This window comes from Lysobacter sp. CCNWLW3 (genome assembly GCF_036697405.1).
In the GTDB taxonomy this organism is placed as follows: Bacteria; Pseudomonadota; Gammaproteobacteria; order Xanthomonadales; family Xanthomonadaceae; genus Lysobacter.
Genome location: NZ_JBAHWA010000002.1, coordinates 1 through 56944, shown reverse-complemented (window position 1 = coordinate 56944; position 56944 = coordinate 1). Strand labels below are relative to the sequence as shown.

General features: G+C 70.3%; 54 protein-coding genes (1 of these 54 cut by a window edge). 14 read left to right on the top strand and 40 right to left on the bottom strand.

The features are described from left to right. From V1318_RS05400 to V1318_RS05370, 7 genes are all read right to left on the bottom strand, one after another. A protein-coding gene (locus tag V1318_RS05400) for a septal ring lytic transglycosylase RlpA family protein (RefSeq protein ID WP_332938417.1) crosses the window boundary here: on the bottom strand, positions 1–1229 show its 5' portion. Its footprint begins 202 nt before the window's first position; 1229 of the gene's 1431 nt are visible here — the first part of the coding sequence; it begins with the start codon at positions 1227–1229; its stop codon lies beyond the left edge, outside the window. After that, complete coding sequence (gene mltB, locus V1318_RS05395) at positions 1226–2389, bottom strand: lytic murein transglycosylase B (RefSeq protein ID WP_332938416.1); 1164 nt, start codon at positions 2387–2389, stop codon at positions 1226–1228. Before mltB ends, V1318_RS05400 begins: the two co-directional genes overlap by 4 nt. A gap of 424 nt (positions 2390–2813) precedes the next feature. Continuing rightward, positions 2814–3929, bottom strand: a complete 1116-nt coding sequence (gene rodA / locus V1318_RS05390) for a rod shape-determining protein RodA (protein WP_332938415.1) — start codon at positions 3927–3929, stop codon at positions 2814–2816. Continuing rightward, the gene (gene mrdA, locus V1318_RS05385; RefSeq protein WP_332939002.1) at positions 3926–6154 is read right to left on the bottom strand and encodes a penicillin-binding protein 2; all 2229 of its coding nucleotides are present in this window, start codon (positions 6152–6154) and stop codon (positions 3926–3928) included. The genes rodA and mrdA overlap by 4 nt, the downstream gene beginning before the upstream one ends. 39 nt (positions 6155–6193) lie before the next feature. After that, positions 6194–6679: a rod shape-determining protein MreD gene (mreD, locus tag V1318_RS05380; protein ID WP_332938414.1), complete on the bottom strand. Its 486-nt coding sequence runs from the start codon at positions 6677–6679 to the stop codon at positions 6194–6196. Further along, complete coding sequence (gene mreC, locus V1318_RS05375; protein ID WP_332938413.1) at positions 6676–7728, bottom strand: rod shape-determining protein MreC; 1053 nt, start codon at positions 7726–7728, stop codon at positions 6676–6678. The genes mreD and mreC overlap by 4 nt, the downstream gene beginning before the upstream one ends. Positions 7729–7897: 169 nt before the next feature. Further along, on the bottom strand, positions 7898–8944 hold the full coding sequence (locus V1318_RS05370; RefSeq protein WP_055908252.1) for a rod shape-determining protein: 1047 nt from the start codon (positions 8942–8944) through the stop codon (positions 7898–7900). Between the two features lie 338 nt (positions 8945–9282). Here V1318_RS05370 and V1318_RS05365 point away from each other — a divergent pair, with 338 nt between their 5' ends. Next, the gene (locus V1318_RS05365; protein ID WP_332938412.1) at positions 9283–10215 is read left to right on the top strand and encodes a carbohydrate kinase family protein; all 933 of its coding nucleotides are present in this window, start codon (positions 9283–9285) and stop codon (positions 10213–10215) included. 112 nt (positions 10216–10327) lie between these two features. On the opposite strand, the gene V1318_RS05360 is transcribed toward V1318_RS05365, so the two are convergent. Genes V1318_RS05360 through V1318_RS05345 form a run of 4 tightly spaced genes read right to left on the bottom strand, consistent with a single transcriptional unit; the run spans position 10328 to position 14744 of the window. Next, complete coding sequence (locus tag V1318_RS05360) at positions 10328–11059, bottom strand: GH25 family lysozyme (protein ID WP_332938411.1); 732 nt, start codon at positions 11057–11059, stop codon at positions 10328–10330. Further along, on the bottom strand, positions 11056–11781 hold the full coding sequence (locus V1318_RS05355; RefSeq protein WP_332938410.1) for a hypothetical protein: 726 nt from the start codon (positions 11779–11781) through the stop codon (positions 11056–11058). The genes V1318_RS05360 and V1318_RS05355 overlap by 4 nt, the downstream gene beginning before the upstream one ends. Before the next feature lie 39 nt (positions 11782–11820). Then, the gene (locus V1318_RS05350) at positions 11821–12741 is read right to left on the bottom strand and encodes an alpha/beta hydrolase (RefSeq protein ID WP_332938409.1); all 921 of its coding nucleotides are present in this window, start codon (positions 12739–12741) and stop codon (positions 11821–11823) included. 56 nt (positions 12742–12797) lie between these two features. After that, a complete protein-coding gene (locus V1318_RS05345) occupies positions 12798–14744 on the bottom strand; it encodes a M1 family metallopeptidase (RefSeq protein ID WP_332938408.1) in 1947 nt (648 codons plus the stop codon). A 214-nt stretch (positions 14745–14958) separates the two neighbouring features. Here V1318_RS05345 and V1318_RS05340 point away from each other — a divergent pair, with 214 nt between their 5' ends. Beyond that, a complete protein-coding gene (locus V1318_RS05340; protein ID WP_332938407.1) occupies positions 14959–15699 on the top strand; it encodes a 3-oxoacyl-ACP reductase family protein in 741 nt (246 codons plus the stop codon). 7 nt (positions 15700–15706) lie between these two features. Continuing rightward, a complete protein-coding gene (locus V1318_RS05335) occupies positions 15707–16039 on the top strand; it encodes a multidrug efflux SMR transporter (RefSeq protein WP_332938406.1) in 333 nt (110 codons plus the stop codon). Positions 16040–16082: 43 nt separating this feature from the next. Here the strand turns inward: V1318_RS05335 and V1318_RS05330 are convergent, their stop codons facing one another. Both V1318_RS05330 and ubiE read right to left on the bottom strand, forming a co-directional pair. After that, the gene (locus tag V1318_RS05330; RefSeq protein WP_332938405.1) at positions 16083–16295 is read right to left on the bottom strand and encodes a hypothetical protein; all 213 of its coding nucleotides are present in this window, start codon (positions 16293–16295) and stop codon (positions 16083–16085) included. Positions 16296–16317: 22 nt separating this feature from the next. Further along, a complete protein-coding gene (ubiE, locus tag V1318_RS05325) occupies positions 16318–17082 on the bottom strand; it encodes a bifunctional demethylmenaquinone methyltransferase/2-methoxy-6-polyprenyl-1,4-benzoquinol methylase UbiE (RefSeq protein WP_332938404.1) in 765 nt (254 codons plus the stop codon). A gap of 146 nt (positions 17083–17228) precedes the next feature. Between ubiE and V1318_RS05320 the strand changes: the two genes are divergently transcribed. Both V1318_RS05320 and V1318_RS05315 read left to right on the top strand, forming a co-directional pair. Next, a complete protein-coding gene (locus tag V1318_RS05320; RefSeq protein ID WP_332938403.1) occupies positions 17229–17705 on the top strand; it encodes a GNAT family N-acetyltransferase in 477 nt (158 codons plus the stop codon). Positions 17706–17820: 115 nt separating this feature from the next. Continuing rightward, positions 17821–18483, top strand: a complete 663-nt coding sequence (locus tag V1318_RS05315; RefSeq protein ID WP_332938402.1) for a DUF2306 domain-containing protein — start codon at positions 17821–17823, stop codon at positions 18481–18483. On the opposite strand, the gene V1318_RS05310 is transcribed toward V1318_RS05315, so the two are convergent. Then, a complete protein-coding gene (locus V1318_RS05310) occupies positions 18460–19581 on the bottom strand; it encodes a helix-turn-helix transcriptional regulator (RefSeq protein ID WP_332938401.1) in 1122 nt (373 codons plus the stop codon). The genes V1318_RS05315 and V1318_RS05310 overlap by 24 nt on opposite strands. Before the next feature lie 112 nt (positions 19582–19693). Here V1318_RS05310 and V1318_RS05305 point away from each other — a divergent pair, with 112 nt between their 5' ends. Next, a complete protein-coding gene (locus tag V1318_RS05305) occupies positions 19694–20149 on the top strand; it encodes a nucleoside deaminase (protein WP_332938400.1) in 456 nt (151 codons plus the stop codon). Positions 20150–20303: 154 nt separating this feature from the next. Then, entirely contained in the window at positions 20304–21539 is a 1236-nt protein-coding gene (locus V1318_RS05300) for a hypothetical protein (protein ID WP_332938399.1), read from the top strand. Between the two features lie 45 nt (positions 21540–21584). Here V1318_RS05300 and V1318_RS05295 read toward each other — a convergent pair whose 3' ends face one another. The 21 genes from V1318_RS05295 to V1318_RS05195 form a co-directional block, all read right to left on the bottom strand. Further along, the gene (locus V1318_RS05295; RefSeq protein ID WP_332938398.1) at positions 21585–22055 is read right to left on the bottom strand and encodes a DUF2269 domain-containing protein; all 471 of its coding nucleotides are present in this window, start codon (positions 22053–22055) and stop codon (positions 21585–21587) included. Continuing rightward, positions 22052–23329: a DoxX-like family protein gene (locus tag V1318_RS05290; RefSeq protein ID WP_332938397.1), complete on the bottom strand. Its 1278-nt coding sequence runs from the start codon at positions 23327–23329 to the stop codon at positions 22052–22054. The genes V1318_RS05295 and V1318_RS05290 overlap by 4 nt, the downstream gene beginning before the upstream one ends. Before the next feature lie 134 nt (positions 23330–23463). Continuing rightward, complete coding sequence (locus V1318_RS05285) at positions 23464–24054, bottom strand: hypothetical protein (protein WP_332938396.1); 591 nt, start codon at positions 24052–24054, stop codon at positions 23464–23466. Then, a complete protein-coding gene (locus tag V1318_RS05280) occupies positions 24051–24608 on the bottom strand; it encodes a sigma-70 family RNA polymerase sigma factor (protein WP_332938395.1) in 558 nt (185 codons plus the stop codon). Before V1318_RS05280 ends, V1318_RS05285 begins: the two co-directional genes overlap by 4 nt. A 91-nt stretch (positions 24609–24699) precedes the next feature. Then, complete coding sequence (gene hslU / locus V1318_RS05275; protein WP_332938394.1) at positions 24700–26070, bottom strand: ATP-dependent protease ATPase subunit HslU; 1371 nt, start codon at positions 26068–26070, stop codon at positions 24700–24702. 108 nt (positions 26071–26178) lie between these two features. Continuing rightward, a complete protein-coding gene (hslV, locus tag V1318_RS05270; protein ID WP_332938393.1) occupies positions 26179–26730 on the bottom strand; it encodes an ATP-dependent protease subunit HslV in 552 nt (183 codons plus the stop codon). 352 nt (positions 26731–27082) lie between these two features. After that, positions 27083–28354 (bottom strand): insulinase family protein, encoded by a 1272-nt coding sequence (locus tag V1318_RS05265; protein WP_332938392.1) that lies wholly within the window; start codon positions 28352–28354, stop codon positions 27083–27085. Continuing rightward, complete coding sequence (locus tag V1318_RS05260; protein WP_332938391.1) at positions 28351–29682, bottom strand: pitrilysin family protein; 1332 nt, start codon at positions 29680–29682, stop codon at positions 28351–28353. The genes V1318_RS05265 and V1318_RS05260 overlap by 4 nt, the downstream gene beginning before the upstream one ends. Positions 29683–29708: 26 nt before the next feature. After that, positions 29709–31085, bottom strand: coding sequence for an MATE family efflux transporter (locus V1318_RS05255; protein ID WP_332938390.1), 1377 nt, complete (start codon positions 31083–31085; stop codon positions 29709–29711). Positions 31086–31110: 25 nt separating this feature from the next. Then, a complete protein-coding gene (locus V1318_RS05250) occupies positions 31111–32346 on the bottom strand; it encodes a cytochrome P450 (protein WP_332938389.1) in 1236 nt (411 codons plus the stop codon). 989 nt (positions 32347–33335) lie between these two features. Continuing rightward, positions 33336–34337, bottom strand: coding sequence for a cytochrome P450 (locus V1318_RS05245; RefSeq protein WP_332938388.1), 1002 nt, complete (start codon positions 34335–34337; stop codon positions 33336–33338). Positions 34338–34892: 555 nt separating this feature from the next. Continuing rightward, positions 34893–35789 (bottom strand): tyrosine recombinase XerC, encoded by an 897-nt coding sequence (gene xerC, locus V1318_RS05240; protein ID WP_332938387.1) that lies wholly within the window; start codon positions 35787–35789, stop codon positions 34893–34895. Positions 35790–35897: 108 nt separating this feature from the next. Beyond that, positions 35898–36572: a DUF484 family protein gene (locus tag V1318_RS05235; RefSeq protein ID WP_332938386.1), complete on the bottom strand. Its 675-nt coding sequence runs from the start codon at positions 36570–36572 to the stop codon at positions 35898–35900. Beyond that, positions 36569–37423, bottom strand: a complete 855-nt coding sequence (gene dapF / locus V1318_RS05230) for a diaminopimelate epimerase (RefSeq protein WP_332938385.1) — start codon at positions 37421–37423, stop codon at positions 36569–36571. Before dapF ends, V1318_RS05235 begins: the two co-directional genes overlap by 4 nt. After that, positions 37420–37716: a lipoprotein gene (locus tag V1318_RS05225; RefSeq protein ID WP_332938384.1), complete on the bottom strand. Its 297-nt coding sequence runs from the start codon at positions 37714–37716 to the stop codon at positions 37420–37422. The genes dapF and V1318_RS05225 overlap by 4 nt, the downstream gene beginning before the upstream one ends. Positions 37717–37753: 37 nt before the next feature. Further along, positions 37754–38167 carry a YbaN family protein gene (locus V1318_RS05220; protein WP_332938383.1) on the bottom strand — a complete coding sequence of 138 codons (414 nt, stop codon included), beginning with the start codon at positions 38165–38167 and terminating at the stop codon, positions 37754–37756. 49 nt (positions 38168–38216) lie between these two features. After that, positions 38217–40409 carry a S9 family peptidase gene (locus tag V1318_RS05215; protein ID WP_332938381.1) on the bottom strand — a complete coding sequence of 731 codons (2193 nt, stop codon included), beginning with the start codon at positions 40407–40409 and terminating at the stop codon, positions 38217–38219. 109 nt (positions 40410–40518) lie between these two features. Beyond that, positions 40519–42609, bottom strand: a complete 2091-nt coding sequence (locus V1318_RS05210; RefSeq protein ID WP_332939001.1) for a prolyl oligopeptidase family serine peptidase — start codon at positions 42607–42609, stop codon at positions 40519–40521. A 229-nt stretch (positions 42610–42838) separates the two neighbouring features. Further along, a complete protein-coding gene (locus V1318_RS05205) occupies positions 42839–43186 on the bottom strand; it encodes a hypothetical protein (protein WP_332938379.1) in 348 nt (115 codons plus the stop codon). Positions 43187–43344: 158 nt separating this feature from the next. Then, positions 43345–44301, bottom strand: coding sequence for a patatin-like phospholipase family protein (locus V1318_RS05200; protein WP_332938377.1), 957 nt, complete (start codon positions 44299–44301; stop codon positions 43345–43347). Continuing rightward, positions 44301–45269, bottom strand: coding sequence for a YafY family protein (locus V1318_RS05195; protein WP_332938374.1), 969 nt, complete (start codon positions 45267–45269; stop codon positions 44301–44303). Before V1318_RS05195 ends, V1318_RS05200 begins: the two co-directional genes overlap by 1 nt. Before the next feature lie 219 nt (positions 45270–45488). Between V1318_RS05195 and V1318_RS05190 the strand changes: the two genes are divergently transcribed. The 7 genes from V1318_RS05190 to V1318_RS05160 all read left to right on the top strand — a co-directional run bounded on the left by V1318_RS05190 (position 45489) and on the right by V1318_RS05160 (position 52679). Continuing rightward, positions 45489–46064, top strand: a complete 576-nt coding sequence (locus V1318_RS05190) for a hypothetical protein (RefSeq protein ID WP_332938372.1) — start codon at positions 45489–45491, stop codon at positions 46062–46064. A gap of 113 nt (positions 46065–46177) precedes the next feature. Beyond that, complete coding sequence (locus V1318_RS05185; protein WP_332938370.1) at positions 46178–46756, top strand: hypothetical protein; 579 nt, start codon at positions 46178–46180, stop codon at positions 46754–46756. Between the two features lie 122 nt (positions 46757–46878). Next, positions 46879–49746 carry a molybdopterin oxidoreductase family protein gene (locus V1318_RS05180; RefSeq protein WP_332938368.1) on the top strand — a complete coding sequence of 956 codons (2868 nt, stop codon included), beginning with the start codon at positions 46879–46881 and terminating at the stop codon, positions 49744–49746. Next, positions 49743–49961, top strand: coding sequence for a hypothetical protein (locus V1318_RS05175; protein ID WP_332938366.1), 219 nt, complete (start codon positions 49743–49745; stop codon positions 49959–49961). The genes V1318_RS05180 and V1318_RS05175 overlap by 4 nt, the downstream gene beginning before the upstream one ends. Beyond that, positions 49958–50746: a 4Fe-4S dicluster domain-containing protein gene (locus V1318_RS05170; RefSeq protein ID WP_332938364.1), complete on the top strand. Its 789-nt coding sequence runs from the start codon at positions 49958–49960 to the stop codon at positions 50744–50746. The genes V1318_RS05175 and V1318_RS05170 overlap by 4 nt, the downstream gene beginning before the upstream one ends. Before the next feature lie 172 nt (positions 50747–50918). Continuing rightward, positions 50919–51908 (top strand): DmsC/YnfH family molybdoenzyme membrane anchor subunit, encoded by a 990-nt coding sequence (locus tag V1318_RS05165; RefSeq protein WP_332938362.1) that lies wholly within the window; start codon positions 50919–50921, stop codon positions 51906–51908. 99 nt (positions 51909–52007) lie between these two features. Next, positions 52008–52679 carry a DUF481 domain-containing protein gene (locus V1318_RS05160; protein ID WP_332938360.1) on the top strand — a complete coding sequence of 224 codons (672 nt, stop codon included), beginning with the start codon at positions 52008–52010 and terminating at the stop codon, positions 52677–52679. Between the two features lie 273 nt (positions 52680–52952). On the opposite strand, the gene hemC is transcribed toward V1318_RS05160, so the two are convergent. The 5 genes from hemC to V1318_RS05135 form a co-directional block, all read right to left on the bottom strand. After that, positions 52953–53867: a hydroxymethylbilane synthase gene (gene hemC, locus V1318_RS05155; protein ID WP_332938359.1), complete on the bottom strand. Its 915-nt coding sequence runs from the start codon at positions 53865–53867 to the stop codon at positions 52953–52955. Positions 53868–54025: 158 nt separating this feature from the next. Beyond that, a complete protein-coding gene (locus V1318_RS05150; protein WP_332938358.1) occupies positions 54026–54754 on the bottom strand; it encodes a LytTR family DNA-binding domain-containing protein in 729 nt (242 codons plus the stop codon). Between the two features lie 8 nt (positions 54755–54762). Then, on the bottom strand, positions 54763–55824 hold the full coding sequence (locus tag V1318_RS05145) for a histidine kinase (protein ID WP_332938356.1): 1062 nt from the start codon (positions 55822–55824) through the stop codon (positions 54763–54765). Between the two features lie 2 nt (positions 55825–55826). Beyond that, positions 55827–56513: an alpha/beta hydrolase gene (locus V1318_RS05140; RefSeq protein WP_332938355.1), complete on the bottom strand. Its 687-nt coding sequence runs from the start codon at positions 56511–56513 to the stop codon at positions 55827–55829. A 58-nt stretch (positions 56514–56571) separates the two neighbouring features. Continuing rightward, on the bottom strand, positions 56572–56944 hold a 373-nt coding region (locus tag V1318_RS05135), incomplete at its 5' end, for an energy transducer TonB (protein ID WP_332938354.1).

The window sequence follows — 56944 nt, the reverse complement described above, 5'->3', positions numbered from 1 at the left end:
AAGCTGGCGACCTGCAAGGTCACGTCTTCGCCGCGCGGCACCTCGTTGCGCTCGATCGCGGCGGCGACCACGGTCGCGGCCTTGGCCGGGCTCGGCGGCGGCGGCGCCTTGGGCGGCGCCGGCAGCGCGGCGGCGGCGACCGCCTCGGCCTTCTGGCGTTTCTCCAGGGCGCGGCGCTCGGCGCGGCTGAGCTTGCGCGGCGGCGCACTCTCGATACGCACCGCCTTGCCGGTGGCGACGCGGACCTGGCGCGACTTCATCCACAGCTCGAACTCGTCGGCGCTCATGGTCTTGCCGTTCTGCATCATGTCGAAACGGTAGTCGCCGCCCGGCTTGACCGCCGTGGCGGCGGTCGCGACGGCGGCGGTCGGTTGGGCGGCTTGGCCGACGGGCTTGGCCGGCTTGCCGGTGGCGATGCGCGCGCCCGGCGGCAGTTCGCCCGCATTGGCGCTGGCGACCGGCATCGCCGACACCAACCGGTCCATCGCGCTGGGCGCGGCGGGCTTGGCGGCGGCGACCGGCGGCGGATTGTTGGCGGCGTTGGCGTACACCGGCGGCGGCGCCTCGCCCGGATGCAGCGCGCGCACCTCGACCCGGCCGGTGCCGCGCTGGGTGATGCCCAGCTTGACCGCGGCGGCGTAGCTGAGATCGATCACGCGGCCGTCGTGGAAGGGGCCGCGGTCGTTGACGCGCACCGTCACCGATTTGCCGTTGTCCAGGTTGGTCACGCGCGCGAAGCTCGGCAGCGGCAGCGACTTGTGGGCGGCGGTGAAGGCGTACATGTCGTACACCTCCAGGTTGGAGGTGCGGCGGCCGTGGAATTTCTGGCCGTAGTAGGACGCGGTGCCGGTCTCGACGTAGTCGTCGTGGCTGTCGAGCACGCGGTAGGTCTTGCCCAGCACGGTGTAGGGCGAGCGGTTGCCGAAGCGCGAGCGCGGCTCGGCGACGATCTCGGGTTCCGGTATCGCGTCCACGTCGGGCACGTGGTCCGGCGTGCTGTCGCTGACGCCGGGCTTGTACAGGCCGCCGGCGGTGTAGTTGCCGCGCGTGCGCGGATCTTCCTGGGCCGCGGCGTAAGGCGATTTCTTGCGCCCGCCGGAACCCGGCAGGCCGGCGCGGTGGACGCCGTCGCGGTCGGGCAAGGCGACCGACTGGGAAGCGGGTTTCCTGGGGGCGCTAGCGCAGGCCACCAGGGCCAGGGGCAGGATCGCGGCGATCAGCCGCTTCATGCCGGAGGCTGTCCGTTGCTGTTCGCGGCCAAGGGATTCTCCCGTCCGGCGATCGCCTCCGACAACTGGTACACCGCCATCGCGTAGTGGGCGGAGATGTTGTAACGGGTGATCGCATAGAAGTTACGGAAGCCCAGCCAATACTCCGGCCCGGCGACGCCTTCCAGATTCAACAGGGTCGCCGTTTCGGTCGGCGCGACCGCGCCCAGCGGACGGTAGCCGCGCGCGGCCAGGTCGCTGAGCGGAATGATCGGATCCAGGTTGTCGGGCTTGAAGTCCAGGGCGTTGGCGTCGCGATTGGCGCGCACCACGATCGGGCCGCCGCGCACCCAGCCGCCCTTCTTGACGAAGTAGTTGGCGACCGAGGCGAACACGTCGTCGAGATCGGTGAACAGGTCCTTCCTGCCGTCGCCGTTGCCGTCGACCGCGTACTGGCGGTAGCTGGACGGCATGAACTGGCCCCAGCCCATCGCGCCGGCGTAGCTGCCGGTCAGGGTGGCGATGTCGAGCCCGGTTTCCTTGCCCATCGCGAACAGCTGGCCGAGCTCGTCGCGGAAGAAGGCCTCGCGGCGGTTCTCGCGCTCGGCCTTGGCCGGATCGCCGGTGCGCGGATAGGCGAACGCCAGCGTGTACAGCGCGTCGATCACCGGATAGCTGCCGGTGTTGCCGCCGAAGCTGGTCTCGACGCCGAGGATGGCGACGATGACCTCGGCCGGCACGCCGGTCTGCGCCTCGACCCGCGCCAGTCGCTCGCGGTGCTGCGCCAGGAAGGCGCGGCCGCCGTCGATGCGCTTTTGGGTGATGAAGATCGGACGGTAGTCGCGCCAGGGCTTGGCCTCGGCCGGGCGCGACATCGCCGCGACGATGCTGTCGCGGATCTGCGCCCGGGCCAGCACCGACTCGATATAGGCCGGATCGATCGAATACTTGGCCGCGGTATCGCGCACGAACGCGGCGCGGGCCTGCTCGATCGGCATCGGCACCACCGGCGGCGGCAGATGCGCGAGCGGATCGGGCTTGGCCGCCGGCGGGGCCGGGACCGGCGCGGGCGCCTGCGGCTGGGCGGCGGTCGGGGGCGGCGCCTGGGTGGCGCAAGCCGCCAGAGCGAGCGTGAGCGCGCAAATCGCGGCGCGGCGTACGGTATTAGGGCGTCGAATCATCGCCGCGAGGGTAGCACGCGAAAACAGCGGCCAAAACCGTGAATTCGTGAAGATCGCGGCCGATAGTCAGGTTTTGTTGCTTATTGGGGCCATGCTGGCGGCAGCGGTGTTGGGGGCTGCACGCGGTCGTGGAGCGCTCGCGTCTCTCTGGAGCCCCTCGCCCGCTGGCGGGGTGAGGGGCAGCGCTTGCGAGCCATCGGCTCGCGCTGCACCGAACGCCCGATCGCCAGGCGATCGGGCCGGGGTGCGGCTTGCGGTGAGGGCTGCCGCGAGCGCGCAACTCCACCGCATCCGCCGCCCTCATCCGCCGTTCGGGAAGCTCCTGTCGCAAACGGGGAGAAGGGATATCGGGCCCGCGCCGTCGCGATGGTGCGGTTCGCTGCGCTCACCACACCCTACGTCTTGGCCGCTCTCCCGCCGCCCCTCAGCGCCCGCCATGCACCGGCCGGTGCGCGCGCACCGCCATCACCACGCCCAGGCCGGCCAGCAGCGAGACCGCCGAGGTGCCGCCGTAGCTCAGCAGGGGCATGGGCACGCCGACCACCGGCAGCAGGCCGGCGATCATGCCGCCGTTGACGATCACGTAGACGAAGAAGGCCAGGCCCAAGGCGCCGGCGATCAGGCGCGAATAGCCGTCGCGCGCCTCGGCCGCGATCCACAGGCAGCGCCCGACCACGAACAGGTACAGGCTCAGCACCACCGCCACGCCCAGCCAGCCGAATTCCTCGCTGAGCACGGCGAAGATGAAGTCGGTGGTGTGTTCGGGCAGGTAGTTCAGATGCGACTGCGAGCCCTGCAGCCAACCCTTGCCGGTCATGCCGCCGGCGCCGATCGCGATCTTGGACTGGATGATGTTCCAGCCCGTGCCCAGCGGATCGGACTCGGGGTTGAGGAAGGTCAGGATGCGATCCTTCTGGTACGGCCTCAGCAGCCAGAACCAGGCCACCGGCGCGATCGCGGCGACGCCGCCGAAGGCCGCGCCGAACCACCACCAGGGCAGTCCGGCCAGGTACAGCGCGAACGCGCCGCTGATGCCGACCAGCATCGCGGTGCCGAAGTCGGGCTGCAGCAGGATCAGCAGGGTCGGCACCGCGATCACCACGCCGGCGACCAGCACCGAGAAGAACCTGGGCGGCAGCGCCTGGCGGTTGAGGTACCAGGCCACCATCATCGGCAGGCTCAGCTTGAGCAGCTCGGCGGGCTGGAAATAGAAGACCTTGAGGTCGATCCAGTGGCGGCCGTGCTTGCCGGTGCCGATCACCAGCACCAGCAGCAGCGGCAGCAGCGAGGCGCCGTAGATCAGCGGGGTCCAGTTGCGCAGCTGCGAGGTCGGCATGCGCGACAGCGCCCACATCGCGACCAGGCCGGCGCCGAAGCGCGAGCCCTGCGCCAGCACCATGCGCATGGAGTGGTCGCCGGCGCTGTACAGCACCGCCAGGCCGATCGCCATCAGTGCCAGCAAGGCGCCCAGCAGGGGCAGGTCGACCGTGCGCAGCGCGCGCGCGATCAGATCGAACAACCAACGCAGGATCACCCTCACCGGCGCGGCTCCGGCGGCGGCGCTGCGGCGTTCCCGGGCGGCGACGGCGCGGCGGCGTTACCCGGCGGCGGAACCGCGGCGCCGTTCGCCGGTGGCGCCGCCGTCCCGGCACCGCGCGCCTGCGGCCCTGCGCCCGCTTGCGGCGCGGGGCTGGGAGCGAGCGCCGCCCGGCCGCGCTGCGCGCTCACCGTAGGCGCGTTCGCATGGCCCTTGGCCGCCTCGGCGGCCAGCGCCTGCGGGCTCAGCGCGCCGACCGCGAACGCCGGCGATACCAGCGCCGGCGTATTGGCGACCACGCCGTCCTCGGCCGCGGCCAGGGCGGCCTGCGCGGCGGTCGTGGCGACCGGCGCGGCCAGCGGCGGGATCGCGTTGCGCTCGGCCGGATCGGGCTCGGGCATCTTGCCCAGCAGCCAGGCGTCGAAGATCTTGCGCGCGATCGGGCCGGCGGAACTGGCGCCGTAGCCGCCGTGCTCGACCACCACCGCGACCGCGATGGTCGGGTTGTCGGCCGGCGCATAACCCACGAACAGCGCCTGATGGCGCAGGTGGTAGGGCAGCGAGTGCGGGTTCATGCTGACGTTGCCGCGGCGGCTGATCTTCTGCGCGGTGCCGGTCTTGCCCGCGCTCTGGTAGGGCGCGCCGCGCACCAGGCTGGCGCCGGTGCCGCCGGGCAGCATGGTCCCGACCATGCCTTCCTGGACCGCGCGCAGGTGGGCGGGGTTGTCGGTGATGCGGCTGGGCGCCGGTTGTTCGACCGCCGTCCACGGCGACTCGTAGCCCTCGCGACGCTCGCGCACCAGGTGCAGGCGGCGCAGGTCGCCGCCGTTGGCGATCGCGGCGGTGCCGCGCACCAGCTGCAGCGCGGTCGCGACCCAGTAGCCCTGGCCGATGCCGGCGATCACGGTCTCGCCCGGATACCAGCCTTCCTTGCTGCGCTTGGCCTTCCACGTCGCCGAAGGCACCACGCCGCTGTTCTCGCCGGCCAGGTCGATGCCGGTCGGCCCGCCGAAGCCGTATCTGCGCATGTACTGCTCGAAACGGGCGATGCCCATCTCGTAGGCGAGCTTGTAGTAGTAGTAGTTCACTGACTGCGAGATCGACTTGCGCAGGTCGGTCCAGCCCGCGCCGCCGTGGGCGTCGCGGTAGCCGCGCTTCTGACCCGGGATGTGGAACTCGCCGGTCGAGAACACCTTGTCCTCGGCGGTGCGCAGGCCGCTGTCCAGGCCGGCCAGGCCGATCAGCGGCTTCACCGTCGAACCCGGCGGGCCGCCGCCGAGCACGTTGCGGTTGAACATCGGCCGCGAGGGGTTGTCCATCAGCGCGCGGTAGTCGACGCTGGAGATGCCGTTGACGAACAGGTTGGTGTCGTAGCCCGGCAGGCTGACCATGGCCAGGACCTCGCCGGTGCGCGGATCCACCGCCACCGCCGAGCCGTCGAAATCGCCGAACGCGGCCACCATCGCCCGCTGCAGGTCCAGGTCGATGCTCAGGCGCAGGTCCGCGCCCGGCTGCGCCGGCACGTGCCCGACCTGGCCCATCGGGCGGCCGTCGACGTTGGTCTCGATCTTCTCGTAGCCGATCTTGCCGCGCAGCGCTTCCTCGTAATAGCGCTCCAGGCCGGTCTTGCCGACATGGGTGAGGGCCGCGTTGCCCTCGGCCATGGTTTCCAGGTCCTTGGTGTCGATGCGGCCGACGTAACCGATCACGTGCGAGAGCAGTTCGCCGTAGGGATAGCGCCGGTTGAGGTAGGACACCAGCTCCACGCCCGGATAGCGCCAGCGATCGACCGAGAAGCGCGCGGCCTCCTCGTCGCTCACGCGCAGTTTCAGGGTGATCGGCTTGAAGCCGCGCGTGGCCTTGCGCTCGTTCTCGAAACGCTGGATGTCCTCGGGCGACAGCGAGATCAGCTTGGCCAGCGACGGCATCCAGGTCTCGGTCTTGCCGGCTTCGCTGGGGGTCACGTCGATGCGGAACGCCGGCACGTTGTCGGCCAGGATCCGGCCCTTGCGGTCGTAGATCAGCCCTCGCCCCGGCACCACCGGCCGCAGCTTGATGCGGTTGGCGTCGGAGCGAGTGACGTAGTCGGCGTGCTGCAGTACCTGCAGGCGGTAGTACCAGAAGCCCAGCCCGAGCACGCCCAGCAGCACGAACGCGAACGCGACCGCGGCGCGGCGGCGGAACTGGTCGGCCTCGGCGGCGGCATTCTTCAGCACCCGCTTGCGCAGCGGGTGCGGGCCGAACCAGCGGCGACGCGGGCCCACGGCTCAGCGCCTCCGCCAGGTGCCCAGGCGCAGCGCGTCGAGCAGCAGGAAGATCAGCGGCCACAGCAGCAGGCCCGACAGCGGCGCCAGCCAGAACGTCGCCGGCAGGGTCGGTTCGCCCAGGGCGACGTGGATCGCGGCGGTGACGATGCGGTCGTTGAGCATCAGGCCGCCCACCCACAGCGCCTGCTGCCACAAAGGGAAAAAGCGCAAACGCGCGCGGAAGCGCTGCAGGATGAAGGTCATCACCACCAGCCGCAGCGCCTGCTCGCCGAACAGGCCGCCGTAGACCAGATCGCCTAGCAGGCCGATCGCGAACGCGAAACCCAGGCCGGCGCGATCGGGGTCCTCGATCACCCAGTACGCCAGCACCAGCGCCAGCCAGTACGGACGCAGCGGCTGCAAGGCCAGCGGCAGCGGCAGCAGGCCCAGCAGCAGCGCGGCGATCAGGCTCACCGGCAGCACCCAGTGTTGGCGGGTACGGGTCATCGGCGCGGCTCGCGGGGGGCAGGACCGGTGGGCGGGGTCGCGCGCGCGGGCGCGGGCGATGCCGGCGGATTCGTCGCCGGATTCGTCGCCGGATTCGTCGCCGGCGCGGCGTTGGCGGCCGCGCTGCCGGTGGCGGCGCTGCCGGCGGCCGTGGCCGCCGCGGCGGGCGGAGGCGCGGTGGTATCGAATTCTTCCGGATTCACCGGCGGCGGCATCGACAGCAGCACCAGCACTTCGCGGCCGCGGTCCAGCTGCGCCGCCGGCTTGACGTCGCCGATCAGGAAGGCGCGGCTGTCGTCGGGGCGCAGCGCGGCGATGGTGCCGACCGGGAAGCCCGGCGGGAAGCGTCCTCCCAGGCCCGAGGTGACCAGTTGGTCGCCGACCTTGACGTCGCTGGACAGCGGCACGCTGGCCAGGCGCAGGATGTCGCTGCGGCCGTCGCCGTAGACCACCAGGCGCACGCCGTTGCGCGCCACCGCCACCGGCACCGCGTGCGAGGGGTCGGTGATCAACAGCACGTTGGCGTGCATCGGGTTGACGCCGATGATCTGGCCGAGCAGGCCGCCGGCGTCGATCACGCTCTGGCCGGTACGCACGCGATCGCGGCTGCCGGCGTCCAGCACCAGGCGCTGACGGGTGGGGTCCAGGTCGATGTCGAGGATGGGCGCCAGCACCACGTCCAGGTTGCCGCGCTCGGCCGCTTCGAGCAGGCCGCGCAGGCGGCTGTTGTCCGCGACCAGGGTTTGCAGCCGCGCCATGCGCGCCTGGTTCACCAGCAGTTCGTTGCGCAAGCGGCGGTTGTCCCGGGTGAGCTGGCTCAGGGTGCCGGCATCGTCGTGGATGCGCTCGGCCAAGCGTCCGGGCCAGCCGGCCACGGCCCACAGCGGCGCGATCGCCACGCCGGCCTGGCGGCGGGCCTGGTTCAACCAGCCGCCGCGGTGATCGAGCACGATCAACACCACCGCCAGCGCCAGATAGGCGAGCAGGCGCAAGGTCCCTGCGACATCACCAATGCGGGCGGTGGTAGGAGGACCGGCGTAGGCAGGCATTGAGGCCGGGAATCGGGAATGGGGAATGGGGAATCGGAAAACCGCGACGCAGCGATCTGGCGCCGACGGCATCGTCCAAGCTGCTACTCAACCATCAAACCGTCAATCGAGAACCGGGCCGGCGGGAATCGCTTGGCGATTCCCCATTCCCGATTCCCGATTCCCGGCCTCATTCCGGCGCGAAGAACTCGTTGCCGTGCATGTCGACCAGCTCCAGCGCACGGCCGCCGCCACGGGCGACGCAGGTCAGCGGATCGTCGGCCACCTGCACGTGCAGGCCGGTCTCCTCGCTGATCAGACGGTCCAGGTCGCGCAGCAGGGCGCCGCCGCCGGTCAGCACGATGCCGCGCTCGGCGACGTCGGCGCACAGCTCCGGCGGGGTCTGCTCCAGCGCCAGCTTGATCGCCGAGACGATCCCGGCCAGCGGCTCGCGCAGCGCCTCGAGCACTTCGTTGGAATTGATCAGGATCATCTTCGGCACGCCCTCGGCGAGGTTGCGGCCGGAGACTTCGATCGTGGCCGCCTTCTGCTGCGGGTAGGCGCAACCGATCTCGAGCTTGATGCGCTCGGCGGTGGCTTCGCCGATCAGGGTGCCGTAGGTGCGGCGCACGTAGTTGATGATGGACTCGTCGAAACGGTCGCCGCCGATCCGGACCGAGGCCGAATAGACGATGCCGTTGAGCGCGATCACCGCGACCTCGGTGGTGCCGCCGCCGACGTCGACCACCATCGAGCCGCGCGCCTCGGTCACCGGCATGCCGGCGCCGATCGCCGCGGCCATCGGTTCCTCGATCAGGTAGACCTCGCGCGCGCCGGCCTCTTCGGCCGATTCCTTGATCGCGCGGCGCTCGACCTGGGTCGAGCCGCAGGGCACGCAGACCAGCACGCGCGGGCTCGGACGCAGGAAGCGCGACTTGTGCACCTTGCGGATGAAGTGCTTGAGCATCTCTTCCGTGTAGGTGAAGTCGGCGATCACGCCGTCCTTCATCGGGCGGATCGTGGTGATGTGGCCCGGGGTACGGCCCAACATCTGCTTGGCCTCGCCGCCGACCGCCGCAACCGTACGGTTGCCGCCGATCAGCCGGTCCTGGCGCACCGCGACCACCGAAGGCTCGTTCAGGACTATCCCTTGTCCACGCACATAAATGAGGGTGTTGGCCGTGCCCAGGTCGATGGACAGGTCATTGGAGAACATGCCGCGAAACTTCTTGAACATCGGGGGATAGGCCGTCAAAAGGGAGGCAAGAAGAGGTTCGCTAGCCTAACGCCCGCCCCCCCTGCGAGCAAGGAAAAACAACGCTTTCCGACGCTTTCCGCCGTTAGGGGTCATCCGCCGGGCCGGCTCCGAGCCGGGCCCGGTCCCGGGCCGGTCCGAGCCTGAATAGGGCATCGGTCCCTGGAGCGGTTCGAATCCTGATTTGCGTCACAAACTGGCCGGACGGCTCCGCAGCGGCTACCCTACGCCGCCGGGCGGCACAGGGCCGCCGTTTTTATGGCCGCTCCGCGCCCGCACGGCGCCGCAAGGAGCGGCCTCTCAACATTGGGGTTTCAGCGATGTCTGCACTGATCTGCGGTTCTCTGGCTTACGACACCATCATGGTGTTTCCCGACCAGTTCAAGAACCACATCCTGCCGGACAAGGTCCACATCTTGAATGTGTCGTTCCTGGTCCCGCGCATGCGCCGCGAGTTCGGCGGCTGCGCCGGCAACATCGCCTACAACCTCAAGCTGCTCGGCGGCGATCCGATCCCGATGGCCACCGTCGGCCAGGATTTCGGCCCCTACCGCGAGTGGTTCGAAGAGCAGAGCATCCGCCTCGACCAGGTCAAGGTGATCGACGAGCTGTTCACGCCGCAGGCCTTCATCACCACCGATCACGACAACAACCAGATCACCGCCTTCCATCCGGGCGCGATGATGCGTTCGTACGAGAACCACGTGCGCGACGTCGCCGGCGTCAGCTTCGGCATCGTCAGCCCCGACGGCCGCGAGGGCATGCTGCAGAACGCGACCGAGTTCGCCGAGGCGGGCATCCCCTTCATCTTCGATCCAGGCCAGGCCATGCCGCTGTTCAACGGCGAAGAGCTGCGCCACTTCATCGAACAGGCCGACTACGTCACCGTCAACGACTACGAGTCCAACCTGCTGCAGGAACGCACCGGCTGGAGCGAGAAGCAGATCGTCGAACGCGTGAAGGCCTACATCACCACGCGCGGCCCGCACGGCTCGCTGATCCACACGCCCGAAAAGACCTACGACATCCCGCCCGCGCACGAGCGCCGCGTGACCGACCCGACCGGCTGCGGCGACGCCTTCCGCGCCGGCCTGATCTTCGGCATCGAGAAGGGCTACGACTGGCTGACCATCGGCCGCATGGGCAACCTGATGGGCGCGCTCAAGGTCGAACATCCGGGCACCCAGAACCAGCGCTTCGATTACGACGAATTCGCCGAGCAGTTCCGTCAGCAGTTCGGTTACGCGCTGTAAGCCGCCGCGCCAGGCGCGCGTCGCGAGCGAAGAATCCCGGCCATGCGCCGGGATTTTTTTGCCCCGCGTTCGCGGCCCGGCGAGCGCGACAGGCCCGCGACGATGGCGCGGTTTACCGCGGCAGGCGCTGCGCCGCGCGCCAGCGCGCGAACGCCGCGGCGTCGCCGTCGAACACGTTCAAGTCCACCGGCCCGTCGATGCCCTGCACGCGGCCGCGATTGTGGTACTGCCACAGCGCCCAGGGCGCGCTGGCGTCGGGCGCGCGCACGATCGCGCGCCGCCACAGCGCGCGCGGCGGCAGATCGCGCCGATGGGCGGCGAGGAATTCCGGAGTGACGTAAAGCAAGGCGCGCCGGCCGTAGGCGGCTTCGACCGCGGCCAGGTAGGCATCGAGTTCGCGCCGCAATTCGGCGCCGTCGGGGTTGCGCCCGCAGTTGCCGCCGAACTCCAGGTCCACCGCCGGCGGCAGGGCCTGCGCGTCGGGCGCCGCGGCAGCCAGGAAGTTGCGCGCCTGCTCCGCGCCCGGCTTGCACCAGGTGAAGAAGTGGTAGGCGCCGACCGCGAGACCGGCCGCGCGCGCGTCGCGGCGGTTGCGCTGGAAACGGCGGTCGCGGTGGTCGCCGCCTTCGCTGGCCTTGAGGTAGGCGTAGGCGACGTCATCGGCCGCGACCGCGCGCCAATCGATCGCACCCTGGTGGTGGGACACGTCGATGCCGCGCACGGGATAGCGCGCGCGATCGGGCCGCCAATGCAGGAACCACAGCCAGGCCAGCGACAGCGTCAGCAGGGCCGCCGCGCTCAGGCCGACCCAGGCGGCGGCGATGCGCCAGCCGCGTGAGCTCATTTCCAGCCCGGCATCCGGCTGGCGTCCAGGCCGGCGACCTCGAACACCGCGGTGCGGGTGCCGCCGGCCTTGACCGGGAACTCGATCGCGATGGTCTTGGCGCCGCGCACGGTGCGCCACAGCATGCGCTCGTCCTCGATGAACATCGCCGTGGCCTCGTCGGTCTTGGGCCGGCTGGCGGCCACCGGCTTGGGCGCCGCGTCGTCGACCTTGAGCTTGACCTTGCAACCGCCGTAGCAATCGAAATCGCCGGCCTGCAGCACCAGATAACTGCTACGGCCCCATTCGGGATGGTCGCGGAAGATCAGCCGGACCTCGCGCGGACCGCCGCCATCGGTGTCGATGTGTTCCTTGGCGTAGAGCGCGGCCGAGCGCTGCTCGCCGCCGGAGAGCACGGCCTGGGTCTGGTACGACCACAGCGCGGCCAGACGGCGCGTCTCCAGCGCCTTGACCGCCTCGACCTTGGCCACTTCGTACTGCGCCTTGATCCGCGCCGCGGCCTGGCTGTTCGGGTACTGCGCCGTCAGCACGTCGCCGTGCGCGCGCGCGACGTCCCACTTGTTCAGCGCCACCGCCGCTTCGAAGGACTTGGCCATCTCCTCGGCGGCCTTCTCGTCGGCCGCGGCCTTCACCGCGGCGGCGGCCTGGGGATCCTCGGCCGGCTTGCAGGCGGCGAGCGCGAGCGTGGCGGCGAGCAGCAACATCGGAGTCCTGAGGTTCATCGTGGGCGTCTCGTTTCGGTTCGTTGGATACCAAAGGGTTCAGGGCGGGCCGGCGAGTTCGCTCACCGCCCGGGCGACCGCGTCGGGGCGCTCCACCGGCGACATATGGCCGCAGCCGTCCAGCAGCAGCTGCCGCGCCTGCGGGATGCGCGCGGCGTACAGCGCCATCGCGCTGGCGTCGATCACCGCGTCCTGGCGGCACCATAGCAGCAGCGTGGGCTGGCGGATGCGGGCCGCCTCGTCGCCGGGCAGGAAGCGTTCCGGGCCGCGGCCGATGCGGTCCAGCACGCCCTGCTCGAAGGCGGCGTCGCGCTTGCGGCGTGCGATGTAGATCTCGTCGGCCGGCCACGGGATCGGCGGCTTGGCGGCCGCGTCGAAGAACACCGTGTCGAGGTAGCGCTGCAAGCTGCCGCCGTCGTCGACCGCGAAGGGATTGCGCCCGGCCAGCACTTCGATGCCGAAGCGGTTGTCGCGGAAGCGCACGCCGGCGGCGTCGAACAAACCCAGCCGGTCGACCGTGCGCGGATGGCGCGCCGCGGTCAGGGCGGCGATGCCGCCGCCCATGGAATGCCCCAGCAGCACGACCTGGCCGCCGCGCGGGCGCGCGACCTGTTCGATGAAACGCGCCAGGCGCGCGCTCTGGGCGACGAAGCCGTAGTCGCCGCCGTCGCGACGCTGGCTTTCGCCCCAGCCCGGAAGGTCCGGGATCAGCAGCCGGTAGCGGCCGCGCAGGCGTTGCGCCAGCGGATACCAGTTTTCCTTGCTGCCGGTGAAGCCGTGCACCATGACCAGGGTCGGCGCGCCGGCCGGCGCTTCGTCGGCGTAGGCGTAGACCCAGCGATGGTCGTCGATCTTCAGGCTGTCGCGCGACAGCCCGGCGGCGATGCGCTGGCGGTTGTAGTCGGCCAGCACCACCCGATAGGGGTCGCGCCACAGCAGCACCGCGACGGTCGCAAACAACGCGGCCGCCACGAGGGCGGCCGCGAGTCCGACTCGACGCCAGCGCATGGCGTCCTTTACTTGGCCGCCTGCGGCGCGGCCTTGGCCTTGGCGATCACCGCTTCGACCGACTCGGTCGTGATCGGGTGATAACCGGGCCGCGCCTTGGCGAAGGTGTCCTCGGCCAGCTTCAGGCCGGCGGGCGTCTTCACCAGTTCGCTGTAGGTCGGCATGATCAGCTTGCGGCGGCCGATGCGCTGCAGGAAGGCGGCGACCGCGGCGTTGGCCTGGGTATAGCCGCTGCGCACCGTCAGCGGATACCAGCGCTGCGCGATCTCGCCGTTGGGCGTGCCGGTGATCTTGTAGGCGGCGTCCAGGGCCTTGAGCTGGTCGACGCTGAGCGTCTCCGGCATGCCCTCGATGAAGTGCACCCATTCCTGGGTCGACCACTTCGCGGTCGCGGCCTGGTCCGGCAGGGTGCCGGCGTCCAGCCAGGCCTTGCGCGCGGCGTCGATCGCGTCGAAGCGCGCCGACGGCGTCTGCGGAGCGTTGGCCGGGATGCCCGGCTCGTACAACCAGGCGTCGAACTCGGCCTGCGTCACCTTGCCCGGATATTTGTCCAGCAGGTTGGCCTTGGCGTAGTCGACGAACTGCTGGGTCGAAATACTCTGGAAGGCGAAGTGGTCGAAGTAGCCGCGCAGGAAGGCGTCGAAGTTGTCGCGGCCGTAGCGCTGCTCCAGGAACTGCAGGAACCAGGCGCCCTTGGTGTAGACGGTGCCGGTCAGGTTGTTGTCCGGATCGTCCAGAGCACCGGGCTTGATCGCCAGCGCCTGCAGCGGCTTGTTGTCGTCGGTGAACTCGCTGCGCAGCTCGTTGCGGCCGATCAGGCTCTCCATGTCGGCGCGCTCCTTGCCGTAGAGCACTTCGACGATGCGGTTCTCGACGTAGCTGGTGAAGCCCTCGTTGAGCCAGGCGTCGTTGGAGGTGGAGAAGGTCACCAGGTTGCCCGACCAGCTGTGCGCGAGCTCGTGCGCGATCAGCGAAACCAGCGATTTGTCGCCGACGATCGCGGTCGGGGTGGCGAAGGTCAGGCGCGGGTTCTCCATGCCGCCGTAGGGGAACGACGGCGGCAGCACCAGGATGTCGTAACGCTGCCAACGGTAGGGGCCGTACAGCTTCTCGGCCGTCTCCATCATCTTCTCGGTGTCGGAGAACTCGGCCGCGGCCTTGGGCGCCATCGCCGGCTCGGCCCATACGCCGCTGCGCTGCGAGATCGGCTGGAACACCAGGTCGCCGGCCGCGATCGCCAGCAGATAGGACGGGATCTTCTGCGGCATCTTGAATTCGTAGTCGCCGTCGCGCGGCGCCTTGGGATCGTTGTCGGCGCTCATCAGCACCATCGCGTCCTTGGGCGCGGTCACGTGCGCGGTGTAGGTGAAGCGCACGCTCGGCGTGTCCTGCAGCGGCACCCACGAACGCGCATGGATCTGCTGCGACTGGCTGAACATGAAGGGCGTCTTCTTGCCCTCGGTCATCGCCGGGGTCAGCCATTGCAGGCCCGACGCGTCCGGCGAGGTCTTGTAGGTCACGCGCACGCGCGCGTTGCGCTCCGGCGTCTCGATGGTGAGCTTGCTGCCGAACAGCTTGTCGGCCGGCGCCAGCGCGAACTTGAGATCGTTCCACTTGCCGTCGCTGCGCTCGCCGACGATCTTCTCGATGTTCAGGCCTCGCGTGTCCAGCACCAGCTGGGTCGCGGTCTTGTCGACCCAGTTCAGGGTGTAGGTGGCCGAGCCGCTGAGCTGCTTGTGCTCGAAGTCGACCGCCAGCTGCAGGGCGAGGTCGTCGATCCGGACCTTGTCCGGCTGGGCGTAGGAATGCTCGTCGACCACGGAAGGACTGGTCACGGCGGTCTCCGTCTTGGCGGCGGCGGGAGGGGCGGCGCCGTCGGCGGGCGGCGCGGCCTCGCGCGAGCAACCCAGGGCGAGCGCGGCGGCGAGGCAAACGGTGAGGATCGAATAACGCATGGAAGGCCCACGGCAAGGGATCGAGCCTTCGAGTTTAGCGCCTAGTCCGGCCGGGAACACCGCGCAGCATGGCGGTTCGCGCGCCCGCGGTCAGCGCCGGCGCCGCAACGCTGATTTCCGCGCCGGGCCGCTGCAACAGTCAGTCCCGCGCGCCCGGCTGCGCGGCCGCGCGCGGGCGCCTAGGATCGATCGCCTCCCCTTTCGGAACAAGACGATGACCCCTCTGGCAGGCAAAGTGGCGCTGGTGACCGGCGGCAGCCGCGGTATCGGCGCGGCCACCGCGCAGCGCCTGGCGCGCGACGGCGCCGACGTGGTGCTGACCTACGCGGCCTCGCAGGACCGGGCGCTGGCCGTGGTCGCGGCGATCGAAGCCGGCGGCCGCCGCGCGCTGGCGATCCGCGCCGACAGCGCCGACCCGGACGCGGTGGTGGCCGCGGTCGAGCGCACCGTGGCCGAGTTCGGCCGCATCGACATCCTGGTCAACAACGCCGGCATCTTCATGTACGGCCCGTTCGAGGACGAGTCGCGCGAGAGCTTCGAGCGCGCGATCGCCATCAACGTGCAGGCGCCGTTCGCCGCCGCCCAGGCCGCGTCCAGGCACATGCGCGAGGGCGGCCGCATCATCACCATCGGCAGCTGCCTGGGCGAGCGCGTGGGCGCGCCGGGCATGACCCTGTACTCGCTGACTAAGTTCGCCACCGTCGGCCTCAGCAAGGGCCTGGCCCAGGACCTGGGCGCGCGCGGCATCACCGCCAACGTGGTCCAGCCCGGCCCGATCGACACCGAGATGAACCCGGCCGACGGCGAAGGCGCCGAGCACCAGCGCGCCGGCCTGCCGCTGGGCCGTTACGGCGAAGCCGAGGACGTGGCCGACACCGTCGCGCATCTGGCCGGTCCGGGCGGGCGATTCATCACCGGCGCGGCGATCTCGGTCGACGGCGGCTTCTCGGCCTGAGCCGGCGATGACGCGCGCGGCGATGTGGGCCTGGGCGCTGCTGGTCGGCGCCGGGCTGCTGGAAATCGTCTGGGCGATCGCGCTCAAGCACAGCGAGGGCTTCTCGCGGCTGTGGCCGAGCGCGATCGGCGTGAGCGCGGCGATCGCCAGCCTGGCGATGCTGACCCTGTCGCTGCGGTGGCTGCCGGTCGGCACCGCCTACGCGGTCTGGGTCGGCATCGGCACGGTCGGCGTGGCGATCGCCGGCATCCTCGCCTTCGGCGAAGCCGCGACCGCGGCGCGGCTGCTGTGCCTGGCGCTGATCGTGGGCGGGGTGATCGGGTTGAAGTTGGTGGGCTGAGCAAAAGACCTGCAACGGCCTGAGGAGCGAGCCGGCCATCGGGCTACCAGAAGATCACCCACAGCACGAAGCCGATCGCCAGCGAGGCGACGAACACCAGCGCGCCGACCAGGTTGAAACCGCTGGCGCAATCGCCGCAATAGCGGCCGCGCGACGACGACGGAATCCACAGCCACGCCAGCGGCAGGAACAGCCACCACTGCACCGAGGCCTCGGGGCTGGCGGGCTGTTCCTCGCACCACTTGCACAGGGCCATCGTCGCGCCTCCGGCGCCGGGATCAGACCTTGTAGCCGGTATGGATCGCGACGATGCCGGCCGACAGGTTCTTGTAGTCGCAGCGCGCGAAGCCGGCCTCGCCCATCATGCGCTTGAGCTCGTCCTGCGGCGGATGCTTGCGGATGCTCTCGGCCAGGTACTGGTAGCTGTCGCTGTCGTTGGCGAACAGTTTGCCCAGCTTGGGCAGGATGTTGAAGGAGTGGAAGTCGTAGATCGGCTTGAACCACTCGGCCTTCACTTCCGAGAACTCCAGCACCCGCGCCTGGCCGCCGACCTTGAGCACGCGCTGCATCTCGCGCAGGGCGGCGTCCTTGTCGGTGACGTTGCGCAGGCCGAAGGCGATGGTGACCAGGTCGAAGCTGGCGTCCGGGAACGGCAGCTTCTCGGCGTTCATCTGCACGTACTCGAAGCCGCCGACCTTGCCCATGTCGGTCATGCGGTCGCGGCCCACGCGCAGCATGGCGCCGTTGATGTCGCCCAGCACGATGCTGCCGCTGTCGCCGACGCGGTCGCGCAGCAGCAGGGCGATGTCGCCGGTGCCGCCGGCCAGGTCGAGCACGCGGTCGCCGCGCTTGACCTGGGCAGTGCTGACGAAATAGCGCTTCCAGACCCGGTGCACGCCCAGGCTCATCAGGTCGTTCATCAGGTCGTACTTGCCGGCGACCGAGGAGAACACCTCGCCGACCAGTTTCTGCTTCTCGCCCGTGGGCACGTCGCGGAAACCGAAGTGGGTGGTGTCGCCGGGCTTTTGGGTGTGTTCGCTCATGGGCTGGATTATCGCATGGCGGTCGTGGGGCTTCCGGAAAGACGGCCCTGGCCCCGACCGCTTGCGCGTTTGGCCCCCTCTCCGGTGTACGGGAGAGGGTTGGGGTGAGGGCAGCGCAATCCCGCCTGCTGCGGCATCATCCCGATATGACCCCCGCCCCTAGCCTGCGCTGGCAAGCCAAGCCCTACGCCGAACTCGAACGCGACGAGCTCTACGAGCTGCTGCGCCTGCGCGCGGAAGTGTTCGTGATCGAGCAGAACTGCGTGTATCTGGACCCGGACGGCAAGGACCGTCACCCCGAGGCCCTGCACCTGCTCGGGCGCGCGCCCGACGGCGCCCTCGCGGCCTATCTGCGGATCCTGCCGGCCGGGCTCAGCTACCCGCAGGTCAGTTTCGGCCGGGTCCTGACCGCGCCGGCGTTCCGCGGCCAGGGCCTGGGCGATCCCCTGATCGAGGCCGCCCTGGCCGCGATCGAAGCGCGCTGGCCTGGCGCCGACGTCCAGATCGGCGCCCAGGCCCATCTGCAGGACTACTACGGCCGGCACGGCTTCGCGCCCTCCTCCGAGCCCTACGTCGAGGACGGCATCCCGCATATCGACCTGCTGCGGCCCGGGCGCGGCTGAACCCGGCCGGGGGCGACCGATTCGGCCGTCCCGGACGTACGAATCCGCCGATTCGGACGACCCGCCGCGCCGCCGCGATCAGGCTGGGGCCTCCTGAATCCTTTGGAGGTGCGGCATGTGGCGTGGCACGGTCTGGTTGCGCGGGACGGCGGCGCTGGTGTTCGGCCTGGGCTGCCTGGCGGTGGCGCTCTACGCCTTCACCTTCTTTTCCCGCGACACCAGCCTGGACAATCCCTTCGACGCCCGCTTCGTGGTCTCCGGTTGGGACGTGCCCGGGCATATCTTCGGCGCCGGGCTGGCGCTGCTGCTGGCGCCGTTGCAACTGATCGGCGCGATCCGGCGGCGCTGGCCGCGCCTGCACCGGCTCGGCGGCGGCGTCTACGCCGGTGCGATCCTGATCGCCGCGGTCTCGGCGCTGTCGCTGTCGCGCCATTCCCAGGGCGGCGCGGCCAGCGGTTCGGCCTTCGCCCTGCTGGCGCTGGTCTGGGTCGGCTGCACCGCGACGGGTATCGCCTACGCGATCCGCCGCGATTTCGAGAACCACCGCCGCTGGATGCTGCGCAGCGTCGCCCTGACCGCCTCCGCGGTGACGCTGCGGATCATGCTCGGGGTCGGCGCGGGCGCGATGCAGTGGCCGTTCCTGCCGGTCTACATCACCGCGGCCTGGGCCTGCTGGACCGTGAATCTGGCGCTGTGCGAGCTGATCCTGCGCTGGCCGGCGCTGCGTGCGCGGCTTGCCGCGCGGCGCAGGCCCTTAACCGGCCTCGCGCGCGGTTGAGGCCGCGTCCGCATGGCGCTGGCGGTAGGCGCTGGGCGTCTGACCAAGCTGGCGCTTGAAGGCGGCGTTGAAGGTGGATTTGGAGGTGTAACCGCAGGCGTAGGCGATATCGAGGATGGTGCGCGCGTCGTCGACGTCGGCCAGGCAGGCGCTCGCGGCCTCGATGCGCTGGCGGTTGATGTAGTCCCAGAAATGGCCTTCGAAGCGGCGGTTGATCACCGCCGATACCAGGTATTCCGGATAGCCGCTGCGCTTGGCCAATTGGCCGATGGTCAGCGCGGGCTCGCGGTACAGCTGCTCCTGCGCCATCAGCTGCGCCAGGCGCGCCTCGACCGCGGGGAAGCGCGGGTCGTCGGCCGCCGGCTCTTCCGGCTTGGCCTCGTCGGCGGGCGGCGGCTCGGCAGCCACCGCGACCTGACGCAGGCTCAGGTATCCGACCACGAACACCCAGCCCACCACCGCGCCGTAGATCAACGGGTAGTCGATCCAGGGGATGCGCATCAGCCACTGCATCAGCGCGATGCACCAGATCACGATCTGCGAGACCGCCATCGCGTCGATCCAGTGCAGGGACATGCGATCGGCGTCCGAGCGCCGTCGCAGCAGCCCGCGCCGATAGCGGCGCACGCGCACCAGTCCGGCGACCACGTAGCTCAGGCTGTAAGCGAACAGCAGAATGTCCAGCCAGGGCCGGCCTGGCCAATGCCCGCCTTCGCGCAGGTGCCGGAAGAAGGCGCGATCCTGCGCCGCGTCCTGCAGGAAGAAGCCGGCGTTCACCGCCAGGGCGATCGCGAACCCGGTCATGTGCAGCAGATCGCGGCCCTGCAGCGCGCGCGCTTCGGTCAGCGCGCGCACATACAGATAGAACAGGGCGCCGTAGAGGAACGGAAGCAGGCTGACCAGCCGGTAGGCCTTCAACAACTCCGGCGCGGGGCCATCGAAGTACACCGCCTTCACCGCCAGATCGATGCCGATCAGCGCCACCCACCCCGCCAATACCCGATTGGCCTGCGCATTCACCGGCCGCCGCCACAGGGCCAGCGCCAGCAACGCGGCCTGCGCCGCGCCTATCGTGAATACCAGGCTCCAGAAGATCATGCGGCGCGGATCGGACGGCGTGGCGGCGGAGGCGCCGATTATGCCCCCGCCGCGCCTCTCGACCGCATCGGGCCGGCGCGCCAGACTGCGCGTCTGTCATCAGGAGTTCCGCATGATCGCCACCCCCGACTACCGCGCCCTGCTCGCCACCGCCGTCGCCGAAGCCCGCCAGGGCCTGGCCGAGGGCGGCATCCCGATCGGCGCGGCGCTGTACCACAACGACGGGCGCCTGCTCGGCTGCGGCCATAACCGCCGCATCCAGGAAGGCGACCCGTCCGTGCACGGCGAGACCGATGCCTTCCGCAAAGCCGGCCGTCAGCGCCGCTACCGCGACACCATCATGGTCACCACCTTGGCGCCGTGCTGGTACTGCAGCGGCCTGGTGCGCCAGTTCAACATCGGCACCGTGGTGGTCGGCGAGTCGGTGAACTTCCAGGGCGGCGTCGACTGGCTGCGCGCGAGCGGCGTGGAAGTGATCGACCTCAACGACGGCGAATGCATCGACATGCTCGGCGACTACATCGCCGCGCATCCCGAGGTTTGGAACGAAGACATCGGCGAAGATTGATTGCCGCATCGCAGCCGCGACGCACGTCGCGGTTGCGGTATCGGCGACGCTTGAGACCGCGATCCGTCGTCATGCGACGGTGCTACCCTTGCCCTTGCAGGGGTGATCAATGGAATGGTGCGTCCATCCATGCAGCGGTACTCAAGGAGATCGAATGAACGTAATGCGTAAGCGGGCGCTGATGTTCGGCGCCATCGTCGCCGCCGGCCTGTTCGCGGCCCCGGCCTGGGCCGGCAGTTATCAGTGCGACAACGACCGCTCCGCCAGCCAGTATCCCAATTGCAGCAACATGGGCGGGCTCAACTACGTCTATCGCAGCGGCCAGGCCGGCGACTGGAACGGCGACGACCGCCTGAATTCCACCAACAGCGGCTGGTACGGCTGGTTCTTCCCCGGCCAAGACCGCTACTACAGCTTCTACGCCTGGCTCAACAATTCGGCGTTCACCGACGCCTACGCGCGCTACAGCGTGCTCGACACCAGCAATTCCCTGAATCACACCGCGACCATCAACCAGAACACCGCGCCCGGCGGCTGGAACTACGTCGGCTACGGCTACGGTTATCTGTTCATGGTCCAGCCCAGCGGCAACGGCCGCAACGGCGCCGACATCGTGCAGCTGTATTTCTCCTCGCTGGCCGCGGCCGACGCCGAGCCCGGCGTCGTCGAGGCCGACCGCGACCGCAGCGGCCGCTGCGCCGCCATGGCTCCTCAGGATGCGCGCATCGCCGCGCTGCAGCAGCGCATGCTCGATGCCGTGGACCGCTACCGCGATGCGACCGGCTCGGTGGACCTGCGCTTCGGCAACAACGGCCAGAACGAAGCGATCGATTTCGAGGTTTCGCAAGCCGCGCGCAGCAGCTTCGTGCGCATCGCGCGCGAGCGCGGCGTCGTCGAGGAGCATGTGACCCGCGAGGGCGCCACCCTCAGCCTGTACCCGCAGACCGCCTCGTACAGCGAAACCCGCAGCCTCGATGCGCGCGCCCCCAGCGGCGCGCGCCTGTACCGCAACGCGCGCTGCGAACCGGTGTTCGTGCATCGGCCGGATCCGGCCGGCGCGGTCGGCGCGGACGCGGTGCTGTCGCCGCAGAACTATGCCTTCTGGCTGTCCACCGAGGAGGTGCGCATCGCCGGCCACCAGCGCCTGCTCGGCCGCGACGCCACCGTGGTCGCCGGCAAGCACAGCGGCTACCTGGGCCGTAAGCTCGGCGCCGATCGCTTCCGCATGTGGGTCGACAGCGATACCGGTGTGCTGCTGAAGCTGGTCGGCAGCGACCGCCAGGGCAAACAGGCCTATTCGATCGTGGTGCGCGACCTGCGCCTCGACACCGGCCTGAAGCTGCAGCCCACGCTGGCGGCGCCGCGCGGTTGGACGCGGGTCGAAGACTGAGCCGCAGTGCGGCACGCGGGCGGTCGCCCGCGTGCCGCCACCCGCCTAGACCGGCTTGAGCACCATCAGCCAGAAGATCGCGAGCACGCTCAGAAAGGCCGGCCAGCCCAGCCAGAACCACCAGCGCATGACGCGGTAGTAGGCCGGCGGCAGCGGCGTGCCGTCGCGCGTCGCGGCCTGCGCCAGGTCGCGTGCGCGCAGTTGCAGCCACAGCACCGGCAACCAGCAGGCACCGATCACGAAGAACAGCACCAGCGCCGTCTTCAGCCAGAACGCTTCGAACGGCAGGCCCAGGGTATGCGCCAGCCACAGGCCGCTGAGGAGCTGCACGACCACCGCCGGCGCGGTGAAGCAGGCGTCGGCGATCACCACCGTGCGCGCGGTCGCGGCGATCACCCGCGCATCGCCGCGCCGGTGCGCGAGCCAGAAGAAGAAGGCGATGCCCAGGCCGGTGCCGAACAGCAGGGTCGAGGACAGGATGTGCAGCCACTTCACCCACAGATAGGCCATGCTCATCTCCGCTCCGCCAGCACCCAGGCCACCGCCAGCGCCGGCAGCACCAGCAGATTCTTGGCCAGACCGCCGAGCGGATCCAGCCACAGGCCGGGCAGGACGGCGCCGAACACCAATGTGTAGACCGCGACGCTGAGCCCCATCAGCGCCAGCGCCCCACGCGGCCGCCAACCGCTGGCGAGCCACGCCGCCAGCAGCAGATCCAGCGCCGCGCTCGCGCGCGCCAGCGCCACCGGTGCCCACTGCGCCAGCATCGAATCCGCGGCCAGCCGCTCGATCTCGGCCGCAGGCGTCGCCCAGCCGGCCCAGGCCGACAAGGCCCACAGCGCGACGATGGCCAGGCGCAGGCTCGGCGCGAGGAAATACAACTGCGCCTGCCAGCGGTCCTGGACCTGGCTGGGATGCGCGGCCAAGACCTCCGGCAGCGCGCGCGGCGCGAAGCCGAAGGCCTCGCGCAGGCGCGCGGACGCCTGCGGCGCGGTGGTGTTGCCGCGCCTGAGCATGCGCCACATGGTCTCGCCGACCGGACCGCGGCCCAGCCGTTCGCCTATCCGCACCTGCCAGGACACCAGCGCTTCGGGCACCTGCCAGGCGCGCCCGCCTTCGATACGCAGCCAGCGCCGCCACGCGTTCTGGTAGGCGCGCAAGCTCATCGGCTCGGGACCGCCGACCTCGTAGATCCCGCGTGCCGCCGTGTCCAGCGCACGCGCCACCAGCTCGCCCAGATCCTCGGCGGCGACCGGCTGGAGCGGCCAGCGTCCGTCGCCCGGCAGCAACTGCGCGCCGGGAAACGCGGCCAGCGCGCGCAGCAGCGAGGTGCCGCCGTAGGAGCCCGAGGTGGCGTAGACCACCGACGGCCGCAGCACCACCGCTTGCAGCGGCAGCGCCAGCAGCGCCTCGTCGAAACGGTGCTTGGAGGCGACGAACTCGCCGTCTTCGGGACGGCCGAGCGCGGACACCTGCACGAAACGCGAGACCCCGGCGCGCGCGCAGGCGCGCGCGAGCGCGAGCGGCGCATCGACATGGACGGTGGCGAAACGCTGGCCACCGCCCTCGCGCAGAATGCCGGCGGCGTTGACCACCGCGTCCACGCCGGCCAGCAGGGGCAACCAATCCTCCGGCCGGGTCAGGCGGTTCAGATCGCAATGCCGCTCGTCCTCGCGCAGGGCGCCGGCGCGACGCACGCCACGCAGCACGCGCCGGCCCGAACCGCGCAGGGCCGCGAGGATATAGCCGGCCAGGAAGCCGTCGGCGCCGAGCACCAGGACGGTGCGCACGCTCGCGGCGGGCGGGATCGGTGAGGACGGATTCGACGGCGGCATCCGCGCAGGCTAACCGAGCGCGCGCGCTTACGCGCGCAGCTCCGACTGCGGATCGCGGCCGATGCCGGTGAGCCGGTAGCCGCCCGCGCTCAGGCGTCGCTCAACTGCCGTTGCAATTCGAGCAAGCGCGCCAGCCGGCGCCTGCCGCTGCGCGACTTGAGCCAGGCCATCGCCACCGAAATCAGCACGCCGATGGCGCCGCCGATCACGCCGCCTACGATGCCGCTGAGTTGACGCGGATCGCTGTCAGGAATGCCCAGGACCGCGAACGCGCACACGCCCAGCCACAGCAGCAGACCGATCCAGGTGCCCTGGCGCCAGTAGCGCATGCCGGCCTGGATGCGGTCGATATCGAGCTGCAGCATCGCCGCGGTGTCGAGGCCTTCGTCGCGCCACTGCCGGCGCCGCAGCCACAGCGACCAGGCCTGGAACGCGATCGATACCGGGATCAGCAGCACGAACACCGGGCGCATCGGATCCGAGGCTTCGGCCTTGAGGATCAACCAGACCAGGGTCGCGACCGACATCGCCGTGAGCGCGACCTCGCCCAGCAGGGCCCGGCGCAGGTTGCGGCCGCGCCTGCTCACTTCCTCGCGCAGGCGATCGACGTCGATGCCCGTGTCGGGCTGGGCGCGCCATTCGTCGCCCAAGCGGCCCCAGTCGAAATTCGCGTCGCTCATGCCGATTCTCCCAGGCCGTCGCGCAATTGCCGGCGCGCGCGGCTCAGGCGCTGCGCGACGGTGTTCTCTTCCAGGCCCAGCGAGTCGCCGATCTCGCGCAGGGAGAAGCCTTCCAGCGCCAGCACCACGACCTGGCGCTGGCCCAGCGGCAGCTGGCGCACCGCCTCCAGCAGGTTGCGGCGCCGCTGCTGCGCCTCGGCGTGGCGCAAGGGGTCGTCGCCCGGGTCGGGATGGCTTTCGTCCAGTTCGTCCTCCACGCGCCGGTGCCGGGCGAGGTAGTCGATGGCGCGGTTGTGCGCGATCCGGGCCACGAAGGTGCGCAGCGAGGCTTCGCCGCGCCAGGCCGGCAGCGCGCGCCACAGCGCCAGGCTGATCTCCTGCAGCAGGTCCTCGCGGCGGCCCGGTTCGGACTGGTAGCTGCCGGCGATGCGGCCGAGCATCGGCCCGTGTTCGCGCAGCACCGCGTCGAAATCGGAGGCCACGGCTTCGCCCGCGCGCCGCGGCGTCGGCGCATCGGCGGTCTGCCTCGAAACCGCTTCCGCGGTGTTGTCCATGCCGGTCTTCCCAGGTCCCCTGCCTGCATAGTCTGCCGGCCCGCGGAAAACCTGACACGGCGGTCGCACGGCGCGACCGCCGCGGGACCGGTCAGAGGATGTAGCGGCTCAGGTCCGGGTCCTGGACCAGCTCGCCCAGATGGGCGTCGACGTAGGCGCGGTCGATCACCACGGCCTGGCCGTCGCGGTCCGGGGCCTCGTAACTGAGAGTATCGAGCAGGCGCTCGAGCACGGTGTGCAGGCGGCGCGCGCCGATATTCTCCTGGCGCTCGTTGACCTGCGCCGCGATCTCGGCCAGGCGCTCGACCGCGTCGGCGCTGAAGGACAGGTCCACGCCCTCGGTGCGCAGCAGTTCGACGTACTGCACGGTCAGCGCGGCCTTGGGCTCGGTCAGGATGCGCACGAAGTCGTCCTTGCTCAGCGCGCCCAGCTCGACCCGGATCGGGAAACGGCCCTGCAGCTCCGGAATCAGGTCGCTGGGCTTGGCCAGGTGGAAGGCGCCGGAGGCGATGAACAGGATGTGGTCGGTCTTGACCGCGCCGTACTTGGTGCTCACGGTCGAGCCTTCGACCAGCGGCAGCAGATCGCGCTGCACGCCTTCGCGGCTGACGTCGCCGCCGCCGACGTTCTCGGAACGCTTGGCGACCTTGTCGATCTCGTCGATGAAGACGATGCCGTGCTGCTCGCAGGCCTCGATCGCGGCTTCGCGCACTTCGTCCTCGTTGACCAGCTTGCCGGCCTCTTCCTCGATCAGCTGCGGACGCGCGGCCTTGATCGTGAGCTGGCGCTTGTGGGTCTTGCCGCCGGACACCTGCGAGAACATCTGCCGCAGCTGCTGGCCCATCTCCTCCATGCCCGGAGGCGCCATGATGTCGACGCCGACATTGACCGCGGTTTCGATCTCGATCTCGCGGTCGTCGAGCTCGCCGGCGCGCAGCTGCTTGCGCAGCTTGGCGCGGGTGTCGTTGTCGGGCGCCTGGTGATCCTGCGCCGGGGTATCGGCGCCGAAACCGAAGCCGCCCGGTATGCGCTTGGGCAGCAGCGCGTCGAGGATGCGGTCCTCGGCGCGGTCTTCGGCCTGGGTACGCACGCGGTGCTTGGCCTGCTCGCGGTACAGCTTGACCGCGGTGTCGGCCAGATCGCGCACGATCTGTTCCACGTCCTTGCCGACGTAGCCGACCTCGGTGAAGCGCGTGGCCTCGACCTTGACGAAGGGCGCATTGGCCAGCGTCGCCAGGCGGCGCGCGATCTCGGTCTTGCCGACGCCGGTCGGGCCGATCATCAGGATGTTCTTGGGCATCACCTCGTTGCGCAGGTCCGGCGCGAGTTGCATGCGCCGCCAACGGTTGCGCAGCGCGATCGCGACCGCGCGTTTGGCCGCGTGCTGGCCGATGATGTGACGGTCCAGCTCCTGCACGATTTCGCGCGGAGTCATGGTGGCGTGGCTGTTGTCGGGTTTCATAGGGCGATCAGTGAGTTTAGAGGAGTGAGGAATGAGTGAAAGGCTGGACATGCGGAGCACTGGCGAGAACGTGGCTTTCGCGCACTCCTCACTCCTCTCCGCTCATTCCTACAGCTCCTCCACCACCACGTTCCGATTGGTATAGATGCAGACGTCGCCGGCGATGCCGATCGCCTCGGTGGCGACGGTGCGGGCGTCGAGTTCGGTGTGCGCCATCAGCGCGCGCGCGGCCGACAGTGCGTACATGCCGCCGGAACCGATCGCGATGATGCCGTCCTCGGGTTCGATCACGTCGCCGGTGCCGCTGATGATCAGCGAGGTTTCCTTGTCGGCGACCGCGAGCAGCGCCTCCAGCTTGCCCAGGCGGCGTTCGGTGCGCCAATCCTTGGCCAGTTCGACCGCGGCGCGGGTCAGCTGGCCGTGTTTTTCGAGCTTGGCTTCGAACAATTCGAACAAAGTGAAGGCATCCGCCGCGGCGCCGGCGAAACCGGCCAGCACCTGGCCGTCGCGGCCGAGCCGGCGCACCTTGCGCGCGTTGGATTTCATCACGGTGTGGCCCAAGGTCACCTGCCCGTCGCCGGCAACGGCAACACGACCGTTGCGGCGCACCGAGACGATCGTGGTGGCGTGGAAGGTGTTGGGGTTCTGACTGGGGTCCATACGGCCTCCGGGATTCGAATTCCCTTGATGGGGTCGGCCTGCGCCGGCGCAAGGGGCCGCGCGAGCCGCGGTCGGCCACCGTTGCACCGACGCGGCGGCGCGGCGTCCGCAGCGCGCTGGTCCGGTTCGAAGCCGCGTGCCCATTCGCGCACGGCCGGCGCACGGCTCAGGGTCGCCACGCTGAAGCTGCTGTGGCCGGCGGTCGCGGGTGCCCGCCACGCCGGCGCCGGTCGAGGCACGCAAACCCTGGGTGCCCACGTCGGCGCTCGGCAATTCGGGCCCGTGGCGCAGGCGGATGCCGTTGGACGGCAAGATGCTCGGGTTCTGGACGATCGCCGCGATCGCTACCGGCTTATCGGATCGGCCCGGCGATGCAGGTTCGCCATGCCTGCGGCTGCAAGTGCTCGGCGATCGCGCGATTGACCTGCGCGAGTTCGAGCGCCGAGAGCCGGCGTTCGTAGCCGAGCAGATCGCCGGGTTCCCGTCCGAGCTCGGCCTCGGCCAGGATCGCCGCGCTCAAGCCGTCCAGCGTGGCCAAACCGATCTGGAACGCGCCGATGGCGGCGCGGCGCGCGTTCTCGAACTCCAACGCCTCCACGCCGGTATCCGCCAGTTCCGCGATCACCGCGCGCGTGGCCGCCAACGCGGCCTCCAGCTTGTCCGGGCTGGCGGACAAGGCGACCTGCCAATGGCCGCCGCCGTGCGGAGCTTCGGCCAGCGCGGAGCGGATGATGTAGCCGAGCCCCTGCCGTTCGCGCACGCTGGAGACCAGGCGCGAGGCATAGGCGCCGCCCAGGATGCGATTGGCCAGTTGCAGGGCCGGGTAGTCGGCATGCCTGCGATCCAGACCCAGGCCTTGGCCCAAGGCGACGCCAAAACTTTCCTGCTCCGGCAGCGCGAGCCGCAGCTCCTGCGGCGCCGCGACCGCCGCGCCGCCCGCAAGGGCCGCCGGCACCGCGCGCGGCGCCCAATCGGCCAGTTCGCGCTCGACGATGCCTGCGGCGTCGTGCGGATCGGCATCGCCCACCACCGCGATGCGCAGCTCGTTGGCGCCGTAACGATCGCGATGGAAGCCGCGCACATCGTCGAGGGTGAATTCCTCCAGCAGCGCCGCCTGCTCGTCGGGATCGGGCTCGTAGGCCGGATGCGTCGGCGAATAGAGCAGGCGCGTCAGCGCGCTGGCCGCGGCGTGAGCCGGGTCGATGGCGCGATAGTGCAGCTCGGCGATCAGGCGGGCGCGCTCGGCGTCGAGCAGGCCCTGATCCAACGCGGGCTCGCGCAGGCAGGCCATCGTCCATTCCACGACCTGGGCCAGATCGGCCGCGCAGGCGCGCGCGGCGAAACGCACGCCATCGGCTTCGGCGTCGACGGCGAAGGATGCGCCGCGCCCCTCGAACAGCTCCGCGATCTCGTACTGCCCGCGACGCCGGCTCGCGCAGCCCACCATCGCCGCGACCAGGCGCTGCAGCATGGCGTCGCCGGGCTCGGCCGCGGTGCCGGTGCGGAAACGACCGGTCAGGGCGACGATCGCCGGCGTGCCGGCACGCAAGCCGTAGCAACGGGCGTGCGCGAGCGCGAGGGTCGCTACGGACCGCGGATGCTCGGCCCGCGGTTGCGCGCTCATGCCTGCGCCTCCGGTCCGGCATCCGCATTCGCGAGATGGGCTACGGTGAGCCCGCTATCGTTCAGATAGCGGCCCGCGACCCGCGCGACATCCGCGACCGCGACCGCATCGATGCGATCGGCGGCGGTCGCATACGCGCGCCAATCGCCGCACGCGATCGATTCGTTCAATTGCATGGCGACGGCCAAAGGCCCGTCGCGCGAGGTCAACAGACTGCCGCGGATGCGCGCCTGCGCGCGCAGGAGTTCGTCGCCGCTCACGCCCTCGCGGCGGATCTCGTCTATCGCCGCGCGCAGGGCCGACTCGAGGCGCTCGTGCCCGTCGTCGGCATTGACTACCGCGCCCAGTTGCAGCAGGCCCGGGCCGCGCAGGCGCGACAGGCTGTACCACACTTCCGACGCCGCGCCGGAGGCGACCAGGCGGCGATGCAGCCGCGAGGATCGGCCGCCGGCCAGCACCAGCCCCAGCACGTCCAGGGCGTCCAGGTCGGGATCCAGGCCGGCCGGCGTCCTGTAGGCCAGCATCACCACGCCAGGCGCGCCCACGGATTCGATCCGCGTTCTGCGTTCGCCGCCCTGCTCCGGCTCGGGCCGTTCGGCCGGCGCCGTGCGCGGACGCGCGGGCACGCTGCCGAAGCGGCGCCGGACGATGTCCAGGGCTTGGTCGCGATCGATGTCGCCGATGACGGTGAGGGTCGCGTTGTCGGGCCGGTAGTGCGCGCGGTAGTACGCCAGCAGAGCTTCGTGATCGAAGCCGGCGATGTCCTCGCGCACGCCCATCACCGGTACGCCGTAGGCATGCTGCGCGAAGGCGGTACGCCAGACCGCCTGCTGGAGCTGCTCGATCGGATCGCCGACCAGGCGGTCGAACTCGTTGAGTACCACCGACCTTTCGGTTTCCAACTGCGACGGATCCAGGCTCAGATGGTTCATCCGGTCGGCCTCGATCTCCGCGGCCAGATCCAGGCGATCGCGCGGCACTAGGCTGAAGTACTGGGTGCGGTCGTACCAGGTGGTGGCGTTGACCTGGGCGCCCAACGGCAGCAGTTGCTCGAGGATGCCGTTGCCGAGCGGCTTGCCGAAGCGCGCGCTGCCCTTGAACATCATGTGCTCGAGCATATGACTGGCGCCGCGCAGGCCGTCGGCCTCGTGGCGGCTGCCGACCTCGTAGGTCAGCATCAACAGGGCCACCGGCGCGCTGCGCATGGGCAGGTACAGGACCCGCAGATCGTTCGACGCGAGACGATACGCTTCCAGGCCCGCGCACGCGCCCACGAACCGCACGCCGTCCGCGTCGCCGGCCCGGTCTGTTCGCAGTTGCGGTTCCATCACGTCCATCCGCAAGGATCCTATCGCTACCGGGTGGCGGCAAGACTGTCGGCTGGCGCCACCGCCGAGGGTTCGGCCGGCCGGCCGAACTCGCGTCGCAGGAACCACCAGGCCATCAGCGCCTGGGTGGAGCCGGCGGCCACCATCGACCACCAGATCCATACCGGACGAAAGCCCGCGAGCGCCGACAGGCTGCCCGCCAGGGTCACCAGCAGCAGCATGTGCAGCAACTGCGCGACCAGTCCGGCGCGGGTGTTGCCCATGCCCGACAGCACCGCGAACGCGGTATTGGCCAGGCACAGGGGAATGAAGTCCAGGGCCGTGATGCGCATGAACGAGGCACTGGCCACGATCACCGCCGCGTCGTCGGAGAAGCGGCTGCCGATCCAGGGCGCGAACGCCTGGAACACCAACAGCAGCAAGGGCACCAGCACGCAGGCGAACACCAGGCCCGTGCGCAGGGTCTGGCTCACGCGCTCGCGCCGTCCGGCGCCGTAGTTCTGGCCGACGATGATGCAGATCGCACCGCCCAGCGCGGTCAACGGCATCAGCCCGGCCTGGAACGCGCGTTGACCGACGCCGAAGCCGGCCTGCTCGACCGGGCCGAACGGCCGCAGCATCAGCCCGATCGCCAGCAACGACACCGCGACCACGCCGCTGCCGATGCCTGCGGGCACGCCGATCTTGATCGCCGCCCACAGTTCCTGCGGCCAGGAGAACCAGACCGCGGGTTGCATGCGCAAGTAAGCGTCCTTGCGCGCGAAATAGCTGAGCAGGCCCAGCATCACCAGCGAACAGGCCAGCAGCGAGCCCGCTCCGTTGCCGTTGACGCCCATCGCCGGCAGCCCCAGCCAGCCGAACATGAGCAGGGGCGTCAGCACCGCGCCCAGGGCCACGGTGCCGATCTGGGCGATGGCGCCGGCCTTGACGTTGCCGGTGAACTCCAGCATCGCCGCCAGCACCAGCATCGGAATCTGGACCGCGATCGACGGGATGAACCAGCCGTAGTACGAAGCGATGGTCGCGGCGGTGTCGGCATCGCCGGTCATGAGGCGGCTGATCGCTTCGCGCTGGCTCCAGGTCAGCAGCGCCACGAACGCCGACACCAGCAGCGAAGCGCCGAAGGCCTCGTTGAAGATCCGATTGACGCGCGTGTGGTCCCTGGCGCCCACCGCGTGCGACAGCAGCACGCCCGCGCCCATGCTGAGCACGGGCAGCAGGGTCAGCGCCAGCATCATCGGCATCGCCGCCAGGGTCACGGCTGCCTGCGCGGTCGTTCCCAGTCGGCCCAGCCAATAGATGTTCACCAATGAAAACACCGTGGTGGCCAGGGCGTTCAGCAGCAGCACACCGCACATCCTCAACAGATGCCTTGCGATCGGGCCCTCGGTCAGATCCTGCATGGCGCACCTCCGGCGATCGCGGGCTTCATGCGCGCACCACCGTGCCGGTGAAATCCATCGGCCGGATCACCGAGGCGATGGCCATCTTGGCGCGTTCCGGATCGGATACCCGCAACCGATAGCGCGTGCTCAACAGATGGGCCATCAGGATCAGCTGACCCAGGCCGAGATTGGCGCCGATGCAGGACTTGGGCGCCCAGCCGAAGGGCACGTAACTGCCGTGCGGGCATTGCTCGCGGCTCTCGGCCAGCCAGCGGTCCGGATTGAACACGTCGGGGTCCGACCACTGCGTTTGGTCGTGGTGGGTGAAAAAGGAACTCAGCACATAGACCTGCCCGGCCTTGAGCTGGGTGTCGCCGTGGCAGATGTCGGTGCGCACGCTGCGCGTGACGATCGGCGGCGAACTCCATATCCGCAGCACTTCCTTGACGAAGCGCGTGGTCGTCGGCGCCAGGCGCGCGGGCGATTCGCACAGCTCGTCCAAAGGGACCGCCGACAACTCGGCGATCATGCGCTCGCGCCAATGCTCCTGGCGGTGCCACTCGTACAGCAGACAGGCCGCGGACGCGCCCGGCGAACTGGTGATCGCGGTCAGCAGCGCGGTGACGGCATCGGCGGCGCGATCCAGTCCCAACGCAGGCAGCATGTCCACCATCGGATCGGTCAGATCCTGCTGACGCGGGCGGCGCCCGCTGGCGCGCCCCTTCAACTCGCGCCTCACCACCAGCCCCACCTGGAATTGATACGCCCACATCTTCGGCTTGTGCATGGGCGGACAGCGGTGCTCGTCGATGTCCGACAGCACCAGCGCCACCTTCGACATCACCTCGCGCACCACCTGCCGATGCGAACGCGGCGACAGGCCGGCGATGATGGCGGGCACCAGCGGCTCCAGCATGGCGCGTTCGGCCAGCCATACCAGGTCCTGGTCGTGTCCGACCTGCGCGTCCAGCAGCTCCTGCATGCGCAGGCTCAGGCGCTTGAAGCCTTCGGCGCTGGTGAGCGCACGCATCTGCCCCAGCCAGCCCGCGCGCACCTGGTGCCAGGACACCGGCTCGCTGCTGCGCCCGCGGATCACGTCGGAGAATCCGTCCAGCATGGTCAGGTCGGCGTAGTTCGCCGCCTCCACGCGCTGCGCGGTCTCCGCGTCGACCACCGCTAGGGCGCGGTCGTCCTTGAGCCAGAACACCGTGCCATCCTCTTCGAGGCGGCGGCGGAACGCCTGCACCGTCGGTATCTCCAATACTTTCGTGTCCTGCATCGTCCGCGTCCCTGGAATGGATGAGCTTCGCCGATCGAAAGGCCGAGGGGCGGCGCGTCGCCGCCCCCGGCGCTACCACTCAGATGTTGTGGTAGATGACCCAGCGCCAGCTGGTGATGCCGCAACCCGAAGCGCCGCGCACACCGAAGGCGGCACGCATCGCGCAAATTACCTTCTTCATATCGATCTCCTTTTGGATATGTGGGTATTGACTGCGTTTACGCCGCGACCCGAAGCCATTGCGGCTATCGGACCGCGGAGTCCTTGCTGCGGCGGCCGCCGGCGGCCGTCGCGAATCCGCTTGTCGTCCCGGTAGCGCGTCCGGCCCGGCCGCGGACCGATGTCCGCCAGCTGCGCATCGGTACCGATACGCATCGCGCCCAGGTACCGGAGGCGGCATCGCCGCCTCCGGCAGACCACTCAGATGTTGTGGTAATGCACCCAGCGCCAGGCGCCGATGCCGATGCTGGAACCGGAAGCACCGCGCACGCCGAAGGCGGCCCGCATCGCGCAAATGACCTTCTTCATATCGAACTTCTCCTTGTGGATATGTGGGTTTTGACCGCGTTTACGCCACGACATCGAAGCCGGACCGGCCTTCGGGCCATGGGGTCCTTGCTGCGGCGACCGCCTCGCGACCGCCGCGAAATCTGGTTGCTATCGGGGTTCAGCGCGATCGCCGCGTCGGCGCCGCGCTACGCAAGCCGGAGGCGGCGCCGCCGCCCCCGGCACCACCACTTAGATGTTGTGGTAGGTCAGCCAACGCCAGCCGCCGATGCCGATGCTGGAACCGGAAGCCCCGCGCACACCGAAGGCGGCCCGCATCGCGCAAATTACCTTGCTCATATCGAATCACTCCATGTGGATATGTGGGTACTGACTGCGTTTACGCCACGACCCGAACCGCGATTCCTGCGGCGCGCGCCGTGGTGCCTTGCTGCGGCGATCGGCCGATCGTCGCGAATTCGTTCTGGTAACGGCTGCCTGGCTCAACGCGACGGCCGGATGTTCAGGGTGAACGGCGGCGGCGCCATCGCCGACGCCACCACCGGACGATCGCCGTGCGCCACCACCTCGACTTCGCCCAGCTCGAGAACGACGCGCAGCATGTCGCCGACGATCTGCGTCGCCAGATCGGCCGCGACGCAGCGGTGCGCGCCATGGCCGAAAGGAATGAACGCCGGGTTGCGCCAGGCATCCGGATCCGCCCAGCGCTCGGGCCGGAACTCGGCCGGCTGCGACCAGTACGCGGCGTTGCGCTGCACCATGTAGGGACAGACCACGACTTCGTCGGACGGCTCCAGCTTGACGCCCGACAGCTCGTGCGCCTGCGCCGGTCGCCGGCCCAATTGCCAGGCCACCGGCCACAGCCGCAGCGCTTCCTGCACGACCCACTCGGGCGGCGTGTCGCGGCGCGGATGGGTTCCCCACAGATACAGCGACCAGGCCAGCACGAAGCCCACCGATCCCGAAACCGCGAACAAAAAGGACAGAAAGACCTCGACCAGTTCGTCCTGGCGGCGCTCGGGCCCGTCCGAGTTCGCGACGATGTCGAGTATGTCCCGGGGCGGCGTGTGCGGATCGCGCTGGCAGGCGCCGATCGCGGCCGACAGCCGCAGCGTGGTGTTGAACTGCAGCCACATCCGCCGCCAGCGCGGTTGCCGCGCGCGCGCGTTGGCCAGCACCGAACGCTCGACGATCTGATCGAGCAGGCGCCGCAAGCCCAGCGGCCGGTCCGGCGACAGCAGGGCCGGCAGCAGGTAGCGATAGCTCAACCAGTTGCCGGCGTCCGGCCAAGCGCTGGTCGTGGCGAGCTGGGCGCGGACGAATTCGCGCAGCGCGTCCGGCCCGCGCGCCTGCATGAAGTCCCGCAGCAGACCGCGCGCCTCGCGGCGCATCTTCAGCTGCGCGGCCCTGGGCTCGAAATAGCCGTAGCGCGTGTGAAAGAAATCGGAGTGCTCGGTGTAGCTGCCGTTCGCGTTGCTGAGCACCGAGCGCGCATCGGCGGCGTTGCCGAGCGAATACTCGTTGCGTCCGGTTCGGACGATATCGCCGGCACCGGATAATTCCCGGTCCAGAAATCCAAGCGGGTCCCGCGCAAAGCCGGACCAGGCCTCTTCTTTCAACACACGCCCTCCGATCCTGAATCACGGGTGCTGATGCTTAAGTTGTATGACGGCCGCGCCGTCCGGAGCTGCATACCGCGGCGAATTCCTTCACCTGCACTCGACGTCGAGTATGGTTTCGCGCCCGGGTAGCGTCAAGCCGATTTCAGCGCGCGCTTTTCGCAACTTCGAGTACGCTGCTCGCGACGGTTTCGACGGCGCGCTGTCGCTTCGTCTCGCCCTCGCAAGCCTGCATCACGAGCCGCGACCGCGATGTACGGTCGAGTACGGAGCGTCGCGGCGATCGGCGCGCCTCGCAACCGATGCGGGTTCCGCTCGCTCAACCGCGCCCCGAATCGCCGCGACATCGGCCGTGCGGCCGCTCCTGCCCACAAGCGCGGGCCGCGTACGCGGATCCTGGCCGGCCGCAACGCCGATCGCTCAGGCAGGGCCCTTGCCGGTCTTGCGCTTGGCGCGCGGATGCGCGGCGTCGTAGACCTTGGCCAGGTGCTGGAAATCCAGATGGGTGTAGATCTGGGTGGTGGCGATGTCGGCGTGACCCAGCAGTTCCTGCACGCCGCGCAGGTCGCCGGAGGATTCCAGGATGTGGCTGGCGAAGGAATGCCGCAGCAAGTGCGGATGCACCCGTTTGAACAGGCCCTGGCGCTGGGCGAGCTGGCGCAGGCGCAGTTGCACCGCGCGCGGCGTGATCGGCGTGCCGCCGCGTCCCGGAAACACCGGCGCCTCGTTGCCGGCGCCGGTGGATGCGCGCCATTCGCCCAGGGCCGCGCGCGCATGCGAGCCCAGCGGCACGCTGCGTTGCTTGTTGCCCTTGCCGAGCACGCTGACTAGGCCGTCGGACAGGTCCAGGTCGCGCCAACGCAGGCCGCACAGTTCGCTCAGGCGCAGGCCGGAGGAATAGAACAATTCGAGCAAGGCGCGGTCGCGCAGACCCAGCGGCGCATCGGTGGGCACTTCGACCAGGGCCTTGGCTTCGTCCGGATCCAGCACCTGCGGCAGCTTGCGCGGCGCCTTGGGCGCGCGGATCGCGCTGGCGGGATTGGTGCCGATGCGGCCTTGCTTGAGCAGCCAGCCGTAAAAGCTGCGGCAGGCGGAGAGGCGGCGTTGCAAACTCTTGGGCGTGAGCCCGCGCCGGTGTTCGGCGGCGATGAAGCCGCGCAGCTGTTCGGTATGCAATGCGAGCAGCTCGATACCCTGCGGCCGCGCCCAGTCCGCCAGCGCAAGCAGATCGCGACGATAAGCGTCGAGCGTATGCGCGGACATGCGCCGCTCGACCTGCAGGTGGGCGAGGAAATCTTCGATCGGTCCGGCGGACACGGGACACGGGCTCCAAGCTTGCGGCGATACACCGCAATCCAGCGCATCTTGCGAGCGCGAGACGGTTATGTCGAGGGCGCGTGCTGCGCCGCGGCCGCGGCTTCGCGCTCAGCCCTCGAAACGCTTCAGCGCCACCGTCAGCGACTCGCCCATCATGCGCAGGAACAGCGTGCCCATGCCGGGGAAGAAGCGGTTGGGGTCGCGGCTGCCGACCGCGACCAGGCCGACGCCGGGCAGCGGCAACAGGGCGGTCGACTGGACCTCGTCGGCCTGGGCGCCGTACAGCAGGGCGTGCTTCTCCGGCTGCAGGCGGCCGCACAGCGGTTCGCCGTCGGCCAGGCAGTCGCGGAACGGCTGCAGGCGCGCGTCGTCGGCGGCGATGGTCTGCAGCCATTCGGCGCCGTCCAGGCCTTCGACCGGCTGGAACATCACCAGGCGCACGCGGTCGCCGTTGAAATCCTCGGCCAGGGTCGCGGCCATCGCGCGCAGGGTATCGGCGACGCTGTTCTGGCGCATCAGGGCCAGGGTCAGCTGGTGCGTGCGCACCGACAGACGCTCGTTCTCCTGGGCGTTGCCGAACAGTTCCTGCAGGCGGCGCGAGAGTTCGCGGTTCTTGTCGCGCAGCACTTCCAGCTGGTAGCTGGCCAGCGACGCGGCCGAACCCTCCTCGCGCGGCACGATCAGGCTCAGGGCCAGATCGGGGAACTGCTGCAGGAAGCGCGGATGACGACGCAGCCAGGCCGCGACCTCGTGCGCGCCCAGTTTGTCCAGGCTGTCGTTCATTGCGCCCATTCCCCCTCGTAGACGAAAGCGGCCGGCCCCGACATCGACAGCGGAGCGTCGTCGGACGGCCAGACGATGCGCAGTTCGCCGCCCGGCAGGACCACGGCGACGTCGCGGTCGATGCGGCCGCGCCGCATCAGCACCGCAGCCGCGGCGCAGGCGCCGCTGCCGCAGGCCAGGGTCTCGCCGGCCCCCCGCTCGTACACGCGCAGGCGGATGCGGCCGCGCGATTCGACCTGGGCGAAGCCGACGTTGACCGATTCCGGAAACGCCTCGTGCGACTGCAGCAGCGAGGCGATGCTGTCCACCGGCGCGGCGTCGACGTCGTCGACCTCGATCACCGCATGCGGATTGCCCATCGACACCGCGCCGAAACCGATCACGGTGTCGTGGATGTCGAGCACGTATTGGTCGCGCGCGCCCGGAAAGCCGTGCAGCGGGATCGCATCGGGGTCGAAGCGCGGTTCGCCCATGCCGATGCGGTAGCGGTCTTCGGACAGGCGTTCGACCTGGTGGGTGTCCAGCGGGCTGTCCAGCGCGAAATCATCCCCGACGGCGGCGCCGTCGCGGACCAGCCAGGCGGCGATGCAGCGCGCGCCGTTGCCGCATTGCTGCGAGGACGAGCCGTCGGAGTTCCAGATCCGGTAGCTGGCGATCGAGCCGGGCTCGCGCGGATCCTCGACAGTGAGGATCTGGTCGCAGCCGGCGCCGAAGTGACGGTCGGCGAGCAGGCGGCAGTGCGCGGCGGCGGGCGGGGCCAGGCCGCCGCGCAGATCGAGCACGACGAAGTCGTTGCCGGCGCCGTGCATTTTGCTGAAACGCTGCATCGCTCGCTCCGCGCCGGGGCTCATCGGCCGCCGTCGGCCGGCGGGGTCGGATCGTCCTTGCCGTCGCCCTGGCCGTCGTCGGTCGGGGTGTCCGTCGAGGTATCGGTGGCGGCGTCGGCGGCCGGCGGCTCGGCCGCCTTCTGCGGCAGCGACGGCGGGGTAGCCTCCGGCGCCATCTGCACCGGCACCTCGCCCGCGGGCTGGGCCGGGGCGGTCACCGGGACCGGCTTGGTGGGCAGGACCAGCGGGCCCTTGTTGCCGCAGGCCGAGATGGCCAGCGACAGCGCGATCAGACTCAGGACGATGCGTGCATTCATGGCCGCAGTGTAGCCCGCGCGCGCGACCGAACGAAGCTCAGCGCGGCGGCGGTTCAGGTCGCGCCCACAGCCAGATTGCGACCACGGTCATGAAGCCGGTGCCGGTGGCGGCCATCCACCATTTGGGCGCGGTCAGGAACATGATCGCGGCGCAGGCGGCCATCATGCTCACCGCCAGCCATTTGGCGCGCCGGCTGACCGCGCCGTGCGCCTGCCAGTCGCGGATCATCGGCCCGAACTGGCGGTGGGCGAGCAGCCAGGCGTGCAGCCGCTGCGAGCCGCGCGCGGCCGCGAAGGCCGACAGCAGGACGAAGGGGACGGTCGGCAGGCCGGGCACGACGATGCCGACGATGCCCAGCCCCAGGCTGGCGTAGGCCAGCAGCCACCAGGCCCAGCGGAAGCGGCTGGGACGGACCGGAGCGGGCTGCTCGGGCGGGGGCGGGTTCGACATGGCGCCAGTATGCGGCCGCGGCACGCGCCGCGACCGCAGCGGCGATGCGTCAGTGCGTTGCGTTGGCGGCACCGCCGCCGGCCAGGCCGAGCTGGCCGAGCATGAAGGCGAACATCTCGGAGGTCTCGCGATAGCGCTGGAAGCGGCCGGACTTGCCGCCGTGACCGGCTTCCATGTTGGTGCGGAACAGCAGCGGGTAGGCGCCGGTGTTCAGATCGCGCAGGCGCGCCACGTACTTGGCCGGCTCGAAGTACTGCACCTGCGAATCCCACAGGCCGGTGCCGACGAACATCGCCGGGTAGGTCTGCCTGGACAGGTTGTCGTAGGGCGAGTACGAGAGCATGTAGTCGTAGTACTTCTTCTGCTCCGGGTTGCCCCACTCGTCGTATTCGTTGGTGGTCAGCGGGATGCTGGCGTCGAGCATGGTGGTGACCACGTCGACGAAGGGCACCTGCGACAGGATCACCCGGTACTTGTCCGGCGCCATGTTGGCGATCGCGCCCATCAGCAGGCCGCCGGCGCTGCCGCCGTAGGCGGCGACGCGGTCGGGCGCGGCGTAGCCGGCCTTGACCAGGTAGTCGGTGACGTCGATGAAGTCGGTGAAGGTGTTCTTCTTCTTCAGCAGCTTGCCGTCCTCGTACCACTTGCGGCCCATTTCCTCGCCGCCGCGGATGTGCGCGATCGCGTAGACCATGCCGCGGTCGAGCAGGCTGAGGTTGGTCACGCTGAAGCCCGGGTCCATCGAGGCGCCGTAGCTGCCGTAGCCGTACTGCAGCAGGGCGGCCTTGCCGTTCTTCTCGAAGCCGCGCTTGTAGACCAGCGAGACCGGGATGCGGGCGCCGTCGCGCGCCGGCACCCAGACCCGCTCGGTCACGTACTGCTCGGCGTCGAAGCCGCCCAGCACCGGCTGGCGCTTGAGCAGGCGGCGCTCGCCGGTGCGCACGTTCAGCTCATAGACCGTCGCCGGCGTGGTCAGCGAAGTGTAGCTGTAGCGCAGCCAGGGGGTGTCGGCCTCGGGGTTGGAGGACAGGCCCATCGAGTACGCCGGCTCGTCGGCCTTGACGAACTCCGACTCGCCGTTCTCCTTGAGGATGCGCACGCGCTCCAGCGCGTCGGAGCGCTCGGCCACGGCGGTATAACCCTCGAACAGTTCGACGCCTTCGATGTAGACGTCGTAGCGGTGCGCGACCCAGTCCTTCCAGTCCTTGCGCGAGGTCGACCCGCTGGGCGCGGTGACCAGCTTGAAGTTGGTGGCGCCGTCGGCGTTGGTGCGGATCACCCAGCGGCCGCCGAAGTGGTCGGCGTCGTATTCGACGTCGCGCGCGCGCGGCGCCAGCACGGTGAAGGCGCTGGGGTCGGCGGCGGGGGCATAGCGCAGTTCGTCGGAGACCGTGCTGCTCACGCCGATCACGATGTAGCGATCGTCGCGGCTGCGGTCGATGCCCATGTAGAAGCTGTCGTCCTTCTCCTCGTAGACCACCGCGTCCTGCGCGACCGGGGTGCCCAGCACGTGCTTCTTGACGCGCTTGGTCAGCAGCGTCTCCGGATCGTTCTCGACGTAGAACAGGGTCTTGTTGTCGTCGGCCCAGACCAGGTTGGCGGACACGCCCTTGATCTCGTCGGCGTAGACCTGCCCGGTGGCCAGGTTCTTGAAGCGCACCGTGTACTGGCGGCGGCCGTTGGTGTCGTCGGCGTAGGCCAGCAGCGCGTTGTCCTGGCTGATCGCGTAGTCGCCGACCTGGTAGTACTTCTTGTCCTTGGCCATGGCGTTGACGTCCAGCATCACCGTCTCGCCGGCGAAGTCGCCGTCGGCGTTGGCCTTCTGGATCGAGGCGGCGTCCACGCCGGGGCCGTCCTGGCGGCGGGCGTAGATCGGGTAGTCCTGGCCGGTCTCGAAACGGCTGTAGTACCAGTAGCCGCGCTCGCGGCTGGGCACCGAGCTGTCGTCCTGCTTGATGCGGCCGACGATCTCTTCGTACAGCTTGTCCTCCAGCGGCTTCAACGGCGCCATCTGCGCGGTCGCATAGGCGTTCTCGGCGTTGAGGTAGGCCAGCATCTCCTTGTCCTCGCGCTTGTCGTCGCGCAGCCAGTAGTACTCGTCGTCGCGCTGGGCGCCGTGCGGCGCCTTGACCACGTGCGGCTTCTTGGCCGCGTCGGGCGGCAGGGCGGAATCGGCGGCGAGGGCGGGCGGGGTCGTGGTCATCAGGAGCGTAGCGGCCAGCAGGAGGGAGGTCGGTTTCATAGATAGGGTCCGTTTGCGGAGAGCGCAATGGCCGGCCGGGCCGCGGGCCGCCGCGGGGCATGCCTGCCCAGGGAGGACGGGCGCCGCGCGGCGCCCGTCGCGGCCGCCTTTACTTGGACAGCTTGTCCCACAGGAAGGTATAGGCCAGCGCGCTCATGTGCGCGGCCTGGGCGTTGTTGGCCGCGCCGCCGTGGCCGCCTTCGATGTTCTCGTAGTAGCGCACGTCCTTACCGGCCTCCATCATCCTGGCCATCATCTTGCGCGCGTGGCCCGGGTGGACGCGGTCGTCGCGGGTCGAGGTGGTGAACAGGGTCGGCGGATAGTCGCGCTTGGCGTCGAACAGGTGATAGGGCGAGAAGGTCTTGATGAAGTCCCAGTCGGCGGTGTCCGGATCGCCGTACTCGGCCATCCAGGAGGCGCCGGCCAGCAGGTGGCTGTAGCGCTTCATGTCCAGCAGCGGCACCTGCACGACCACCGCGCCGAACAGCTCCGGGTACTGGGTCAGCATGTTGCCGGTGAGCAGGCCGCCGTTGCTGCCGCCCTGCACGCCCAGGTGCTTGGGCGAAGTCACCTTGCGCGCGATCAGGTCCTGGGCGACCGCGGCGAAGTCCTCGTAGGCCTTGTGGCGGTTGGCCTTGAGCGCGGCCTGGTGCCAGCGCGGGCCGTATTCGCCGCCGCCGCGGATATTGGCGACCACGTACACGCCGCCCTTTTCCAGCCAGCCCTTGCCGACGCCGCCGGAATAGCCCGGGGTCATCGAGACCTCGAAGCCGCCGTAGCCGTACAGCAGGGTCGGGGTGCCGCCGTCGAGCTTGAGGTTCTTCGGACGGACCATGAAGTAAGGCACCTTGGTGCCGTCCTTGCTGGTCGCGAAATGTTGCTCGATCACGTTGTTCGACCCGTCGAAGAAGGTCGGCATGGTCTTGAGCACCTCGGGCTGCTGCCCGAGCTTGGCCAGCGACAGCGTGGTCGGGGTGAGGTAGTCGGTGGCGGTCAGCCAGACCTCGTCGCTCTCGTCGTCGTCCACCGCCGACACGCCGATGCTGCCGAAGCTGGGCGCGCCGACGAACTCGCTGCGCTGCCAGCTGCCCGGGGTCAGCACGCTGAGCTTGTACTTCACGTCTTCCATGACGTTGAGCACCAGCTTGTTGCGGGTCCAGGTGGTGCCGGCCAGCGAACTGCGCTCGGTCGGCTCGAACAGCACGGTGAACTCGCGCTTGCCGGCCATGAAGTCGTCGAAGCGGGTCACGATCAGGCTGCCCGGCTTGTAGGTCTTGCCGCCGGCGCTGTAGGGCTCGCGCAGCTCCAGGGTCAGCCACTCGCGGTGCACGCCCTTCTCGGCCGAGTTGGGCGCGTCGACCTTGGTCAGCTTGCCGTCGGCGCCGCGCAGGTAGAGCTCGTTGTTGTAGAAGGCGATGGTGCGGGAGACGAAATCGCGCTCGAAACCCTCGGTGTGGTCGTGGCCGGCGGAGATGTACATGTCCTCCGGCGTGCCTTCGTAGACCACGGTGGCGGCGCTGAGCGGCGTGCCGCGCTTCCACTGCTTGACGATGCGCGGATAGCCCGACGAGGTCATGCTGCCGGCGCCGAAATCGGTGAAGACGTAGACGTTGTCGCGGTCGATCCACTGCAGGCCGCCCTTGGCCTCGGGACGGAAGTAGCCGTCCTTGACCCAGGTCTTGCTGGTCAGGTCGAACTCGCGGGTGACGTCGGCGTCGGCGCCGCCGCGCGAAAGCGCGATCAGGCAGCGCTGGTACTGCGGCTTGAGGCAGTCGGCGCCGTGCCAGACCCAGTTCTCGCCCTCGGCCTTGTTGAGGGCGTCCAGGTCGATCACGGTCTCCCAGGCCGGCTTGTCCTTGCGGTACTCGGCCAGGCTGGTGCGGCGCCACAGGCCGCGCTGGTGGTTCGCGTCCTTCCAGAAGTTGTAGTAGTGGTCGCCGATCTTCATCACGCCGGGGATCTTGGCGTCGGAATCCAGGATGGCGCGGATGTCGGCTTCCAGCGTCTTGAACGCGGGCGTGGCGGCCAGTTCGGCTTCGGCTTGGGCGTTGCGCTCGCGCACCCAGGCGAGCGGACGCTCGCCCTGCACGTCTTCCAGCCAGGCGTAGGGATCGGACCCGTCGGTCATTTTGGCGGCCTCCTCGGCAGCGGCGGCGGTGGCGACCGGAGCCATCAGACCGGCGATGCCGATGGAGATCATTCCTACCGAAACGAGCAACGGCTTGCAGGCCTGGGACAGCGTGGACATCGGCGCTCCGCGAATACAGGGAAAGGCCGAACGCTAGCACAGGCGTCGGCGCGCGCCGCCATGCCCGAAGTCACAGGGGGAGGTCGCGCCGCAGGCGCGTTATCGCCGCAAATGCCGCGTTTGCGTGCCCGATCGCGCCGGCGGCGGGTGCGCCGGGCACGACTTTGCGCAATGCGTCGTTTCAGGCCGCGCGCGCGGCCGCGCTACGTTGCGGCGGGCGCGCGCGGCGGCGGGCCTGGACGCCCGGCCGGCGCCGGCGCTGGGTCGCCGACGGGGCCGGATCCTCGGCGCGCCACGGCAGGCGGAAGCGGTGCAGCGCCCACCAGGCGGTCAGCGGCATCGCCAGCAGCCACAGCGGCAGCCAGCCGATCTGTGCGCTGCTGGCGCGCGCGGCCGGCAGCAGCAGGACCAGGGCCGCGCCGATGGCGACGGCGTAGCGCAGGGCCTGCTCGACGCGCGGGTCGACGGCATCGGCGGAACGGGAGGGCGCGGGACGGAAGCAATCGGGGCGGGCGACGGACTGGCGCATGGCAAGGGCTCCGGGTGGCTGGACCGGGCCTGGCGGCCCGATGGAGCCACCTTGGGACGGGGGCGTCTCAGAGACTGCGACCTCTGCGCGAGCGTGCCGACCCGACGTCCACCGCCCTCGCCCTCCCCCTCTCCCTCTCCCGCATGCGGGAGAGAAGCTCAATAGCCGGCGGCGTCCAGCGCCTTGTCGGCTTCGGCGCGGCCCAGCGCGATCAGTTCGCGCGCGCGCCAGAACTCGTAGAACTGGCAGGCGTCGCGCGGTATCCGGATCACCAGCTCGGGCGGGTCCAGGGCCAGCTGCACGCGCGCGATCTGGGCCTGCATGGTGTCCAGCGAGCGCGCCATCAGTTCGGTGAAGCCCAGCTCGTAGCCGGCCGTGTCCGCTGCCGGCGGCGAGGCGGCGTTCTGGCGGCGCCAGCGCTGGCCGAACCAGCGCAACAGGCGCGCGCTGCGGGTGCGGACGGCCTGGGCATCGGCCTCGTCGGCGCTGTCGCCCTCGCCGCCGTTGCGCCGCGCCGGCGCGCCGGGCGGGCGTTGCGGCCAGCCGTGCATGTCGACCGCGATCAGGCGATGGGCGTCGGACAGGCGCGTCGCCGCGATCGGCAACGGCGCCAGCAGGCCGCCGTCGACCAACTCGCGGCCGTGCACTTCGTAAGGGGTGAACACGCCCGGGATCGCGATCGAGGCGCGCACCGCGTCCCACAGATCGCCCTCGCGCAGCCAGACTTCGCGCTGGCGCAGCAGATCCACCGCGACCGCGGTGAACGCGATCGGCAGATCCTCGATGCGCGGTTCGCCGGCGAGGTCGCGCAGCGCCTGCATCAGGCGCTCGCCGCGGAACAGCGAGGCCTGGCCCAACGCGGGATCCAGCAGGCGCAGCATGTCGGTGCGGCTGAGGCTGTACAGCCAGTCGCGATACGCTTCGAGCTTGCCGGCCGCGTACAGGCCGCCGACCAGGGCGCCGCTGGACGAGCCGGCTACCGCGACCACCTTGAGCGAGCGCGCCTGCAGCGCCTCGATCACCCCGATCTGGGCCAGGCCGCGCGCGCCGCCCGCGCCCAGCACCAGCGCGACATGCTCGTCGCTGCGGATGCGCGGAGCCTCGGCCGCGGCCATCAGCGGTCGTAGTTGCCCAGCGCCAGCGACAGCATGCTCTTGGCCTGTTCGCGCAGCACCGCCGGCTCGACGATCTCGGCGTCGCTGCCGTAGTGCATCACGTCCATCAGCAGCTCGCGGCCGGCGCTGTAGGGCAGCTTGAGTTCGTAGCGGCCGTCGGGCAGGAAGCGGCCCTGCTGCTGCGAATGCCAGTGTTCGTCGGCGACCCAGCGCGCGGCCTTGGCGCTGAACACGATCGTGGCCCAGCCCTTGGGCGTGCCGGAGAAGATGCCGTAGCTGGAGGCGAGGTGGCGGTCGAGCTCCTCGTCGGGCACGTCGCGCGCCTCGCCTTCGCCGATCCGCGCGCCGCTGATGCGGTCGACCGAGAAGCTGCGCAGCGCGTCGCGCTCGTGGTCCCAGGCGTCCAGGTACCAGTTCTCGCGGTAGTGGGTCAGGCGCTGCGGCGAGACGTTGCGGCGGGTGCGCTCGTCGGTGGAACGCGCGCGGTATTCGAAGGTCAGGGTCTTGCGGTCCAGCACCGCGGTGGCGACGTTGCGGAACGCGGTCTCGTCCAGGCGGCGGGTGCGGTGCGGGATCACCCGCACGCGCTCGACCGGCACCCGGCGGCCGCCGGCGTGCTCGTCCAGCAGCTTCTCGATGCGGTGCTGCAGCGGCGCGAGCGCGTTCGACAACACGCCGCCGCCGCTGCGCAGCAGCAGCTGCTGCGCGGCCAGCAGCGAGTGCAGCTCCTCCGAGCTCAGCCACAGGCCGGGCAGTTCGAAGCGGTCGCCCTCGCTGCTGTCGTAGCGGAACCCGGCCTCGCCGTTGCCGACCACCGGTGCCATCAGGTAGTCGCGCAGGTAGGCCAGGTCGCGGTAGACCGTGGCGCGCGAGCACTCCAGGTCCTCCTGCAGACGCTGCACGGTCACCGGATAGCGCGCGGCGGTCAGGATGCGGTGCAGGGCGTGGATGCGTTCGATGCGTTCCATGGCGGGGTCTGAAGGAAGCGGTGATCCGACGCCTAGCATCGCACCCGCGCCTACGCAGCCGCCACTGCCGCGGGCGAGAAGCCGATCACGACGCGGTTATCCGCCCGGGCGGCTAACGACCGTTTAACCGCCTGGGCGACAAGATGCGCGACCCCGGAACGGAAGCCGAGTATGCGGACGAGGTCAGGATGGAACGAGCGGACGCTGGCGATAGCGGTGGTGATCGCGACGCACCTGCTGATGGTCATGACCTTGAACCGCTACCTGCGTTTCGATCCCCCCACCCCGTCCGCGGACGATGAAGAGCCGCTGCTGGTGGTGTTCCTGCCGCCGCCGCGCCCGACGGCGACGACCACCGTCGCCGCGCCCCGCCAGCATCCGCCGCCGCCGTCGCAGACGCTGCGATCGGTGCCGACGACGCGCACCGCGCCGGCACCCGCCGCGAGCGCGGTCGTCGTCGACACCGCGCCCGTGTCCGGCCGGCCGCTATCGGCGGTCTACGTGCAACAGGCCGGCCGTCTGCGCACAGGCTCGCCGCCAGGAATGGACCAGGACGCCGCCGATCCGTTCGCCAAACGCACGCCGGCCCTGCCCGGCGCCGGCGCGACCCTGGGCGTGCCGATGCGCGAACCGATGAGCGCGGGCCGGGTGGTCGATGCGATCGGCGGACTGTTCGGCGGACGCACCTCGCCGTGCCCGGACAACCGCAAGGACATCGCCGCACTGGCCACCGGCGGCGACCGCGCCGCGCTGGAACGCGCGGTCGACTACGAGCGGCGCTACTGCCGGCCCTGAGCCCGGTCGCGCCGCGACCGCCACGACGGGGCCGCGGCCGCGCCTGGCTGGTCGCGGCCGATTCCCGCGTTAGGCTGGTCATCGGCCGCCGCCCGGCCTTGGACGGATCAGCCATGAAGACGATAACGAGCTCGAGCCGCGTGCTGTGCCTGCTGGCAAGCCTGGTCGCGCCGCCGGCCTGGGCGGGCGCGCGCGAGGAGGTCAACGCCTCGATGGAGAAGTTCATTGCCGCGCGCAGCTACCACGCCAGCATGACCGCGACCGGCGCGCACGCGATGAGCAACGAGGTCGATTACGTCGCGCCCGGCCGCTACCGCATGCGCATGGCGGGCATGGGCGAGCAGACCATCGTCGGCGACACCATGTACCTCAACATGCACGGCAAGAACACCAAGGTGCCGCTGCCCAAGGGCACCCTGTCGCAATGGCGCGACCCGGCGCGGCTGGCCGAGAACGCCAAGACCATGACCGTCACCGCGCTGGGCAGCGAGGTCCTCGGCGGCGCGCCGGCGCGCAAGTACCGGGTCGACCACAGCCAGCCGCAGCCCAGCACGATGACGCTGTGGGTCGGCAGCAACGGCTATCCGCTGCGGATCGTGACCAGCACCCGGATCCAGGGCAAGCCGATGATCACCACCATCGTCTACTCGCGCTACGACGATCCGGCCCTGCGGGTCGACGTGCCCAGGTAAGGACGGCCCTGCGCCGGACGCGCGTTTGCTGCACTGCGGTGCGATCGGCATCGCGCCGCCACGCACAAGCCCGGCCAGCGCGCAAGCTCGCCCTGGGCCGCCAGGCTAGGCACAATGGCCTCATGCGAGGGCCCGCACTCAACAAGCCAGCTCCATCGGAGCCAGCGATCGATCTGTCGCCCTCGCCGGGCGACGAGGTCAAGACGACCACCTGCTACATGTGCGCCTGCCGTTGCGGCATCAAGGTGTGGCTGGCCGACGGCAAGATCCGCTACATCCAGGGCAATCCCGAACATCCGGTCAACCAGGGCGTGCTCTGCGCCAAGGGCTCGGCCGGGATCATGCAGCACTACTCGCCGGCGCGGCTGGACAAGCCGCTGCTGCGCGTGGGCGAGCGCGGCCGCGGCGAGTTCAAGGAAATCGAGTGGGACGAGGCGCTGCGGATCGCCGCCGGCTGGTTGGCCCCGATCCGCGAACGCAACCCCGACGAGTTGGCCTTCTTCACCGGCCGCGACCAGTCGCAGGCGCTGACCGGCTGGTGGGCGCAGCAGTTCGGCACGGTCAACTACGCCGCCCACGGCGGCTTCTGCTCGGTCAACATGGCCGCCGGCGGGCTGTACACCCTGGGCGGTTCGTTCTGGGAATTCGGCGAGCCCGACTGGGAGCATTCGCGCTATCTGATGCTGTGGGGCGTGGCCGAGGACCACGACTCCAACCCGATCAAGCTCGGCCTGGGCAAATTGAAGGCGCACGGGGCCAAGATCGTCGCGGTCAATCCGGTGCGCAGCGGCTACGGCGCGATCGCCGACGAGTGGATCGGGATCCGCCCCGGCACCGACGGCCTGTTCGCGTTCGCGCTGATCCACGAACTGCTTAAGGCCGACCGCATCGACCTGGATTACCTGGTGCGCTACGCCAATGCGCACTGGCTGGTGATCCGCAATCCGGGCGGCGCGGACGACGGTTTGTTCGCGCGCGACGAAGAAGGCCGCGCGCTGTGCTGGGCGGGCGGCGCGCAACTGGCCGACGCCATCGATATCTCGCCCGCCGTGGTCGGCGAATACGTCCTGCCCGACGGCCGCCGCGCGGTGCCGGTGTTCCATCTGATCGCCGAGCGCTACCTGGACCCGCAGTACGGGCCCGACGCGGTCAGCGAGCGCTGCGGCATTCCCGCCGACACCATCCGCCGGATCGCGCGCGAGCTGGCCGAGGCCGCGTTCGATCACCCGCTGAGCCTGCCGATCGCCTGGACCGACGCCCACGGCCGCGAGCACAGCGAAATGATCGGGCGCCCGGTCAGCATGCACGCCATGCGCGGCATCAGCGCGCACAGCAACGGCTTCCACACCTGCCGCGCCCTGCACCTGCTGCAGATGCTGCTGGGCGCGGTGGATACGCCCGGCTCGTTCCGCTACCAGCCGCCGTTCCCGAAGCCGATCGCGCCGCCGAACCGGCCCGGCAAGCAGCGCCAGGCCAATGGCGTGCTGGACGCCGCGCCGCTGGGCTTCGTGCACGCGCCCGAGGACCTGGTGGTCGACGAGCAGGGCCGGCCGCGCCGCATCGACCACGCCTTCTCCTGGGCCTACCCGCTGTCCGCGCACGGCATGATGCACAGCGTGATCCGCAACGCCTGGGCCGGCGATCCGTACAAGATCGACACCCTGATGATGTTCATGGCGAACATGAGCTGGAACTCGTCGATGAACACCGCCCAGACCATAGGCTGGCTGACCGACAAGGACGACAGCGGCGAGTACCGCATCCCGCGCATCATCTACGCCGACGCCTACGCCTCGGAAATGGTCGCCTACGCCGACCTGGTGCTGCCTGACACGACCTATCTGGAGCGTTTCGACGCGATCAGCATGCTCGACCGGCCGATCTCCGACGCCGACAGCGCGATCGACGCGATCCGCCATCCGGTAGTCGATTCCAGGGAGCAGCGCGAAGGCCGCGACGTGCGCGGCTTCCAGTCGGTGCTGATCGAGCTCGGCGCGCGCCTGGGCCTGCCCGGCCTGGTGCACGAGGACGGCAGCCCGCGTTACCGCGACTATGCCGACTACATCGTGCGCCACGAACGCGCGCCCGGCGTCGGCCTGCTCGCGGGCTGGCGCGGCGAGCACGGCGAGCTCGAGGCCAAGGGCCCGCCGAATCCGCAGCAGCTGGAGCGCTACATCGAAAACGGCGGCTACTGGCGCAGCCCGGTCCCCGAGCACGCGCGCTATTTCAAGATGGCCAACCGCGGCTATCTGGACTGGGCGCAGAAGATGGGCTTCATCGGCCACGCCGAGCCGATCGTGCTGCAGCTGTATTCGGAAACCCTGCAGAAGTTCCGCCTGGCCGCGCAGGGCCATGGCGAGCGCCAGCCGCCGCAACAGCACCGCGAACGCGTCGCGACCTATTTCGATCCACTGCCGATCTGGTACGAGCCCTTCGAGGGCGCGCAGGTCGCCGACGGCGCCAGCCGCTATCCGCTCAGCGCGGTCACCCAGCGGCCGATGTTCATGTACCACGCCTGGGGCTCGCAGAACGCCTGGCTGCGCCAGATCGCCGCGCGCAACTATCTCTACCTGCACCCGGACACCGGCGCGCGCCACGGCATCGCCGACGAGGACTGGATCACGGTGGAATCGCATCTGGGCCGGATCACGGTGCAGGCGAAATTCGCCGGCAACGTGCAGCCCGACACGGTCTGGACCTGGAACGCGATCGGCAAGCGCAAGGGCGCCTGGCGCCTGGGCAAGGACGCGCCGGAGGGCCGCAAGGGCTTCCTGCTCAACCATCTGATCTCCGACATCACCCCACGCGGCGACTACGCCAATGCCGACCCGGTCACCGGCCAGGCGGCCTGGTTCGACCTGCGCGTGCGCATCGCCCGCGCCGAGCCCGCGAGCGAGAGCGCTCCGCAATTCCCGCCGCTGCAACTGGGCGAGGCCGACAATCGACCGCTGCGCTACGGCGCGGCTTTCCGCAACAAGGCGTCCCGATGAAACGTTCCTTCCGCATGCTGGCCGGCTGGTGCTGCGTGGCGCTGAGCTTCGCGCTGGTGATCCTGATCGGCGCCGGCATCTTCGACCCGGTCGGTAGCGTGGCCGGCCACGGCTCGCTGACTCCGGTGCTGGTGGGCCTGCTGCCCAGCGTGAGCTTCGGCATCGCCCTGTTCGCCCTGGGCGTGTGGCTGATCAGCACGGGGCGCAAGCGGTGACCGCTCTGCCGCCGGCGGGCAAGAAGAAGATGGGCCTGGTCATCGACCTGGACACCTGCGTGGGCTGCCATGCCTGTGCGGTGAGCTGCAAGGAATGGAACGCGGGCGGTTTCGCCGCGCCGCTGACCGACGAGAGCCCCTACGGCAAGGACCCCAGCGGGGTCTGGTTCAACCGCGTGCACAGCTACGAGATCGCGGCGGAACCGGCGGGCACGGGCTGCGGCGGCGGGGCCGCGGCGGCGGCGCCGCAACCGGCGATGACCCTGCACTTCCCGCGCTCCTGCCTGCATTGCCAGACCCCGGCTTGCGTGACCGTCTGCCCCACCGGCGCCAGCTACAAGCGCGCCGAGGACGGCATCGTCCTGGTCGACGAGGACAAGTGCATCGGCTGCAAACTGTGCTCCTGGGCCTGCCCCTACGGCGCGCGCGAGTACAGCCAGGTCGAAGGCGTGATGAAGAAATGCACGCTGTGCATCGACCGCATCTACAACGAGAAGCTCGAAGAGGCCGAACGCCAGCCGGCCTGCGTGCAGGCCTGCCCGACCCGCGCGCGCCACTTCGGCGATCTCGGCGATCCGGACTCGAAGGTCTCGCAGCTGGTCGCCGCGCGCGGCGGCGTCGACCTGATGCCGCAGCTGGGCTACCAGCCGACCAACCAATACCTGCCGCCGCGTCCGCGCCGCGCGGGCGAGGCGAACCCCACCGCGCCGGCGCCGGCCGAAACCCTGGATGCGGCCGCACTGCCGCCGGTGCTGCGCTGGCTGGATCGGGTGCTGTCGCGATGAGCCTGGGGCGAGCCGTTCGCGCCGGCATGGCGGGGTGCGCGAAAGCGGGACTGCGATGGTCGCAACGCCAAGCTCTCCAAGCCGGCATTCGCGGGAACGAGGGCCAGGCTGGTGAACTCGCGACCGCGCAGCGTCCCGTCCTCCCCTCCTATCGTCTGCGTCCGGTGCGCTGATGCATCCCGCTTTCTCGGTCATCCTGTTCACGACGCTGTCCGGCGCCGGCTACGGCCTGCTCGCATGGCTGGGCGCCTTGTTGGCGAGCTCGCGTCTGGCGTCGCTGCATGCGCTGTCCGACGACGTCACGACGACGGCGGCGCTGATGCTGTTCGTGCTGGCGCTGGGCCTGGCGCTGGCCGCGGTCGGCCTGCTGGCCTCCACCTTCCATCTGGGCAAACCGCTGCGCGCCTGGCGCGCGTTCTCGCAATGGCGCACCTCGTGGCTGTCGCGCGAGGGCGTGCTGTCGCTGGCGACCTTCGTGCCGGCGCTGGCGCTGGCGACGCTGGCGCTGCTGACCGCGCGCGGCGATGCGGTCGCGGCTGCGCGTTTGGTGGCGTGGGCGCCGTGGCTGGGCGGCACGCTGAGCGTTCTGTCCCTGCTGACGGTGGTGTGCACGGCGATGATCTACGCCTCGCTGCCGCCGATTCCGGCCTGGCGCCATCGCCTGGTGGTGCCGGTATACCTGGGCTTCGCGCTGCTCACCGGCTGGGCGCTGCTGGCCACGCTGTTGCCGATGACCGGTACGCCCGCCCCCGCGCTGCGCCATCTGGCGATCGCCTTGGCGATGCTGGCGCTGGCGTTGGCGACGATGAAGCTGCGCTACTGGCGCGCCATCGACACCACGCCGCTCACCGTCAGCCGCGCCGACGCCGTCGGCCTGCCCGGCCGCGAGTTGAGCGTGTTCGAGCGCCCGCACACCGAAGACAACTACCTCACCCGCGAGATGGGCTACGTGCTCGCTCGCAAGCACGCGCGCAAGCTGCGGCTGATCGCGCTGGCCCTGTTCGGTGCCGCGCCGCTGTCGCTGGCGCTGCTGGTATGGCTGCTGCCGGGCTTGGCGGCGTTCGCGTTCCCGCTGGCGGCGCTGGCCGCGTTGCTGGGCGCCCTGGTCGAGCGCTGGCTGTTCTTCGCCCAGGCCCGGCACCTGGTCACCCTCTACTACTGAGTTCAGGCGCGGTCGCGGCAGCGGTTCAGCCCCGGTCTTGGGACTGTAATCGGTTTCATGGCATGATCCTGGCACACATTCCAGGCCCTGTACTCGACGATGTCCGCCTTGCTCGGGCTCGCCCTGCTGGGCGGCCCTTTCGTCACATTGCCGATGCCGGTCTACGGCGACCCCACGCTGATGGCGCTGGCCAGCGACCCGGCGCAGATGCGGCTGTACTGCTTTTCGACCCGCTGCGGCGACGAGGAATGGCGGCTGGCGCTGGCGCCGCCGCCACCGCGGCTGCGCGACCTCGCCCAGCCTCCGAGCCCGCCGCGCCGGCCGCTGCGCCTGCCTGGTTCGCAGCGTTACATCGGCCTGAGCGCGCCGGCCACGCCGCGCGAGAGCCGCGGCGCCTACTCCAACGATTTCCGCATCGGCACCCGCTACGGCCTGCAGGCCCTGCGCGACGGGCCGACCCAGCTGGGCCTGCAGTTCGGCGCCGGTTACCGCCTGGCGCCCTTGTACGACGACGGCATCAACCGCGCCGGCGCGGTGATGCGCGGCGAGCTCAACTTCGGCCAGCAGATCGGCGACCGCGCGCGCTGGACCCAGCGCGTGTTCATCGAGAGCGGGCACGGCGACACCTTCGTCAAGCAGTCGGTGCGCCTGGACGTGGCCTTGTGGCCGGATTGGACGCTGGAGACCGATTTCGCGATCCGCCACGATTCCGACGGCGGCGGCGGCAGCGAAACGGCGGAGAGTTCGATCGAGTTGCGGCGGCGGTTTTAGCGGCGGCGGCGCGCAGAGGCGACGGGGTCGCGGTTGGCGCGGATGTCCGAGCCTGCTCGGTCGCGGCTCGCACCGCTTCTGTCCCACAGCCGGCCGCTCGGCGAGTTCGATTTCTGTGGGAGCGGCGTGAGCCGCGATTCGCGCCGCCGCTCGCCGCTACGCCATCGCGGCTCACGCCGCTCCCACAGCGCCGGCCGTGCTCACCCCATAGCTGCGCCGGCTAGGACTTTCGCTGCTGCGCCGACGCGCGGCATCGCATCCGAAAGACGCCGCTCAAAGCGCAGCGGCGATGAAGTCGCCGGCGCCCTGCGCGAGCAGGGCTTGCGCGACTTCCAGACCCAGGCATTCGGGGGCGTCGCCGCGGCCTTCGCCGTGGGCGCGCACCTGGCGGCCGTCGGCGGCGCCGACCAGGCCGTCCAGGCGCAGGTGTTCGCCGTCCAGGCGCGCGTAGGCGGCCACCGGCACGTGGCAGCTGCCGTGCAGAGCGCGGTTCATGGCGCGCTCGGCTTCGACGCAGGTACGGGTATCGGCGTGGTCGAGCGCGGCGCACAGCGCGCGCGTGGCCAGGTGGTCGCTGTGGCATTCGATCGCGATCGCGCCCTGCGCCGGCGCGGGCAGCCATTGCGGCGCCTGCAAACGCTCGCGCACGCGCTCGCCCAGGCCCAGGCGGTCCAGGCCGGCCACCGCGAGCACGATCGCGTCGTACTCGCCGGCATCGAGCTTGGCCAGGCGCGTGTTGACGTTGCCACGCAGGTCCAGCAGCTGCAGATCCGGGCGCAACGCGCGCAGCTGGGTCTGGCGGCGCAGCGAGGAGGTGCCCACGCGCGCGCCCTGTGGCAGCGCGTCGATGCGCGGGTAGTGCGGGCTGACGAAGGCGTCGGCGTAGTCGGCGCGCTGCAGGATCGCGGGCAGGGCGAAGCCCGGCTCCAGCTCCATCGGCACGTCCTTGAGCGAATGCACGGCGCAGTCGGCATCAAAGCGCTGCATCGCCACTTCCAGCTCCTTCAGGAACAGGCCCTTGCCGCCGATCGCGGCCAGGGAACGGTCCAGGACCTCGTCGCCGCGGGTGCTCATCGGCACCAGCACCACCTCCAGTCCGGGGTGGGCGGCGCGCAGGCGGGCGGCGACGTGCTCGGTCTGCCACAGGGCGAGCGGGCTTTTGCGGGTGGCGATGCGGAGGCGGGTCATGGGGGAATTTTAGAAGCAAATCCCCCCTAGCCCCCCTTTTTCAAAGGGGGGAACCGCAAAAGCGGGGCGGAACGCCCGGACCCGGCGCCGACGAATACCACTTCCCCCTTTGAAAAAGGGGGACTGAGGGGGATTTGCTCTAGTCCCCGCCCGCCGTCCTACAAATGCTTCAGCGTCTCCCGCAGCGCCGACACGCAGCGCCGGCTGACTTCCAGCGGCTGCTTGCCGTGGCGCAGCACCGCCTGGACGTGGCCGTCGGGGCAGCGCTTGAGCTCGACGATTTCGTGGCGGGCGACCAGGCAGTTGCGGTGGATGCGCACGAAGCGCTCGCCGAACTCGTCTTCCAGCGACTTCAGCGATTCCTCGATCAGGTCCTCGCCGCGCGCGTGGTGCACGATCACGTACTTCTCTTCGGCGTGCAGGTAATGCACGTCCTCGATCGGGATCAGGCGCAGGCTGCCGCGCAGGCGCGCGCACAGATGGGTGCGGCGCTGGCCCGGCGCGACCTCGCCGCCGCGCTCGCGGCCGGCGGCGAAGGTGCGCACGCGCTCCAGCGCGGCGCTCAGGCGTTCGGCGCGCACCGGTTTGACCAGGTAATCGATCGCCTCGGCCTCGAAGGCCGACAGCGCGTGCGCGTCGTAGGCGGTGCAGAACACCACCGCCGGACGCGGCTCGAACGCGGCCAGGTGGCGCGCCGCCTCCAGGCCGTCGATGCCGGGCATGGCGATGTCCAGCAGCACCAGATCCGGCTGATGCTCGGCGCAGGCGTGCAGGGCGTGCTGGCCGTCGGCGGCTTCGGCCACGACCTCGACGCCGTGCTGTTCGGCCAGCAGCGTGCGCAGGCGCTCGCGCGCCAGCGGCTCGTCGTCGGCAATGACTATCCTCATTGCGCCCTTCATCGGTACAGCGCCTCCACCCCGGTCGGCACGTGCAGTTCGCACAGATAGTAGTCCTCGTCCCAGCCCGCGGTCATCCGCGCCTGCGGCCCGTAGGCGTAGCGCAGGCGCTGGCCGATGCTGCGCTGGGCGTGGCGGGTGCCGTTGCCGGGGCCCTCGGCCGGGGCCGGGGCCGGATTGCGCACCCGCAGCACCAGCATGGCGCCGCTCACGGCCAGCTCGATCTCCAGGGTACCGCCGCCGGACAGGCGCGAGATGCCGTGCAGGACCGCGTTCTCGACCAGGGGCTGCAGGACCAGGCGCGGCATCGGCAGGTTCCAGGGCAGCGGTTCGTGCTTGCGCCACTCCACCCGCAGCCGGTCGCTCAGGCGCAGCTGCTCGATCGCCAGGTAGCGCTCGGCCAGCTCGACCTCCTCGGCCAGGCTGGAGTCGGACTCGCCGGCGCCTAGCGCGGCGCGGAACAGGTCCGACAGGTCGAGCACCGCGCGCTCGGCCACCACCGGGTCGCTGCGCACCAGGCCGGCGATGGTGTTCATGCTGTTGAAGAGGAAATGCGGCTTGATCCGCGCCTGCAGCGCGTCGACCTCGGCGCGCGCGCTGGCGCGTACCTGCGCCTTCCAGCCGTCGTTGATGTAGAGGTAGCGCAGCACCACGCCTACCGCGAGCATGGTCACCGCCGCGGTGCCCAGGCTGAAACGCGCCAGGGTCACGCCTGGCGGCACCAGGCTGGCGCCGACGGCGTGGTCGATGGAATGGGTGATCGCGGCGAAGACCGCGCCGAGCAGGGCCGCGGCCGCGGTCGCGATCACCCCGCCCAGGCTGGCCGGCAGGCGCAGCAGGCGCTCGCGCGAGACGCACAGCAGCACCGACACGGTCAGCGCCAGCCACAGGGCGAAGGTGCTGCCGGAGACGAAGCGCTGCCAGTCCCAGGGCGCGCCGCCGTCGGGCGCCAGCGCCAGCACGACCACGATCAGCTCGGCCATGCTCAGCATCACCACCAGCCGCGGCAGGCGGCACAGGTCGGGCAGCCAGGGTTCGCGCTCGCTGCCGGAGATACTCATGCTCAGGCTTTGAAGCGACGCGACATCCAGTCGCCGAGGTCGCGGATCTGCTCGAGGCAGACCTGGTGGGCCATGGGATAGGCGTGCCAGTCCGGGCTCAGGCCGAGCGCGCGCAGGCGCGCCGCGCTGGTCTCGCCGGCCGCGTAGGGCACCACCGGGTCGTAGCTGCCATGGGCCATGAACACCGGCTGCGAACGCGCGCCGTCGCGGGTTTCGCGCGCCAGTCGTTCCGGCATCGGCAGATAGGTCGACAGCGCGATCAAGCCGGCCAGCGGCTGCTCGCGGCGCAGGCCGGCGGCCAGGGCCACCGCGCCGCCCTGCGAGAAGCCGGCCAGCAGCAGCCGCGAGGCCGGCACGCCGCGCTCGGCTTCGCGCGCGATCAGGGCCTCGACCTGCGCCACCGATTCGTCGACGCCGGTTTCGTCGGCGCGATTGTTGAGGTCGCTGAAATCGCGGATGTCGTACCAGGCGCGCATGCGCACGCCGTTGTTGATGGTGATCGCGCGCACCGGCGCGTGCGGGAACACGAAGCGCAGCGCCGGCCAGTCGGGGCGCAGCAGCTCGGGCACGATGGAGGCGAAGTCGTTGCCGTCGGCGCCCAGGCCGTGCAGCCACAGCACGGTCCAGGCCGGCGACGGGCCGGTCTCGCGTTCGACGGTTTCCAGCAGGGGGGCGGTCGCGGTAGTCATCGCCGCATTGTGCGCTGCCGCCCCGGCGAGCCGCCAGCACCGGCGTCGCGGCGCCGGCTCAGCCCTTGGGCAGGCGGAAGCTGAGGGTGCGGCTGGTCGGCACGCGCTGGCCGCTGGCCTCGAAGCGCCAGCGCGACACCGCCGCCAATGCGGCCTCGTCGAACACGCCCGGCGGCGTCGACGACAACAGGCGCACCGCGCTCACGCTGCCGTCGGGCTGGATCACGAAGGCGATCTGCACGCTGCCCTCGATGCGGCGGTTGAGCGCGCTGAGCGGGTAGCGCGGCGCGGAATCGCTGAGCAGGCGCGGCAGCGCACGCGAGGCCGGCTCTTCGCGCCGCGGCGCGGCCGGTGGCGGCGCCGGTGGCGGCACGACGGCGATCGGCTCGGCGGCCGGCGCCTGCGAGGCGGCCGCGGCCGGCGGCGGCGCC

Coding starts and splice junctions, on each gene's coding strand:
- V1318_RS05215 (WP_332938381.1), bottom strand. CDS start 40,409: ATGAAACCGACCTCCCTCCTGCTGGCCGCTACGCTCCTGATGACCACG.
- V1318_RS05300 (WP_332938399.1), top strand. CDS start 20,304: ATGAACGTAATGCGTAAGCGGGCGCTGATGTTCGGCGCCATCGTCGCC.
- V1318_RS05220 (WP_332938383.1), bottom strand. CDS start 38,167: ATGTCGAACCCGCCCCCGCCCGAGCAGCCCGCTCCGGTCCGTCCCAGC.
- ubiE (WP_332938404.1), bottom strand. CDS start 17,082: ATGAGCGAACACACCCAAAAGCCCGGCGACACCACCCACTTCGGTTTC.
- V1318_RS05150 (WP_332938358.1), bottom strand. CDS start 54,754: ATGAGGATAGTCATTGCCGACGACGAGCCGCTGGCGCGCGAGCGCCTG.
- V1318_RS05260 (WP_332938391.1), bottom strand. CDS start 29,682: ATGGAACCGCAACTGCGAACAGACCGGGCCGGCGACGCGGACGGCGTG.
- V1318_RS05195 (WP_332938374.1), bottom strand. CDS start 45,269: ATGGAACGCATCGAACGCATCCACGCCCTGCACCGCATCCTGACCGCC.
- V1318_RS05145 (WP_332938356.1), bottom strand. CDS start 55,824: ATGAGTATCTCCGGCAGCGAGCGCGAACCCTGGCTGCCCGACCTGTGC.
- V1318_RS05205 (WP_332938379.1), bottom strand. CDS start 43,186: ATGCGCCAGTCCGTCGCCCGCCCCGATTGCTTCCGTCCCGCGCCCTCC.
- V1318_RS05265 (WP_332938392.1), bottom strand. CDS start 28,354: ATGAGCGCGCAACCGCGGGCCGAGCATCCGCGGTCCGTAGCGACCCTC.
- V1318_RS05315 (WP_332938402.1), top strand. CDS start 17,821: ATGTGGCGTGGCACGGTCTGGTTGCGCGGGACGGCGGCGCTGGTGTTC.
- V1318_RS05165 (WP_332938362.1), top strand. CDS start 50,919: ATGCATCCCGCTTTCTCGGTCATCCTGTTCACGACGCTGTCCGGCGCC.
- V1318_RS05280 (WP_332938395.1), bottom strand. CDS start 24,608: ATGGACAACACCGCGGAAGCGGTTTCGAGGCAGACCGCCGATGCGCCG.
- V1318_RS05250 (WP_332938389.1), bottom strand. CDS start 32,346: ATGCAGGACACGAAAGTATTGGAGATACCGACGGTGCAGGCGTTCCGC.
- V1318_RS05370 (WP_055908252.1), bottom strand. CDS start 8,944: ATGTTCAAGAAGTTTCGCGGCATGTTCTCCAATGACCTGTCCATCGAC.
- mltB (WP_332938416.1), bottom strand. CDS start 2,389: ATGATTCGACGCCCTAATACCGTACGCCGCGCCGCGATTTGCGCGCTC.
- V1318_RS05330 (WP_332938405.1), bottom strand. CDS start 16,295: ATGGCCCTGTGCAAGTGGTGCGAGGAACAGCCCGCCAGCCCCGAGGCC.
- V1318_RS05210 (WP_332939001.1), bottom strand. CDS start 42,609: ATGATCTCCATCGGCATCGCCGGTCTGATGGCTCCGGTCGCCACCGCC.
- V1318_RS05360 (WP_332938411.1), bottom strand. CDS start 11,059: ATGAGCTCACGCGGCTGGCGCATCGCCGCCGCCTGGGTCGGCCTGAGC.
- V1318_RS05365 (WP_332938412.1), top strand. CDS start 9,283: ATGTCTGCACTGATCTGCGGTTCTCTGGCTTACGACACCATCATGGTG.
- V1318_RS05355 (WP_332938410.1), bottom strand. CDS start 11,781: ATGAACCTCAGGACTCCGATGTTGCTGCTCGCCGCCACGCTCGCGCTC.
- mreD (WP_332938414.1), bottom strand. CDS start 6,679: ATGACCCGTACCCGCCAACACTGGGTGCTGCCGGTGAGCCTGATCGCC.
- V1318_RS05255 (WP_332938390.1), bottom strand. CDS start 31,085: ATGCAGGATCTGACCGAGGGCCCGATCGCAAGGCATCTGTTGAGGATG.
- hslU (WP_332938394.1), bottom strand. CDS start 26,070: ATGAAACCCGACAACAGCCACGCCACCATGACTCCGCGCGAAATCGTG.
- V1318_RS05335 (WP_332938406.1), top strand. CDS start 15,707: ATGACGCGCGCGGCGATGTGGGCCTGGGCGCTGCTGGTCGGCGCCGGG.
- V1318_RS05345 (WP_332938408.1), bottom strand. CDS start 14,744: ATGCGTTATTCGATCCTCACCGTTTGCCTCGCCGCCGCGCTCGCCCTG.
- dapF (WP_332938385.1), bottom strand. CDS start 37,423: ATGAGCCCCGGCGCGGAGCGAGCGATGCAGCGTTTCAGCAAAATGCAC.
- V1318_RS05305 (WP_332938400.1), top strand. CDS start 19,694: ATGATCGCCACCCCCGACTACCGCGCCCTGCTCGCCACCGCCGTCGCC.
- V1318_RS05235 (WP_332938386.1), bottom strand. CDS start 36,572: ATGAACGACAGCCTGGACAAACTGGGCGCGCACGAGGTCGCGGCCTGG.
- V1318_RS05185 (WP_332938370.1), top strand. CDS start 46,178: ATGAAGACGATAACGAGCTCGAGCCGCGTGCTGTGCCTGCTGGCAAGC.
- V1318_RS05295 (WP_332938398.1), bottom strand. CDS start 22,055: ATGAGCATGGCCTATCTGTGGGTGAAGTGGCTGCACATCCTGTCCTCG.
- V1318_RS05225 (WP_332938384.1), bottom strand. CDS start 37,716: ATGAATGCACGCATCGTCCTGAGTCTGATCGCGCTGTCGCTGGCCATC.
- hemC (WP_332938359.1), bottom strand. CDS start 53,867: ATGACCCGCCTCCGCATCGCCACCCGCAAAAGCCCGCTCGCCCTGTGG.
- V1318_RS05310 (WP_332938401.1), bottom strand. CDS start 19,581: ATGATCTTCTGGAGCCTGGTATTCACGATAGGCGCGGCGCAGGCCGCG.
- V1318_RS05140 (WP_332938355.1), bottom strand. CDS start 56,513: ATGACTACCGCGACCGCCCCCCTGCTGGAAACCGTCGAACGCGAGACC.
- hslV (WP_332938393.1), bottom strand. CDS start 26,730: ATGGACCCCAGTCAGAACCCCAACACCTTCCACGCCACCACGATCGTC.
- V1318_RS05175 (WP_332938366.1), top strand. CDS start 49,743: ATGAAACGTTCCTTCCGCATGCTGGCCGGCTGGTGCTGCGTGGCGCTG.
- V1318_RS05285 (WP_332938396.1), bottom strand. CDS start 24,054: ATGAGCGACGCGAATTTCGACTGGGGCCGCTTGGGCGACGAATGGCGC.
- V1318_RS05200 (WP_332938377.1), bottom strand. CDS start 44,301: ATGGCCGCGGCCGAGGCTCCGCGCATCCGCAGCGACGAGCATGTCGCG.
- V1318_RS05320 (WP_332938403.1), top strand. CDS start 17,229: ATGACCCCCGCCCCTAGCCTGCGCTGGCAAGCCAAGCCCTACGCCGAA.
- V1318_RS05160 (WP_332938360.1), top strand. CDS start 52,008: ATGTCCGCCTTGCTCGGGCTCGCCCTGCTGGGCGGCCCTTTCGTCACA.
- V1318_RS05180 (WP_332938368.1), top strand. CDS start 46,879: ATGCGAGGGCCCGCACTCAACAAGCCAGCTCCATCGGAGCCAGCGATC.
- mreC (WP_332938413.1), bottom strand. CDS start 7,728: ATGCCTGCCTACGCCGGTCCTCCTACCACCGCCCGCATTGGTGATGTC.
- V1318_RS05340 (WP_332938407.1), top strand. CDS start 14,959: ATGACCCCTCTGGCAGGCAAAGTGGCGCTGGTGACCGGCGGCAGCCGC.